General features: G+C 58.4%; 56 protein-coding genes (2 of these 56 running past the window's edge). 30 read left to right on the plus strand and 26 right to left on the minus strand.

Annotated elements, in window-relative coordinates; all coding sequences use genetic code 11:
• Positions 1–1,002, minus strand: partial view of an HlyD family secretion protein gene (locus ACI2KS_RS11710; protein ID WP_404620240.1) — the 5' portion only. It extends 30 nt beyond the left edge of the window; only the first 1,002 of its 1,032 coding nucleotides appear in the window; its start codon is at positions 1,000–1,002; the stop codon falls past the left edge of the window.
• The gene (locus ACI2KS_RS11715) at positions 999–2,696 is read right to left on the minus strand and encodes an MFS transporter (protein WP_404620242.1); all 1,698 of its coding nucleotides are present in this window, start codon (positions 2,694–2,696) and stop codon (positions 999–1,001) included. The genes ACI2KS_RS11710 and ACI2KS_RS11715 overlap by 4 nt, the downstream gene beginning before the upstream one ends.
• 4 nt (positions 2,697–2,700) lie before the next feature.
• Between ACI2KS_RS11715 and ACI2KS_RS11720 the strand changes: the two genes are divergently transcribed.
• On the plus strand, positions 2,701–3,366 hold the full coding sequence (locus tag ACI2KS_RS11720; RefSeq protein ID WP_404620244.1) for an IclR family transcriptional regulator: 666 nt from the start codon (positions 2,701–2,703) through the stop codon (positions 3,364–3,366).
• 362 nt (positions 3,367–3,728) lie between these two features.
• Complete coding sequence (locus tag ACI2KS_RS11725) at positions 3,729–4,139, plus strand: ester cyclase (protein ID WP_404620246.1); 411 nt, start codon at positions 3,729–3,731, stop codon at positions 4,137–4,139.
• A 2-nt stretch (positions 4,140–4,141) separates the two neighbouring features.
• On the opposite strand, the gene ACI2KS_RS11730 is transcribed toward ACI2KS_RS11725, so the two are convergent.
• From ACI2KS_RS11730 to ACI2KS_RS11740, 3 genes are all read right to left on the minus strand, one after another.
• On the minus strand, positions 4,142–4,612 hold the full coding sequence (locus ACI2KS_RS11730) for a MarR family winged helix-turn-helix transcriptional regulator (RefSeq protein WP_404620248.1): 471 nt from the start codon (positions 4,610–4,612) through the stop codon (positions 4,142–4,144).
• A gap of 691 nt (positions 4,613–5,303) precedes the next feature.
• A complete protein-coding gene (locus ACI2KS_RS11735; protein WP_404620250.1) occupies positions 5,304–7,115 on the minus strand; it encodes an ABC transporter ATP-binding protein in 1,812 nt (603 codons plus the stop codon).
• A gap of 361 nt (positions 7,116–7,476) precedes the next feature.
• Positions 7,477–8,382: a LysR family transcriptional regulator gene (locus ACI2KS_RS11740; RefSeq protein ID WP_404620252.1), complete on the minus strand. Its 906-nt coding sequence runs from the start codon at positions 8,380–8,382 to the stop codon at positions 7,477–7,479.
• A gap of 102 nt (positions 8,383–8,484) precedes the next feature.
• On the opposite strand from ACI2KS_RS11740, the gene ACI2KS_RS11745 reads away from it, so the two are divergent.
• The 6 genes from ACI2KS_RS11745 (at position 8,485) to ACI2KS_RS11770 (ending at position 14,146) form a co-directional block, all read left to right on the plus strand.
• Positions 8,485–9,132 carry a redoxin domain-containing protein gene (locus ACI2KS_RS11745; protein ID WP_404620254.1) on the plus strand — a complete coding sequence of 216 codons (648 nt, stop codon included), beginning with the start codon at positions 8,485–8,487 and terminating at the stop codon, positions 9,130–9,132.
• Positions 9,133–9,324: 192 nt separating this feature from the next.
• Positions 9,325–9,981 (plus strand): peroxiredoxin-like family protein, encoded by a 657-nt coding sequence (locus tag ACI2KS_RS11750; protein WP_404620256.1) that lies wholly within the window; start codon positions 9,325–9,327, stop codon positions 9,979–9,981.
• Positions 9,982–10,066: 85 nt separating this feature from the next.
• A complete protein-coding gene (locus ACI2KS_RS11755; protein WP_404620258.1) occupies positions 10,067–11,500 on the plus strand; it encodes an MFS transporter in 1,434 nt (477 codons plus the stop codon).
• Between the two features lie 20 nt (positions 11,501–11,520).
• Positions 11,521–12,447 carry an NmrA family NAD(P)-binding protein gene (locus tag ACI2KS_RS11760; protein WP_404620260.1) on the plus strand — a complete coding sequence of 309 codons (927 nt, stop codon included), beginning with the start codon at positions 11,521–11,523 and terminating at the stop codon, positions 12,445–12,447.
• A 137-nt stretch (positions 12,448–12,584) separates the two neighbouring features.
• Positions 12,585–13,139, plus strand: a complete 555-nt coding sequence (locus tag ACI2KS_RS11765) for a carboxymuconolactone decarboxylase family protein (RefSeq protein ID WP_404620262.1) — start codon at positions 12,585–12,587, stop codon at positions 13,137–13,139.
• A 284-nt stretch (positions 13,140–13,423) separates the two neighbouring features.
• Positions 13,424–14,146, plus strand: coding sequence for an SDR family oxidoreductase (locus ACI2KS_RS11770; RefSeq protein WP_404620263.1), 723 nt, complete (start codon positions 13,424–13,426; stop codon positions 14,144–14,146).
• A gap of 65 nt (positions 14,147–14,211) precedes the next feature.
• Here the strand turns inward: ACI2KS_RS11770 and ACI2KS_RS11775 are convergent, their stop codons facing one another.
• The 6 genes from ACI2KS_RS11775 to ACI2KS_RS11800 form a co-directional block, all read right to left on the minus strand.
• The gene (locus tag ACI2KS_RS11775; RefSeq protein WP_404620264.1) at positions 14,212–15,318 is read right to left on the minus strand and encodes an alkene reductase; all 1,107 of its coding nucleotides are present in this window, start codon (positions 15,316–15,318) and stop codon (positions 14,212–14,214) included.
• Positions 15,319–15,336: 18 nt separating this feature from the next.
• A complete protein-coding gene (locus tag ACI2KS_RS11780; protein ID WP_404620265.1) occupies positions 15,337–15,975 on the minus strand; it encodes a glutathione S-transferase family protein in 639 nt (212 codons plus the stop codon).
• Between the two features lie 266 nt (positions 15,976–16,241).
• A complete protein-coding gene (locus ACI2KS_RS11785) occupies positions 16,242–17,186 on the minus strand; it encodes a DMT family transporter (protein ID WP_404620266.1) in 945 nt (314 codons plus the stop codon).
• Positions 17,187–17,265: 79 nt separating this feature from the next.
• On the minus strand, positions 17,266–17,994 hold the full coding sequence (locus tag ACI2KS_RS11790; RefSeq protein WP_404620267.1) for an AraC family transcriptional regulator: 729 nt from the start codon (positions 17,992–17,994) through the stop codon (positions 17,266–17,268).
• 190 nt (positions 17,995–18,184) lie between these two features.
• Complete coding sequence (locus ACI2KS_RS11795) at positions 18,185–19,075, minus strand: EamA family transporter (protein ID WP_404620269.1); 891 nt, start codon at positions 19,073–19,075, stop codon at positions 18,185–18,187.
• Positions 19,076–19,130: 55 nt separating this feature from the next.
• Positions 19,131–20,402 carry an MFS transporter gene (locus ACI2KS_RS11800; protein ID WP_404620271.1) on the minus strand — a complete coding sequence of 424 codons (1,272 nt, stop codon included), beginning with the start codon at positions 20,400–20,402 and terminating at the stop codon, positions 19,131–19,133.
• A gap of 134 nt (positions 20,403–20,536) precedes the next feature.
• Here ACI2KS_RS11800 and ACI2KS_RS11805 point away from each other — a divergent pair, with 134 nt between their 5' ends.
• Positions 20,537–20,995 carry a winged helix-turn-helix transcriptional regulator gene (locus tag ACI2KS_RS11805; RefSeq protein WP_404620273.1) on the plus strand — a complete coding sequence of 153 codons (459 nt, stop codon included), beginning with the start codon at positions 20,537–20,539 and terminating at the stop codon, positions 20,993–20,995.
• 525 nt (positions 20,996–21,520) lie between these two features.
• Here the strand turns inward: ACI2KS_RS11805 and ACI2KS_RS11810 are convergent.
• From ACI2KS_RS11810 to ACI2KS_RS11830, 5 genes are read right to left on the minus strand one after another with little or no spacing between them, the layout of a single operon-like run.
• Positions 21,521–21,802, minus strand: a complete 282-nt coding sequence (locus ACI2KS_RS11810; protein ID WP_404620275.1) for a LysR family transcriptional regulator — start codon at positions 21,800–21,802, stop codon at positions 21,521–21,523.
• Positions 21,799–22,179, minus strand: coding sequence for an antibiotic biosynthesis monooxygenase family protein (locus ACI2KS_RS11815; protein ID WP_404620277.1), 381 nt, complete (start codon positions 22,177–22,179; stop codon positions 21,799–21,801). Before ACI2KS_RS11815 ends, ACI2KS_RS11810 begins: the two co-directional genes overlap by 4 nt.
• Positions 22,180–22,237: 58 nt before the next feature.
• On the minus strand, positions 22,238–23,668 hold the full coding sequence (locus tag ACI2KS_RS11820) for an efflux transporter outer membrane subunit (protein WP_404620279.1): 1,431 nt from the start codon (positions 23,666–23,668) through the stop codon (positions 22,238–22,240).
• On the minus strand, positions 23,665–26,799 hold the full coding sequence (locus ACI2KS_RS11825; RefSeq protein ID WP_404620281.1) for an efflux RND transporter permease subunit: 3,135 nt from the start codon (positions 26,797–26,799) through the stop codon (positions 23,665–23,667). Before ACI2KS_RS11825 ends, ACI2KS_RS11820 begins: the two co-directional genes overlap by 4 nt.
• A gap of 13 nt (positions 26,800–26,812) precedes the next feature.
• Entirely contained in the window at positions 26,813–27,943 is a 1,131-nt protein-coding gene (locus ACI2KS_RS11830) for an efflux RND transporter periplasmic adaptor subunit (RefSeq protein WP_404620283.1), read from the minus strand.
• Positions 27,944–28,210: 267 nt separating this feature from the next.
• Between ACI2KS_RS11830 and ACI2KS_RS11835 the strand changes: the two genes are divergently transcribed.
• Complete coding sequence (locus tag ACI2KS_RS11835) at positions 28,211–28,846, plus strand: TetR/AcrR family transcriptional regulator (RefSeq protein ID WP_404620285.1); 636 nt, start codon at positions 28,211–28,213, stop codon at positions 28,844–28,846.
• A 75-nt stretch (positions 28,847–28,921) separates the two neighbouring features.
• Here ACI2KS_RS11835 and ACI2KS_RS11840 read toward each other — a convergent pair whose 3' ends face one another.
• Positions 28,922–29,335 (minus strand): hypothetical protein, encoded by a 414-nt coding sequence (locus ACI2KS_RS11840; protein ID WP_404620287.1) that lies wholly within the window; start codon positions 29,333–29,335, stop codon positions 28,922–28,924.
• Positions 29,336–29,443: 108 nt separating this feature from the next.
• Positions 29,444–30,091 (minus strand): TetR/AcrR family transcriptional regulator, encoded by a 648-nt coding sequence (locus tag ACI2KS_RS11845; RefSeq protein WP_404620289.1) that lies wholly within the window; start codon positions 30,089–30,091, stop codon positions 29,444–29,446.
• An 88-nt stretch (positions 30,092–30,179) separates the two neighbouring features.
• Between ACI2KS_RS11845 and ACI2KS_RS11850 the strand changes: the two genes are divergently transcribed.
• The 10 genes from ACI2KS_RS11850 (at position 30,180) to guaB (ending at position 40,698) form a co-directional block, all read left to right on the plus strand.
• Entirely contained in the window at positions 30,180–30,602 is a 423-nt protein-coding gene (locus ACI2KS_RS11850; RefSeq protein ID WP_404620291.1) for a carboxymuconolactone decarboxylase family protein, read from the plus strand.
• A gap of 59 nt (positions 30,603–30,661) precedes the next feature.
• Complete coding sequence (locus tag ACI2KS_RS11855) at positions 30,662–31,822, plus strand: MFS transporter (RefSeq protein WP_404620293.1); 1,161 nt, start codon at positions 30,662–30,664, stop codon at positions 31,820–31,822.
• 35 nt (positions 31,823–31,857) lie between these two features.
• The gene (locus ACI2KS_RS11860; protein WP_404620295.1) at positions 31,858–32,589 is read left to right on the plus strand and encodes a 3-oxoacyl-ACP reductase family protein; all 732 of its coding nucleotides are present in this window, start codon (positions 31,858–31,860) and stop codon (positions 32,587–32,589) included.
• A gap of 10 nt (positions 32,590–32,599) precedes the next feature.
• The gene (locus ACI2KS_RS11865) at positions 32,600–33,640 is read left to right on the plus strand and encodes an aldo/keto reductase (RefSeq protein WP_404620297.1); all 1,041 of its coding nucleotides are present in this window, start codon (positions 32,600–32,602) and stop codon (positions 33,638–33,640) included.
• A gap of 210 nt (positions 33,641–33,850) precedes the next feature.
• Positions 33,851–34,522: a FadR/GntR family transcriptional regulator gene (locus ACI2KS_RS11870; protein ID WP_404620714.1), complete on the plus strand. Its 672-nt coding sequence runs from the start codon at positions 33,851–33,853 to the stop codon at positions 34,520–34,522.
• 2 nt (positions 34,523–34,524) lie between these two features.
• Complete coding sequence (locus ACI2KS_RS11875) at positions 34,525–35,694, plus strand: siderophore-interacting protein (RefSeq protein WP_404620299.1); 1,170 nt, start codon at positions 34,525–34,527, stop codon at positions 35,692–35,694.
• A 34-nt stretch (positions 35,695–35,728) separates the two neighbouring features.
• Positions 35,729–37,933, plus strand: a complete 2,205-nt coding sequence (locus ACI2KS_RS11880) for a TonB-dependent siderophore receptor (RefSeq protein ID WP_404620301.1) — start codon at positions 35,729–35,731, stop codon at positions 37,931–37,933.
• Positions 37,934–37,940: 7 nt separating this feature from the next.
• The gene (locus ACI2KS_RS11885; protein WP_404620303.1) at positions 37,941–38,633 is read left to right on the plus strand and encodes a hypothetical protein; all 693 of its coding nucleotides are present in this window, start codon (positions 37,941–37,943) and stop codon (positions 38,631–38,633) included.
• Positions 38,634–38,720: 87 nt separating this feature from the next.
• Complete coding sequence (locus tag ACI2KS_RS11890) at positions 38,721–39,185, plus strand: hypothetical protein (RefSeq protein ID WP_404620305.1); 465 nt, start codon at positions 38,721–38,723, stop codon at positions 39,183–39,185.
• Positions 39,186–39,240: 55 nt separating this feature from the next.
• The gene (gene guaB / locus ACI2KS_RS11895; RefSeq protein ID WP_404620307.1) at positions 39,241–40,698 is read left to right on the plus strand and encodes an IMP dehydrogenase; all 1,458 of its coding nucleotides are present in this window, start codon (positions 39,241–39,243) and stop codon (positions 40,696–40,698) included.
• Positions 40,699–40,723: 25 nt separating this feature from the next.
• Here guaB and ACI2KS_RS11900 read toward each other — a convergent pair whose 3' ends face one another.
• Positions 40,724–41,431 carry a FadR/GntR family transcriptional regulator gene (locus tag ACI2KS_RS11900; protein WP_404620308.1) on the minus strand — a complete coding sequence of 236 codons (708 nt, stop codon included), beginning with the start codon at positions 41,429–41,431 and terminating at the stop codon, positions 40,724–40,726.
• A gap of 157 nt (positions 41,432–41,588) precedes the next feature.
• On the opposite strand from ACI2KS_RS11900, the gene ACI2KS_RS11905 reads away from it, so the two are divergent.
• The 4 genes from ACI2KS_RS11905 to ACI2KS_RS11920 all read left to right on the plus strand — a co-directional run bounded on the left by ACI2KS_RS11905 (position 41,589) and on the right by ACI2KS_RS11920 (position 45,619).
• The gene (locus ACI2KS_RS11905) at positions 41,589–42,470 is read left to right on the plus strand and encodes a fumarylacetoacetate hydrolase family protein (RefSeq protein ID WP_404620310.1); all 882 of its coding nucleotides are present in this window, start codon (positions 41,589–41,591) and stop codon (positions 42,468–42,470) included.
• The gene (locus tag ACI2KS_RS11910) at positions 42,467–43,252 is read left to right on the plus strand and encodes an alpha/beta fold hydrolase (RefSeq protein WP_404620312.1); all 786 of its coding nucleotides are present in this window, start codon (positions 42,467–42,469) and stop codon (positions 43,250–43,252) included. The genes ACI2KS_RS11905 and ACI2KS_RS11910 overlap by 4 nt, the downstream gene beginning before the upstream one ends.
• Positions 43,253–43,367: 115 nt before the next feature.
• Positions 43,368–44,693, plus strand: a complete 1,326-nt coding sequence (locus tag ACI2KS_RS11915; protein ID WP_404620314.1) for an amidohydrolase family protein — start codon at positions 43,368–43,370, stop codon at positions 44,691–44,693.
• 155 nt (positions 44,694–44,848) lie between these two features.
• Positions 44,849–45,619, plus strand: a complete 771-nt coding sequence (locus ACI2KS_RS11920; protein ID WP_404620316.1) for a hypothetical protein — start codon at positions 44,849–44,851, stop codon at positions 45,617–45,619.
• A 3-nt stretch (positions 45,620–45,622) separates the two neighbouring features.
• On the opposite strand, the gene ACI2KS_RS11925 is transcribed toward ACI2KS_RS11920, so the two are convergent.
• Both ACI2KS_RS11925 and ACI2KS_RS11930 read right to left on the minus strand, forming a co-directional pair.
• The gene (locus ACI2KS_RS11925; protein WP_404620318.1) at positions 45,623–46,372 is read right to left on the minus strand and encodes a FadR/GntR family transcriptional regulator; all 750 of its coding nucleotides are present in this window, start codon (positions 46,370–46,372) and stop codon (positions 45,623–45,625) included.
• An 86-nt stretch (positions 46,373–46,458) separates the two neighbouring features.
• A complete protein-coding gene (locus ACI2KS_RS11930; protein ID WP_404620320.1) occupies positions 46,459–47,340 on the minus strand; it encodes a LysR family transcriptional regulator in 882 nt (293 codons plus the stop codon).
• A 132-nt stretch (positions 47,341–47,472) separates the two neighbouring features.
• Here ACI2KS_RS11930 and ACI2KS_RS11935 point away from each other — a divergent pair, with 132 nt between their 5' ends.
• Positions 47,473–48,189 carry an SDR family oxidoreductase gene (locus ACI2KS_RS11935; RefSeq protein WP_404620322.1) on the plus strand — a complete coding sequence of 239 codons (717 nt, stop codon included), beginning with the start codon at positions 47,473–47,475 and terminating at the stop codon, positions 48,187–48,189.
• A 35-nt stretch (positions 48,190–48,224) separates the two neighbouring features.
• Positions 48,225–49,277: an SDR family oxidoreductase gene (locus ACI2KS_RS11940; protein WP_404620324.1), complete on the plus strand. Its 1,053-nt coding sequence runs from the start codon at positions 48,225–48,227 to the stop codon at positions 49,275–49,277.
• A 186-nt stretch (positions 49,278–49,463) separates the two neighbouring features.
• On the opposite strand, the gene ACI2KS_RS11945 is transcribed toward ACI2KS_RS11940, so the two are convergent.
• The 3 genes from ACI2KS_RS11945 to ACI2KS_RS11955 all read right to left on the minus strand — a co-directional run bounded on the left by ACI2KS_RS11945 (position 49,464) and on the right by ACI2KS_RS11955 (position 52,069).
• The gene (locus tag ACI2KS_RS11945) at positions 49,464–50,351 is read right to left on the minus strand and encodes a serine hydrolase domain-containing protein (RefSeq protein ID WP_404620326.1); all 888 of its coding nucleotides are present in this window, start codon (positions 50,349–50,351) and stop codon (positions 49,464–49,466) included.
• A 192-nt stretch (positions 50,352–50,543) separates the two neighbouring features.
• Positions 50,544–51,035: a hypothetical protein gene (locus ACI2KS_RS11950; RefSeq protein ID WP_404620328.1), complete on the minus strand. Its 492-nt coding sequence runs from the start codon at positions 51,033–51,035 to the stop codon at positions 50,544–50,546.
• Between the two features lie 140 nt (positions 51,036–51,175).
• Positions 51,176–52,069, minus strand: coding sequence for an AraC family transcriptional regulator N-terminal domain-containing protein (locus ACI2KS_RS11955; RefSeq protein ID WP_404620330.1), 894 nt, complete (start codon positions 52,067–52,069; stop codon positions 51,176–51,178).
• Positions 52,070–52,207: 138 nt separating this feature from the next.
• On the opposite strand from ACI2KS_RS11955, the gene ACI2KS_RS11960 reads away from it, so the two are divergent.
• Genes ACI2KS_RS11960 through ACI2KS_RS11970 form a run of 3 tightly spaced genes read left to right on the plus strand, consistent with a single transcriptional unit; the run spans position 52,208 to position 54,345 of the window.
• On the plus strand, positions 52,208–52,951 hold the full coding sequence (locus tag ACI2KS_RS11960; protein ID WP_404620332.1) for an SDR family NAD(P)-dependent oxidoreductase: 744 nt from the start codon (positions 52,208–52,210) through the stop codon (positions 52,949–52,951).
• Positions 52,952–52,969: 18 nt separating this feature from the next.
• Positions 52,970–53,371, plus strand: a complete 402-nt coding sequence (locus ACI2KS_RS11965) for a VOC family protein (RefSeq protein WP_404620334.1) — start codon at positions 52,970–52,972, stop codon at positions 53,369–53,371.
• Complete coding sequence (locus tag ACI2KS_RS11970; RefSeq protein ID WP_404620336.1) at positions 53,368–54,345, plus strand: saccharopine dehydrogenase family protein; 978 nt, start codon at positions 53,368–53,370, stop codon at positions 54,343–54,345. Before ACI2KS_RS11965 ends, ACI2KS_RS11970 begins: the two co-directional genes overlap by 4 nt.
• Positions 54,346–54,361: 16 nt before the next feature.
• Here the strand turns inward: ACI2KS_RS11970 and ACI2KS_RS11975 are convergent, their stop codons facing one another.
• Entirely contained in the window at positions 54,362–55,255 is an 894-nt protein-coding gene (locus ACI2KS_RS11975; protein ID WP_404620338.1) for an AraC family transcriptional regulator N-terminal domain-containing protein, read from the minus strand.
• Between the two features lie 188 nt (positions 55,256–55,443).
• Between ACI2KS_RS11975 and ACI2KS_RS11980 the strand changes: the two genes are divergently transcribed.
• On the plus strand, positions 55,444–56,193 hold the full coding sequence (locus tag ACI2KS_RS11980) for a glucose 1-dehydrogenase (protein WP_404620716.1): 750 nt from the start codon (positions 55,444–55,446) through the stop codon (positions 56,191–56,193).
• A gap of 83 nt (positions 56,194–56,276) precedes the next feature.
• On the opposite strand, the gene ACI2KS_RS11985 is transcribed toward ACI2KS_RS11980, so the two are convergent.
• Positions 56,277–56,311, minus strand: the final stretch of a protein-coding gene (locus ACI2KS_RS11985; RefSeq protein ID WP_404620340.1) for an SDR family oxidoreductase. Its footprint extends 721 nt past the window's final position; the window shows 35 of its 756 coding nt (coding positions 722–756); the start codon falls outside the window, past its right edge — the gene reads right to left on this strand; it ends in the stop codon at positions 56,277–56,279.

Raw genomic sequence — 56,311 nt, forward strand, 5'->3', positions numbered from 1 at the left:
AACCACCGACATGCCAATGCGCAGCAGGTCAAAATCGGCCTGATCCTGCTCGAAGATGATTTTCACCGGTATGCGCTGCACGACCTTGGTGAAGTTGCCGGTGGCGTTATCCGGGGCAATCTCGGAAAAGGACACGCCCGTTGCCGGGGCAACGCTTTCGATGTGTCCTTTGAAGCTGTGATCCGGAATGCTGTCGACATGCAGCTCTACTTCCTGGCGCGGCACCATGTGCGCCAGTTGGGTTTCTCGGAAGTTGGCGACGACGAAGGCTTGATGCAGCGGCACCACGGCCAGCAGCGGCTGCCCTTGTGAGACATAGGCACCAACCCGCACTGAACGCTGACCGACCATGCCATCTTGCGGCGCTGTGATTTTGGTGTAGGAAACGTTCAGGTCAGCCTGGTTCAACGCCGCCTGGTCCTTGGATAATTCGGCTTTTGCCACCTCCAGTTGGGCCTTCAGCACATCCAGGGTTTTGGTCGCGGCAACACGGGACGCTTCATCGCGGTCACGGGATGCTTGCCAGCCCTGCAAATCAGCTTCGGCCTTTTGGTGTTCCTGCTGGGTGCCCGCGCCGGCATTCGACAGGTTCAGGTAGCGCTGTTCGTTGGACTGGGCGAATTTCAACGACGCTGCCGTGGCCCGGGTGGTTGCGGCCGCTTGGTCGATCACTGCAGCCTGGCGTTCGATGCTCGCTTGCAGGTTCAGCAACTGAGCCCTGGCGGCCGATACGGTGGCGGCGGCGGATGCCTGGGCGACTACAAAATCCCGATCATCAAGTTCTGCCAGCGCTTGTCCGGCCTTGACCGATTGGTTGTCCTCCACCAGCACTTTGGTGATCTGCCCCGGCAGGCGTGCGGAAATCAGCACTGAGTCAGCCCTGATGTATGCGTCATCAGTGCTTTGAATAGCGCTGGTCGAGAGGATGCGATAGCCGGTGTACACGGCGCAGACAATGACAGCCGTGCAAGCCAGGCTGATGGCGGTTCTATGTTGTTTCATGGCGATACCGGAGGTTGCGGTGGATAGGCGCGTTTGGGCACTGTCAGCAGAACAATAAGCAGGACGACGATGACGCCGAGCAACGCCAGGTAGGCATCGCTATAGCTCAGCACGAAGGCTTGTCGCTGAACGCGCTCCGAAACGGAGGCGAGGGTTTGATTCTGGAACAACGGGCTGAGGGCCTGATGGCTGGCGCCCAGGCTGTCGAGCAAAGTGTTGGAGTGCAGGTGCTCGCGGTGGGTGATCAGGTTTTCCAGCGCCGAAGCGCCGACGACTGAAAACAGCCCGCGCATGGTGTTGACCATCGAGGAGGCAAACGGGCCCTCCATCGGCGCGATCACACCAGTGGCGTTCATCAGCAACGGCACTACGATCATCGGTTGGGCAAACGCATGAAGGATCTGCAGCGCGTAGAAGTCTTCGCGAACCCACTCACTGGTCAGCATCGATCCGCCGACGCAGGCGATCGTCATCAGTGCCAATCCAGCGCCGATCACGTAGCGCGAATCCACCCAGTTGCGATTGATCACAAAGGCGACCAAGGGCGCCAGCATCAATTGGGGGAGGGCGATCATCAAGGCCGTCGGCATAGTCTGCAGATAGCGGTAACCCTGAATCTGCGTCAGGTAAGCGGACGGGATCGCGCCGCCGGCCAGTGACAGCACCAGGAACAGACAGAGGGTCACGATGCCGTAGGCGAAATTACGCCTCTCCAGCAACTGCAATTTGAACAGGGGCAGGGGATGAAACCACTCGTTGAGCAAAAACGGCGGCAACGTAGTGACGGCGCCCAGCAGCATGAAGGCGATCAGTGGAGAGTTGAGCCAGTCCAGGCGCTCGCCTTGGGTCAGGGCAACCACCAGCATGGAAATACCGCTGACGCCGAGCAACGCGCCGCGCCAATCAGCCTGTTTGAACCGCTCCAGGCGCAACGGATCTTGCGGCAGGCCGTAGGCAATAAACCCGGCCCCAATCAAACAAGTGGGCACGATCTGCCAGAACACCATTCGCCAGTCGCCACCTTCGGTCCACAAAGCGGCCAGAGGCGTGGCCAGGTTCGGCCCGAATGTCGCTGTGAGCGCATAGGCCGACAGTCCATAGAGTTTGGCGTGCCAAGGCAGGAAACGCAGGGCAGCGGTCATCAACAACGGAGGTAGCGCGCCCCCCGCCAGTCCTTGCAGGACGCGCAAAGTAACCAGACTTTCGAAGTTGGGAGCGAAAGGGATAAGAATGCCGAACGCGGTAAAGGCGCAGGTCGCGACGATGGCGTAGCGGCGAATCGAGAAGGTCATCGCCAGCCACGGCGAAAGCAGCATTGCGCTCACTTCCGCCGCAGCATACGCAGTGCTGATCCACGAACCTTGGTCGTGACTCAGGCCGAAAATACCTAGAATATCCACCAGCACTGTTTCGGTGACCCGGTCGTTGATGCCTGAGGTAAGGGCGGCGAGCAAAACGCCGACCAAACCGATGGCCAACCGCAGGCCGAACGGTGCCGCAGCGGGGGGAGATATGGGTGCTGACAAAGGAAGGTTCCCGTTGCTTAAAAAAGATGCATGACCTGTTATGCGGTACACTGTACCAACTATCAATACTACGGACAAGACCATGACGAGTGCTGAATCTGATCGAAGCGGTGTCGGAGTCATTGCCCGGGCGGCGGCGATCCTGCGAACACTGGAAGATGAACCCACGGGCTTGAGCCTTGGGGCTATCGCGAAGAAAAGCGGTTTACCGCGTTCTACCGTTCAGCGGATGGTGGATGCCTTGGTTCATGAAGAGCTGTTGGAAGTACGCGGGCCTGGCGGCGTCTGCCTCGGCCCCGCGCTGATGCGTTTGGCGTCCCATAGCCATGTCGATATCACGCAAAAGTCCAGGCCTTATCTGGAAGAGCTATCACGGGTGACGGGTGAGACAGCGGTTTTGATCGGTGCGAGCGGATCCGAGGTGCTGATTCTGCATTCGGTTGTGTCGCCTCATGCACTGCGGGTAGCTCCGGTCGCCGGGAATTTTCTGAGCATTTACGCGACCGCGGGCGGCAAGATCCTGCTCGCGGCGATGCACGACGACGCCGTTCTGAAAATGCTCGGCGCCGAGCTCAAGCGGCTGACGCCCAAAACGCCCACTTTCAAGCAGTTACTGGTGCAGCTTGAGGAGATCAGGAACAGCGGATTCGCCCTGGATTTTGACGAGCACACGATTGGGGTCGGGGCGATAGCCGTTGGCTTGCAAACGCCACAGGGCCAATACGCCATTGATGTGGTCGGGCCGGTTTGGCGCATGGAACAGTCCATCGACACTATCAAGGCAGCGTTGACCAAATGTCAGAAAGATCTCTCCGATGCCATGCGCACCATCGCTTGAACGCTACGTTGTTTGTTTTCTTAGGTGACAATCGGCGCTTTTCACATCTGGCATGGATCGCTGCGAGACATTCTTGAATAGCGTGGGGCTCGAAGGGTTTGTGATAGGCGCGTCATTGGCGCATGGCATCAGCGATGCTGTATGACCGCTTCTGGCCGAAAGATGCCGGTTTGATTTCCACTGTTGCACGCGGATGATAGGCCCGGAGACGACTTGCCCTCCCTCAGAACAACGCGCTTAGGTCCGGCGTAGCTGGGATTCCTGGCCACACGAAAGACTCGCAGAGCCGCGCTGAACCGGTAGATATATACAGTCAAGCTGTATATATTTGGCTATCAGCATGCCTCGCACCGGGAGTCGATATGTCAGCAGAGAACAAAGCTATTGTTCGTCAGTTTAATCATCAGGTTATCGGGCTGTGTGACCGAGAGGCCTTTGAACAGCTTGTCGCTCAGGACTTCATCAACCACTCCGCTGCGCCGGGTCAGAACGCCGGACGGGAGGGCCTATGGCACACTTTTCAAGATATCTTGCATGCGGGTTTATCAGGCTTGAAGGTCGATGTGCTGGACCAAGTCGCGGAGGGGGACAGGGTCACCACTCGAAAGCGCATCACTGGTCTTCATTCCGGTCCGCTCCTCGGCATTCCGGCTACCGGGCGCGAAGTTACCATTGATGTGATTGACATCGTGCGAGTCGGTGGCGGTCAATACGTCGAACACTGGGGCATCAATTCCCTGCCAGTTTTACTGGCGGCTTTGCGATCAGCCTGATCCTACCTTTCATCTGCCGCCATCAGGTTTTCCAGAATCCTGATCGCCGCCTCCAAGGTTAGTCGTTCTTCGGGGGTGGCCTTTTCTTTGAGCCGACGACCCAGCCAGTCACTACGCTGATGGCGACTTACGTCGAGTGCCCTTCGGCCTTGCTCAGTCAGCTCTATGAGTTGTTTTCGGGCATCGGCCGGATCAGGCGCCCGGGTCACCAGGTGCTGCCGCTCTAGTTGGGTAACAACCAACCTCATACTCTGATGCTTGACGTTCCGGTGTGCAGCCATAGCGCTGATGCTGCAGGGGCCATCACGGTCGATTAATCCCAAGGTTTCGGACTGGGCCGTGGAAGGTGTCTGCGATCCAGCGCGAACCGTCCGGACCAGATTGCCGATAAGCCTTCTAAGATCCTCGGCTAATTGGTCTGTCCCCGGTTTGTCAGGGCTGAGCTTATCTTGAGGGGAGGTAACAGCGGGCAAGGCGGTCTCTCTTGTTAGATGCAGATGTGGCGATCATACCTTAGCTGAATGCCGGCTTCTGTCCGATCAAAAATCTAAGCCACAGGCAGCTTTCGACCCAAAGCGGACACACTAGACCACTACATCTGGGAGCGGTCGAAAAAATCAGGTCGAAAATTACGATAATCCGAGAAGGCTTGATGGTCATAAAGAAACTGCAGTGAAACCATGCCGCTAGTGGGATGAATTAGTAATAACGAGGCCAATAATTACTGGTTGCAGCCCAACGCGACCACGAACGTTGCTGCTCTCCCGCGAGCACGGTCGATGGCCCAGCTATGTACCAGGTTGCTGTCTTCGCGGGAAGCTTACCGTCCGCTTTGGGTCGCTAGCTGCCCTCCGCCCAGGGCGGCTATGTGTCGACTTCAGCCGGGGAGGGCGCGAACTGCGCTGGTCAGATCCGATGCAAACACCAGGTCAAGTCGAATGCAAATACGTGGTCAGGTACAGTGCAATTTCCCACTAGCGGGCCACGCGTACAGGACGATTAAATAGAGATCGATCTGGCGTGGTCCAGGCAAATCGGGGGTTGGCACGATCTGGTTTGCAATCCCGGCCACTGCTTGATCCGCCCGCAGGTCGCCGGTTCGTTCAACCATTACTACCTGGATGACTAAACGCATGTTGCCTCGTCAGTGGGTAGTCGGAGCGGTTACCGATACCCACGTGCCTGGATGTTGAAGAGGCTGGCATAGCGCCCGCCGCCAGCAATCAGTTGCACGTGGGTTCCTTGTTCCAGAATCCGGCCCTGATCCAGCACGATGATGTGATCAGCGTTGCGCACGCTGGAGAATCGGTGAGAGATCAGCAAAGTCATGCGCCCCTTGGCGTACTCGCGGAAGTGCTCGAATACGGCAGCCTCGGCCGCAGGGTCGAGGGCGGCCGTCGGTTCGTCCAAAATCAGCAGATCGGCCTCACGGCGCATGTAGGCACGCGACAGCGCCAACTTTTGCCATTGCCCACCGGACAGTTCCTGTCCACCGACGAACCAGCGCCCCAACTGCGTGTGATAGCCGTTGCTCAAGCGTTCGATGAATTGGTCGGCGATCCCTTGAGTGGCCGCATCGCGCCAACGGTCCTGGTCATCGAAAGCTTCGATGTCACCCACCCCAAGGTTTTCGCCGACCGTCATCTGGTAACGGATGTAGTCCTGAAAGATCACCCCGATGCGCTGGTGCAAGGCCTGTTCGTCCCAGTCCTGCAAATCGCTGCCGTCCAGCAGGATCCGGCCCTCGTCAGGCGTATAGAGTCGGGTAAGCAGTTTGATGAGTGTGGTTTTACCCGAGCCGTTTTCGCCCACCAGGGCCAAGCTCATGCCATGCGTCAGGTGCAGGCTGATGTCGCTGAGCGTGGGGTGCGCGGCACCCGGGTAGCGGAACCCCAAGCGCTCGCAGCGCAGGCCGTCGCCTGGGCGTGCACCGGCCTTCAGCGTGCCGCGTGTCGGTGCCACCGGCACCTCAAGGTATTCGTAGAGGTCAGACAGGTACAGGCCGTCCTCGTACAAACCGGCAATCGCGCTGAGGCTGGCAGTGATGGCGACCTGACCTTGCTTGAACAGCACGAGGTACATAGTCATCTGCCCCAGCGTGGTCTGGCCGCGCACGGTGTCCAACACTACCCAGGCGTAGGCCACGTAGAACGCGGCAGTGCCCAATAGCCCGAGGGCAAAGCCCCAAGCGTCGCGTCGCACGGTGAGCCGGCGGTCTTCGGCGTACAGGCGCATGAAATTGTCGCGATAGCGTTGCAGCAACAACGGCGCCATGCCGAAAAGCTTCACTTCCTTGGTGTGCGCCTCATGGGACAGCAATGCTTCCAGGTAATTTTGCTGGCGAGTTTCCGGGGCGCGACGCTGAAATAGGCGGAAGGCATTACCGGAAAAATGCGTCTCGGCGAAGAACACCGGCAGTGCGCCGAGCACCAGGATCAGCAGCGCCCAAGGGGAAAAATGCACCAGCAGCGCCGCAAAGCTGACAAGCGAGATAAGGTTTTGCGTAAGCCCCAGGCCTTTTGTGACGAGGCCCAGTGGCCGGGTCGATGCATCGCGGCGCACGCGCACCAACTTGTCGTAAAAGGCCGAGTCCTCGAACTGCTGCAGCGAAAAGGTCTGGGCCTTTTCCAGGATCATCAGGTTGACCTTCTGCCCCAACTGCACCCGCAGTAGCGCTTGTTGCATTGAAAGCGCCCGTTGGGCCGCGGCCAGCAACGCCAATACGCCCGCCTCGGCCACTACGTAACGCAGGACGGGCCATACCGGCGCCTGGCTGCCATTCCCATGGATCTGCATCGCCTGAACCACCGCATCGACGATCCTCTGGCCGATCCAGGCGGCGAGCGCGGGTAAAATGCCGGCGATCAGCGTCGCCACGATCAAGCCGCCGAACAAGGGGCGTGAAGTCGCCCAGACAAGGCCGACCGCCCGGCCGCTCTGGGTTGAAAATGCAGTCAAACGAATGAACAACGACATTAAAAGCGCAGGCTCCAGGTTGTCAGCGACAGGGAATTGTACCGCCTAGTTCGGCACGCTTCGCCGGTCTTGTTGATCAGCGACAGAGCGCTCTGCGGATAAGCCCGGTCCGCCCTGAAGGAATGAGTGATGCGGTTTTGGTAAATCGTTTAAGGCTATCAACATTTCAAGCAACCCATAGCGCTGACCATTCGGGCTCCCATCGGGGGTTTCTGCTATTGGTCGAGAGCCGTCTGATGCGTGCGTGTTGAGAAGTCGCACAAAATCTCATTGGACCTCTCCGCGAAAAGGATCACCGCAAATACAGCAGCACTGTGCGCAAGCTAGCCAAGGGTTCTGGGCCGATATCCGCGTCTACTTTCTATTGCGGTACAGGATCTACTTGTGGATTCAGAAGCTGTTCAACGAAGTTGATGAATGCTCTAGCCTTCGCGCTGGCCATCCTTCCGGTCGGGAATACCGCCCACAGATCCAGATTGGGGAGGTGCCAGCCGTCCAACACAGTACGTACCTCGCCGGAGGCCATCTCGGGGGCAAACATCCATTCGGATGACAGGGTCAGGCCAAGGCCAGCAAGCACGGCGGTCCTGATGCCTTCGGCAGCGGTCACCCGAATCCTGCCTGACACAGTGATGGATTGCTCAGTACTGCCTTGCCTGAATAACCAATTGGCTCCGCCACCGCCCTGCGAGTAGACAACGGCCTGATGCGACATCAAATCGATAGGTGACTGGGGCTCACCGAAACGCTGGAAATAGTCTGGAGTACCCAATACCAATCGCCGGCACTCGCCAATTTTGCGCGCCGTGAGACCTGAGTCGTTCATGGCGCCCATACGCAATGCGACATCGATACCTTCTTCCACCAGATTGACGTTACGGTCATCGAGCACCACATCAATGTTCAAATCCGGGTGCATCTCCAGAAATGCGCCCAAGTGTGGAAGCACATGAAGCCGAGTGAAGGTCACTGCGGCGCAGATACGTAGCGTGCCGGTAAGTCCCGTGCCAGCACCTCTGGCCGCGAGATCTGCCTCGTTGGCTTCTTCGATAGCGCGTTTGGCCCGTTCGAAATACGCCAGCCCGGCTTCGGTCGGGGTCAGGCCGCGTGTGGAGCGCAACAGTAGGCGTACCGACAGACGCTCTTCCAGTTGCGCGACGATCTTCGACACAGCGGGCTGGCCGATCCTGAGTCGGCGGGCTGCTGCCGAGAAGGAGCCGGTTTCTACCACATACACGTAGGTTTCCATTGCGGCCAACCGGTCCATCTTATTCCTCCTCGGAATGATTTATATCCATTTTCCCAGTCTGCCCGGTTGACGGCGCTTGGTGCAAAATTTTAAGTCGTGAGTGCTCCAGGATTATCAATCATGACAGCCAAAGTACGTTCTCCAATCGCGGATGCTCGAAGCAAAGCCGCGCTAATCATCGAAGCACCCAACGAGGAACAGCATCAGCGAGTGTTCGGAGGGTCGGCCTTGGGACAGTGGCCACTGAATGCATTGAAGGCAGGTGACCACGCTATTGAGTTCTGCCTGCCTGATCGTCAAGGCAGGAAGGTCTCGTTATCCAAATGCCTGCTGGCTGGACCGGTACTGCTGATGGTGTCTCAGGGCCTGGGTTATGAAAGACTGACAACCCAGCTCTTGGAGCTTGCTGCTTTGTATCCTCGGATACGTGCGCAGTCGGTCACTTTGATCGTGCTCGCGCCACAGTGGGATGCTTCAGGTCTGGACGACCTTCCGTTTCACACATTGGTCGATTCACATTGCAGCGTCGCGACTGCCTATGGACTGGCGCTTCAGGCTGACGCAAAGACGATGCCGCATTCTCAACCGGTTGCGTACGGCGAGGACTATGCCGATCTGCTCGATCCACTCGTCATACCTGCGACATACGTGATCAGCCGCAGTGGGCAAATTTTATTCGCCTCTATCGACGCCAACACTGCCCATTGTCTTGCGCCCAATGCGCTGCTTCGCATGCTTGAAGCGTTATCTGGACGGCAGGATTTTTGATTTGAGGCGTTGCGACGTTCTGTTTCCGAGGGCCAGATTGCATGTCGCCGGTTATTCAATAGCATTGAATGTTCACATTCCCAGACGGCATAAATGCTATGCCAGCGACCTCTCTACCGTGTCGTAGGGCTGTCGCAGAGTATGACCTGGTGATCGGCGCACCGATCAACTCCACTCAACCAGGTATCCCTCATGACTCTTCAAGCGAAACTCGATGCATTCAAAGCTGACTTCGTCGGCGGCAAACCTCCCTTCAACGCTCCGCCTGAAGTTCACGTTGTGATGAAGCGTGCGACGGCTGAATTGATTGCGACCGGGCAGGCCGAGCGCGCACTCAAAGTCGGTGACCGCGCGCCGGTGTTTACCCTCGACGATCCCGATGGCAACCCAGTCTCTTCCGCAGAGTTGCTGGCTAAAGGGCCATTGGTGCTGAGCTTCTACCGTGGCGTGTGGTGCCCTTACTGCAACATGGAATTGCAGGCACTTGAAGAGGCGCTTCCAGCTTTGCGCGACTTGGGCGCAAGCCTGGTAGCGATTTCGCCTCAGATCAAAGCCAACAGTCGCAAGTCTGTTCGCCAGAACAAGTTGAGCTTCCCGATTCTCAGCGATGTGAAGGGCGACGTCGGCGCGCAATTCGGCCTGCGCTTCAATCTCCCGGATTACCTGATCGATCTGTACAAAGGCTTTGGTAACAACCTGCCGGTCTTCAACGATGACCCGAGCTGGACTCTGCCGATGCCTGCCCGTTTCGTTATTGGCCAAGACGGAATCATCCTCTATGCCGAGGTCAATCCGGACTACACCCAGCGTCCTGACCCCTCCGAATTGCTCCCAGCTTTGATGGGCTGATTGCATCGGTCGTGGTTTGCCCACGAAACCACACCGACATCTTTCGACTTTTTTCTATCGGCCCGTTCAATTCGGAGCTGCATTGATGCCAAGCCTTCAAATCGTTCTCAAGCATCCAGTAGCGGGGCTCACCCTGCTGGCAATGGCGCAGTTCATCATTGCGGTGGACTACAACATCGTCTATGTGGCTTTGCCCTCCATCGGCGGCGCGCTTGGCTTTTCCGCTGTTCACTTGCAATGGGTGGTCAGCGCTTACGCCTTGGCCTTCGGCGGCTTCCTGCTGCTGGGGGGGCGTTTGGGAGACGTATTTGGGAGGCGAACCGCGTTCGTGGTGGCGCTGGTTCTCTATGCCGGGTCCTCCTGGGCCGGTGGTCTAGCGACCGGCCCAGGCTTGCTGATCGCCGCGAGAGCGGTGCAGGGCCTCGGAGGCGCATTGCTCTTCCCGACGACGCTGGCGTTGATCGCCACCTATTTTGCCGAGGGCACAGAGCGCAATCGAGCGCTGGCCGTCATGGGGGCTGCGGGTGCCAGTGGCGGTGCCAGCGGGGCGTTGCTGGGCGGGTTGCTGACGAGTGCCTTCGGTTGGCACTGGACGTTTTTCGTCAACGTACCGATTGCTGCACTAGTGGTGATCGGAGCGCTGTGGGTATTGCCCAGAGACGAGCCGCGCAACGCCAAGGTTCGTATCGATCTACCTGGCGCGTTAACCGCGACCGCAGGCCTGGTGTCCCTGGTGACTGCCTGTATCGAGGGCCCGGAGCTTGGCTGGACCAGCTCCATTGTCGTGGGTTTGCTGATGGGGGCCTTAATGCTTCTCGGCGGCTTTCTGCTGATTGAATCACGCACCGCCGCGCCACTGATGCCTTTGCGACTGCTGCGTCATTCGAGCCTGCCGACCGGCATGCTGATCTGTGCATTGTTTGCATCAGCATTCGGCGCCCAGTACTTCCTGTTGACCACTTACTTGCAGGAGGTCCGCCAACTGGCGCCGCAGATGGCCGGCTTGGCATTCCTGCCTTTTGCCTTGTCCATCGTGGCGGGCACCCGCATCGGTGGCCGGCTGGTCAACCGGGTGGGCTTGCGTAACGGGCTGCTGGTTGGCTTGGCTCTGGGCGTGGCTGGCCTGCTGCTGGTGGCGTTCAACTTGAGCGCTGAGGGTAGTTACACCACCCGTCTATTGCCGGGTTTCCTGCTCGATGGCCTGGGGCAGGGCATCACCTGGACGCTGATGTGGATATCCGCGACTTCTGGCATCGATGCACGTGACCGAGGCATTGCCTCGGGGATGGCCAGTACTGCGCAGCAGGTCGGTGCCGCGCTGGGGCTCGCGCTGTTGGTGGGGATTGCCACCCCCGGCCTTGAAGTCAGTGATGCTCGGGCTTCTATCCCAGCAATCACCGCCGGATTGCGCCATGCCCTTTTTGCCGCCTCCCTACTGGCTACGCTCGCGGCCCTGGTCGCTCTCGCTCGAATCCCTGCCCGTCCGAAACCGATATCCGATTTGCCCACCGCTGCTTAATCACTCCTGGAGAACTCATCATGACTCAGCCAACACCAGCATTACCTGTCGTCTTCATCGTCGGCGCTACCGGCCAGACCGGTCGATTGATCATCGAAGAATTTGACCGCCATCCCGGCGAAGTGCATCTGCGTCTCGGTGTGCGCAACAGAGATGAAGTGGCCCGGCTACGAGCATCGGGCCGGGACGCTGTGTATTTTGACCTGGATGAACCTCGTTCCTTTGGCGTAGCGCTGGCCGGCGTCGAGCGTCTTTACCTGCTGACCGGCTACACCATCGCCATGGTGCATCAGAGCAAGACATTGGTGGATGCTGCCTACAAGGCTGGCGTGAAACACATCGTCAACCAGGGTGTGTTTGCCGAGTGGGATTGTACCGATCCCCACTTTGTGTGGTTCTCCATGGTCGAGAAGTACATCGAGGCCAGTGGCATCGCATGGACCCACCTGCACCCCAATGTCTTCATGGAATATCTGCTCAACAGTGGACCACCTGTGGGCGGTAGTTTCTCGGTTTTCTGGGGCAATGCACGCGCTGGTTGGGTCGCTTCCAAAGACCTGGCAGAGGTCGCCGCCACAGTGTTGCGCCAAGGGCCTGCCAAGCATGCCAGTCGCGATTACTGGATGAGTACGGAAACTCACAGCGGGTCAGAGATGGCGACGATTCTAAGCGAAGAGTTGGGCCGCACGATCAACTGTGATCTCCGCAGCCCCGATGAATTTGAAGCCTTGTTCAAGGCCGGCGCGTTGGCCGTTGAAAACTGGTACGCCAAGGGCGCAGTGGACTTCTGCGTGCAATTGGCTGACGGGCGCATGGGCTACATCGGCAGCGTGCGCGATGACGTGCCTTACGTCCTGGGCCGCCCGGCTACGACCCTTCGTGAATGGATTCAACAGAACCGAGAAAAATTGCTTGGGTTTGTCGAGGCCCAATCGCCGAAGAACTGACTGTACGCGTCGGAAACCGGCCGCCTCATTCCCCTCAAGAATGAGTGCTATGCCCGGTGGCTGCGTTCCGCATCACGCTTCGGGCCTGCACTATCGGTCTCAACAAACACCCACCGCTTTCTCTCAAGGTAACTCACATGACGACTTTTACCGTGTACACCGCTGATAACGCACCGGCCGCTTCCAAGCCCGTTCTGCAAGCGGTGAAGGGTGCCTTTGGCTTTTTGCCTAACCTGCAAGCCAACATGGCCGAGTCGCCCGAGCTGCTGGCTGGCTATTCGCAGCTCTGGGACCTGTTTGGCAAAACCACGTTGACCGCTCATGAACAACAAGTGGTGTACCTGACCTCCAACTTCGAAAATAACTGCCATTACTGCATGGCCGGTCACACCACGTTGGCCAAGATGATCGAGATGGACCCAGCGGTCATCGCCGCTCTGCGCGCCGGCACTGTGCTGCCGGACGCAAAGCTTGAAGCGCTGCACATCTTTGCAATGCAGGTGGTTCGTGAGCGTGGCTTCGTTCCTGAACCCGCTATCGATGCCTTCCTCGCGTCAGGCTACACCCGCCAGAACGTCCTGGAAGTTGTGCTGGGTGTCGCCACCAAGTTAATGAGCAACTACACCAATCACCTGGTGCACACCCAGCTCGATCCTTTCATGAAGGGTAACGAGTGGACCAAACCCGCCTGACAGGTTCGGCGCCTGCCAAAAGACGCTGACCGCCCCTGTCGACAACGCCCGCCCTTCGCGGGCGTTGTCGTTGAAAGCTTTGCCAATGCCCTGGCTTGAGGATTGTTTACCAGCCTCGCTAGCCTTGGCTGGCGGCTATCGAGTTGGGCAATACCTGAAAGCCGCGCCGCAGTATTTGCGGCCGGCGCCTTTGGCCGAGTTTCACAACGCAATAGCCGGCCTGTCGTTTCAACCTGTCGCGCCATTTACATACGCTGGCGCGCTTTTAGTCTCTGGAGCTTTGAATGACGACTCGTACCTTCTTGATCACCGGGGCCAGCAAAGGCATTGGCCGCGCTTTATCCGACGCACTGGCCGCCGAGGGGCACGCGGTTGTGGGCATTGCCCGGCACGCCGACGATCCAGGGTTTCCAGGCGTCCTGGTACCGGTTGACTTGGGCGACCGTGCAGCCACCGCACAGGCGCTTGCCGAGCTGACCCGGCAGTACGCCTTTGACGGTTTGGTGAACAACGTCGGTCTGGTTCGCCAGCAGCTTCTTGGCGAAGTCGATCTCGATGATTTCGACGCGGTCATGCGGGTCAATCTGCACTCCGCACTGCAAGCCACTCAGGCGCTGTTGCCCGGCATGCGCGAGCGCGGCTGGGGTCGCATCGTCAACATCTCCAGCCTGACGGTGCTGGGTATTACCCACCGCACCTCCTATGCCGCAGCCAAGGCGGCCCTGATCAGCTTCACCCGGACCTGGGCTCTCGAACTGGCGCGTACCGGAATCACGGTCAATGCCGTTGCGCCTGGTCCTACGGAAACGCTGCTGTTCAGGGCGAACAATGCTCCCGGTAGCGAAGGTGAAGCACGTTACCTGTCAGGTGTACCCATGGGCCGGTTCGGCCAGCCGCAGGAGATTGCATCGGCCATACAGTTTCTTCTGTCACAGAACAGCAGCTTCATGACCGGTCAGACGCTGTTCGTGGACGGCGGTGCTTCTATCGGCAAGTCGTCGATCTGATCGACAATCGCAACGCATAAAAAAGGCGCTGTCATTTGACAGCGCCTTTTCTTTTCAAGCCATTTTTAGGTATTGGCGGCATCTACAAAGGGATAGTCGGTATAGCCGCCCGCATCGCCACCATAGAAGGTGTCGCGGTCATAGGCGTTCAGTGCCAAACCTTCGCGCAAGCGGCGGGGTAGATCCGGATTGGCGATGAAGGAGCGACCAAACGCGACCATGTCCGCGTCACCTTGAGAAATAATGGCCTCGGCACTCTCGCGATTAAAGCCGCCGGCGGCAATGATAGGGCCCTTGAACACGCTTCGCAGGTATTGGACTGCCACGGGAGCTGCATCCTGGTCGATGGTTTCATTGCCTTTGACGCGCGGTTCCACGACGTGCAGGTAGGCCAGCCCCAACTTATCCAACTCTTGGGCAACATATCCAAAGGTCGCCTTTGGATTGCTGTCATGCATCGAGCCATAGCTGCTGGACGGACTCAGCCGCACGCCAACATGCCCTTTGCCCCAGACCGAAACGGCCGCTGCCGTGATTTCGAGCATGAACCGTGCGCGATTTTCAATGGAACCACCGTACGCATCCGTTCGTTTATTGGTGCCGTCCTGAAGGAACTGGTCGGGTAGATAGCCATTGGCGCCATGAATCTCGACACCGTCAAAGCCCGCCGCCTTGGCCAGTTCTGCACCGTGGCGAAACTCTTCGACAATGCCAGCTATCTCCTCCAGTCGCAGTGCCCTGGGCATGCCGAAGGGCACCGGCCCGCTGTCGGCATAGGCATCTCCTTGCGCCTGGATCGCTGAGGGTGCGACCGGATCGACACCGCCGGGCTGGAGCAGTGAGTGAGATTGGCGGCCCACGTGCCAAAGCTGCAGGAAGATGATCCCGCCTTTTTCGTGGACGGCCTTGATGACCTTGCGCCAGCCTTCGACCTGGTCCTGGGTATAGATACCCGGCGCGTGGGCGTAACCATAACCGTGAGGTGAAACAGGCGTGGCTTCGGAAACGATCAGCCCGCCCTGGGTCGTGCGTTGCGCGTAGTACTGAGCCATCAAATCGTTCGGCACATCGCCGGGGCTGGAACGCATGCGGGTCAATGGGGCCATGACGACGCGGTGCTGAAGCGTAAACGGGCCGACCGGAGTCGGCGTAAAAAGGTCTTGATGGCTCATTGAAGTGCTCCGGTGGTATCAGGATTGAGGGATCAGGGCGTTGCTTCGTGCGATGGCACGAATCACGGCAGGGCGGTTGCTTACGGCGGTGTACCAACGCTCCACATTTGGGCTGACGGAGAAATCGACGCCGGCAAATTCACGGCGCCACATCCAACCGAAATGCGCGATATCGGCAATTGAAAATTGCTCGCCCGCCACAAACTCGTTGTGTGCCAGTAGCCCTTCAAGCACTGCAAGCGTGCGCTTGGCTTCACCTTGAAAGCGGGCGATGGCGACGGGGTTTGGTTCGCTGGCCAGCTTCAGGAAAAACCCGGACTGGCCAAAAGAAGGGCTGATGGCGGAGGCATGGAAGAACAGCTGCTCGAACACCCTGGCGCGCTGCAATCCTTCCTCGGGCAGGAGCTGTTTATAGCGCTCCGCCAGGTAGACAAGGATGGCAGCGGACTCGGTGAGAACCATGGGCTGGCCACCGTAGCCTGCGGTATCGACGAGCACCGGAACCTTGGCATTTGCGTTAAGGCTGACGAACGCTTCGACCTTTTGCTCGCCCTGGCGAATATTCACTGGTTCGAGCTGATATTCGAGCCCCAGCTCCTCAAGCGCTATGAGCACCTTGACACTGTTGGGAGTGGCGAACGCGTGAACTATTAACATGACTCGAACCCTTTTCAGAAAAGCCGTCTCGGCTGGCGACGTTCCTTTTAGGAGCATTGTGTCGGCAGCAATGTAGGAGGCGAGTCTGGACCGGAAGACGGATATGCAGCAGTCCGGTAGTGGTGATATGAGTCATTCCGGCCGGGAATATCCGTAGACGGGATTTATAGTCGCAAGGGCGGTATTGCGCGTGCCACGGGATCAGTGAAGGGCAGCTTCTGGCCGAAAGTTGCCGGTGGAGCCCGCGGCCATAGCCAGTGTATGAGCTAGGCAGCTTGAGCGCGCAGTGGACTACGATGGCAATTCAGACACCAGACAACCCCCGTTACCAAGAGTGCGATGGCCGCCGCTTCATAGGTGTCAGGTAGCCGCTGCTCCCACAGAAAACCAAAAACCAGAGCTGCCAGCGTCTCGATTACCAGCACTTGCCCGCTGAGCGCCAGCGGCAGAAGTCGGCTCGCTTGATTCCAACACGCGCCACCCACGACCGAGGAAAGAAGGGCAACTCCACCTGCCACCAGGAAGAAGTGCAGCCATTCGCCGCTGCCATGGTTATCTGCCTGAAAAGCCAGGACAGGCACTGCCAAAAGCAGCGACTGAGCGCCCGTCATGACGCCAGTCAGCAGAGCCCAGTCATGGGAAGAAATGCTGGCGACCTGAACCAGCCGCCGGGCGTTGCTTACGGCGAACCAACTCCACGTCACCAAAGCACCTGTGGCGCATAGAATCCCGCCGATGTTTGTCGATGTGTCAGGCGTGTGGTCATCGATCAGTGCGTGCCAACTGATAAGTACGACTCCAGCCACTGCGCAGCACATCGAGGGAAGCAGCTTGGGCAAGGAGACCGCATTTGCGTCATGCCGACCTGCCACAGCGATCAACACCGGGATGAGCCCGACGATCAGAGACGTCGTCGCAATGCCCACTAGCTGCACGCCGGTGCCCACCAGCGCGTAGTACACGAGATTACCGATCAGGCTGAGCCAGAAGAGTGACTTCCCGTCGGCCCAGCTAAGACGTGCGCAAACCCGCCGCCAGCGGGGCATAAGCAGAGCCGCCGAAATCGCGCCGTAGCATAGAAATCTGAGCACCGCGAATTGCAGGCCGCTCAAGCCCTGGGTGAGCTGCGGTCCAAGAAAAATCACTCCCCAGCACAGCCCCGCGCAAACCCCGTAAACAATGCCCTTCAACAGTGACCGATCAGCAAACATTTCATCCGCGCTCCGAAGCCTGAAGCGTGAAGTCTGACGCGCGGTACTTTGGGAGTATTGTCGGTAACTGTGGCATTTTTTACCCAGACTGTTTTTGCGTCCTACGATAGGCAGCCGGGGTGGTGGCGCTTACACGTTGCATGGTTCGGGTCAGCGATGCCTGATCGGAAAAGCCTGCCCGCAAGGCGATCTCGGCAATCGGCAGGGAAGTACCACGCAACCATCTTTGAGCTTCCTGGATGCGTAATTCCGTCAACCAGGCTTGAGGACTCATCGCGAACACCTGCCTGAATCGCTGATGTAACTGGCTCATGCTCATGTTCCCGGCCTGGGCCATGATTTCGTTGCTCCAGTTCGCCCCAGGATTCGCCCGCAGGCGGGCGATCAATTGCTCCATAGGGGATGGAGAACTGAAAGTGTCAGAGCCCAGTGAAGAAAGAAGCAGAGAGCCTAACTGTTGAGCACCGAAGGCCAGTTGCTCATTCCCGATTAGCTCGGCGAACTCAATCAGCCGCCGCGTTGCAGGGGAAATAGGCACGAACGTTTTCTGAGCCAGGCGCCCCATCTGGAGCGTCGCCAGCAATGTCGGCGCGCAGTCCAGCACCAAAAAACGGCTGTCTGCCTGGCTGAGCTGGGAGTGCACCGAACCCGGCGTCACAAGCGCTGCCAATGACTGATCGATGCACCCGCCGCGACCGTCCACGTCAATTTCCATTAGGCCACGAACCGGCAGGACCAATTGGGCATGGTCATGGCAGTGATGAGGGTTTTCACGCTCATAGCTGCGGATTTCAAGGTTCAGAAGCATGGGTGGACCATTCGGTGGCAGTGTGGCGATGGGGGGATGGGTTCCACACAAGGCCAAGGGTAAGGGGTGGATTCTATCATCTGGGGGTAGGCTGTTGACTGCGCGAAGAGGTTCCCTCGACCGCTATCGACCCAATGCAGTCACCTGACCTTACAAGACTGGACAAGCACCGTGCGCCATGCCATCAGCATTACGGCTGCACAGCCCGCGGGAAGATTGCATTCAGAATACGTTGCCCATACAACCCCACCCCCAGTCCCGACACGATGAGAGCGACCGCGACGATTTTGTTGAGTGATACGTCCTCATTGAAAATCAGGGCTGAGCCGAGCAATCCGAAAACGGGCACCAATAACGACAAGGGTGCGACTGTCGATACCGGGTACCGTTTCATTAGCGAGTTCCACACCCAGTAGCCGAACAGGGTGTTGGGGTATACCTGAAACAGGATCGACAGCACGGCCCTGTAGTCCAACTGATTCCACAATGCGTGGTACCCGGTTGAGCCGTTCAACGCAAAATCGAGCGTGAAAAGCGGGATGGGCGAGAACGCACTGGACCACACCAGGAAGGCAAACACCTGGGTGGTCCTGGCTTTCTTGTTGATGACGTTGGCCGCACTCCAGGCCAACGCGCCCAGCAACACCAGCATCAATCCGATCGTTGTGACTGTCCCGTCGACAATGGAGATGATGCTGAACAATCCACACAAAGCGATTCCCATTCCGGCGATCTGATAGCGGGAAAGCGCTTCCTTGAATATCCAGGACCCCAGCAGGATGGTGAAAAACGCGCTGAACTGAAGCACCAGCGAGGCGATGCCTGGCGACAGACCGGACGCGATGCCCAGATTGACCACACCCCACAGTCCAATGCCGAAGACCAGCCCATAACCGACGATGTAGCGCCACTGCACATCAGGTTTGGGAATGAACAAAATCGCGGGAAGGGCGCAGAGTGTGAAGCGAATACCCGCCAGAATGAAGGGATCGACCGTTGCGAGTCCCAGTTTGATGACCGAGAAATTCAGGCCCCATAGGGCGGTGATCGAGATGGCGAGCAACAAGTGACGAATTTTCAACGCGATCTTCCTTATAGGGCGGTGATCGAGATGGCGAGCAACAAGTGACGAATTTTCAACGCGATCTTCCTTGATGGTTGTGAGAGACGCGAACTGTAAAAAACCAGAGAACCAAGGCCGTAGCGCTGATCGAAGCACCCAGCAGACTGACGGCCAACCATCCCCAGCGCGCATAGGCCTGAGTCGCTGCCACAGCGCCCAGCGCGCTACCTATTGAGTAGAAGCACATATAAACGCCGACCATGCGACTTTGGGCTTCAGGGCGAGCGGCGAAAATCATGCTCTGGCTGGTGACATGGACGGCTTGCACGGCGAAGTCGAGCAGGATCACGCCACAGACAAGCGTGACCAGGGACGTCTGCGCAAAACTGATCGGCAACCATGAAAGTGTCAGCACGCTCAACGTCAGGCCGGTGACTCGCTGCCCCAGCCCTTGATCGGCCCAGCGGCCGGCGCTCTTGGCAGCCAGGGCGCCGGCGAATCCTGCCAGCCCGAACATGCCGATGGCGGTGTGGGAAAGCGACAGTGGCGGCGCACTCAACGGCAGAACCATCGCCGTCCACAAGACCGAAAACGCGGCAAAAATCAGCAAGGCCAGCATGCCACGGACCTGCAACACAGGTTCGCTGATCAGCAGCTTGAATAGCGACCGGATGAGAACGAAATACGAGTCCCGGGACGGTGACGGCGCAGTGGGAGGAACGATTTTCCACAGCACGGCGGCGAGGACCAGCATCAGCCCTGAGGACAGAAAATAAACGGCACGCCAGCCTGCCAGATCGGCGATCAGCCCGGACGTGAAGCGTGCCAGAAGAATCCCCAGCACAATGCCGCTGGTGACCGTGCCGATGGTCTGTCCGCGTTGTGAGGGCGTTGCATGCGAAGCGGCAAAGGCCACCACCACCTGGACGACTACTGCCGTCAAACCGACAACGATCATGGCGCCAAGCAGAACCAGCCACGCCTGAGCAGCGCCGACTGCCGCGAGTGCAATGGCGGATAGCAGTAGCTGACTCAGGATCATCCGTTTGCGGTTGACGATATCGCCGAGCGGGACAATGAGTAGCAAACCCAGTGCGTAACCTGCCTGAGTGGCCGTGACCACGACGCCAATCATTCCCGACGCCACGCCCAAGCTCTCAGCCATTGAGTCAAGCAAGGGCTGGGCGAAGTACACGTTGGCTACCGCCAGTGCACAGGTGACAGAGAGCAGCAGGGTGAGCGAAGACGAAAGGCCCCCGTCGCCCGCTTGACTGATGCCAGGAGGTGTCTGCGTTGCACCAGATCTGTACAAGCGGCCAGTCGGTGATTCGGTCTCAACTGTCATAACGACTTCCATGTGAGTAAACTAGTTTCAATTAGCAACCGAAATCAATCCTCGCACGGAGTAGTTTCAAATTGCAACCAGATTCGCTCGGTTATCGATCCGATCTGGCTGACCGACACTCAGAAGGTACAAAAATGGCCGAGAACGATTCGCCACAAAACAACGAATGCCCTGTTGCAAGAACGCTGGAAGCCATTGGTGACCGCTGGTCGCTGCTAATCATCCGCGAAGCATTTGACGATATTCGCCGCTTCAGCGAATTTCAGAAGAGCTTGGGGGTTGCCAAGAATATGTTGGCGTCGCGGCTGAAAACGCTGGTCGAGGTCGGCGTGCTCGACATCGTTCCGGCGTCGGATGGCAGCGCTTACAAGGAATATGTGCTCACGGAAAAGGGCCGAGAGATCTTTCCGATTGTGGTCAGCATGAGGCAGTGGGGAGAGCGCCATCTGTTCGAGCCGCACGAGACGCGCTCAGTGCTGCTGGACAATGCAACCGGCCAACCTTTGATGCCCATCGCCGTTCTTTCCTCAAGCGGTCAACCACTTGGGCCGTCTGAGTGTCATCGAGTGAGGATATTGGCGCAGAAGTCTTGAATGGGGAGGGCGCCTGCCCGCAGTGGGTGAATCTGTGATGCGAGCCTTTGCGGCCGTCGGAAAAAACGAAAGTCCGCTTCTGGCCGATTGCTGCCTCACAATCTCGATTTGTGCGCATGTGCAAATCAAAACTTTCCGGGCAAGCGGAGGCTTCGCCTGAAACCGCTTAACCTGCGAATTGCATCAAGTATTCGATCAAGAGTCGAGTCCGAACCGCAGCGATCTTGAAAGTTTTGAGAGAATCGAAATTTGGCCTCAGACTTCGGAAAATTCCCAGCAGGCCGAAAACGCTCGATTTAAAACCTTAGTCGGTAAAAGATCCTCTGCCTGAAACATCACGGTATTGGCTACCAGACTACAACCGCCAAACCACTTGGGATCGTCTGAATTCCCGACTCCGCTCGTAGCTGCCATACAATTCTTGCTCTCTCTACGTTTAAGATCCTTCGTAGTGTCGCAGCAAAGAACGGCCCCGACGACATGGCCGGGATAGCAACGCGCCCATACCTGAAGCCGCTCCTGCCATCAGCCCTTTGAGCAGAGAATTGCTTCGATGGTGCTCAGGGCCGGCATTAACTGCGCGACGATTTGCTCCGCCCTTTCAGTGGGGCTGACTCCTCTGCCGCAGCGAGTGAATAAAGGGTCTTCGAATTGCTGGCGTAGTCGCACCAGTGATCCGCTCACCGCCGGTTGCCCCACGCGCAAAAGCTTTGCGGCACGTGAAACGCTGCGTTCGCGGTAGAGCAGCATGAAGACCACGGTCAGATTCATATCGAAGTTGGCAAAGTGCCGTTCGTTGATGTTCATGAAGCCTCCTGCCGGCTGAAGGACAGTAGTTTGCTGGCGTGTTTGTTGAAAAAACTGTTGAACTCGATCCGCCGCACACCCCGGCTTGCGAGCAGGTCAATGAAGGGCTTCAGGGCAGGGTCCGTGAAATGTCGCTCCATGGCCGTCAGCGTCGTCCAGTGGCTGGAAACGACCCAGAGATCCGGGGCAATAGTGCAGCGTGCTACCAGATAGCCGAGGCAGTCGGGCAGCGTGCCGATTTCAGTGACGATGCTTTCCAGCCGAAGACCCAAGTCACAGGCGTGCTCGGGTGCAGCTTGAATGTGTATTGTGCTAATCGCTTCTATGAACATCGGACGAGTCCCATTATTCAGCGTGTCTGGATGGATCCCTTGCATGATGCTGATGCCTCGACCTGTGGGCGGTCATCCATGACCGGCCGGGCAGGCTCTGGTTTCAGCGTGCGGAAACGGTCTGAGTCTTGTCCTGCCAGCCACCGCCAAGCGCTTTGTAAAGCTGCACCTGACTGTCGAGTTGCTGCAGGCGGTCGGTGAGCAGTTGCTGGCGTGAGGAGAACAAATGCCGCTGGGCATCGAGCAGCGTCAGATAGTTGTCGACGCCCTCGTCGTAACGCTGCTTGGCCATGTCGTAGTACTCCTGGCTGGATCGCACCAGATCGCGCTGGGCCTGGAGCTGGCCGTCATAGGTCCCCAGCGCAGCGAGTCCGTCAGCAACCTCACGGAACGCGGTCTGGATACTCTTTTCATATTTGACGACGCCGATATCTTTCTGGATCTCGGAATAATCCAGGTTCGCCCGCAGACGTCCGCCATTGAAGATCGGGATGTTGATCTGTGGCGAAAAACTCCAGTTTCCAGATCCGCCTTTGAACAGGCCATCGAGTTGTGCGCTCGTGGTTCCTGCGCTCGTCGTCAGGCTGATACTCGGGAAGAACGCGGCCCTGGCTGCACCGATGTTGGCATTGGCCGCCAACAACTCATGCTCGGCTGCACGAATGTCGGGACGTTGCTGGAGCAGGTCAGCCGGCAGCCCGGAAGGGATGTCCGCAAGGATGTCGGTTCCCAGTGTCGATTCGGCACTGATCACCGACGGGATTTGCGTACCGAGCAGAAGTTGCAAGGCGTTCGAGTCCTGATCCACCTGGCGGGAGTACAAGAACATCTGCGTCCGAGCGCCATCGACGAGGGTGCGTGCCTGACGGACATCAAGTGCTGACGCCGTGCCTGCCTGATGGGTCGCCTCAATCAGCGAAAGACTGTTGCTGTAACTGTCCAGTGTTGCCTGCGTCACATTGAGCAGCGCCTGATCCGTACGCCAGGTCATGTAGGCGCTGGCGACGTCGGCGATCAAGCTGATCTGGACGCTGCGCTGTGCATCCTCTGTTGCCAGATAGTTTTCCAGCGCGCCGCGTTCCAGGCTGCGGACGCGTCCGAAGACGTCCAGTTCGTAGGAGGTGATCCCGACGTTCAGGCCATACTGGCTTTCGATGCCCGATTTACCAGTGGTGGCAAGATCAGAAGGCACCCGTTGCCGACTGCTGCCCGCGCTGACGTCGATGGAGGGAAAGAGCTCCGAACGCTGGATTCGATACTGCGCACGGTAGGCCTGCACATTCAGAGCCGCCTGACGTAAATCACGGTTGTTCGCCAGCGCCGTTTCGATCAATTGGCCCATGGCCGGATCGCGAAAGAACTGACGCCAGGCCGGGACTGCCACCGTCGGATTGGCCGAAGCGCTTTTGTAGGCCGGCCCTAGTGGCCATTGATTCTGAATGGGCGAAGCGGGCCGCGCGTAGTCAGGGATCAGACTGCAACCCTGGAGGCCAAAGCCTACGACCAGCGCCAGCGTAACTTGATTGAGTTTCATGCCTGTTCTCCTGTGGCTGCTTCGTCTTTGCTCTTTTTGGTGAACAGCTTCATCACGAAGACGTAGAAGAGCGGCACGAAGAAGATCGCCAGGAAGGTAGCTGCCAGGGTGCCGCCGACCACGCCGGTGCCGATCGAGTGCTGGCTCCCGCTGCCGGGGCCGGTGGCGCGGGCCAGAGGCAATACGCCCATGACGAACGCGATCGACGTCATGATGATGGGCCGCAGACGCAACCGTGCGGCTTCGGTCGCAGCCTGGATCAAGGTGCGCCCCTGATGCTCGTAGAGGTCTTTGGCGAACTCGATGATCAGAATCGCGTTCTTCGCCGCGAGCCCCATGGTGGTCAGCATCCCCACCTGGAAGAACACGTCGTTGGAAAGCCCGCGCATCAGCGTCGCCGCTACAGCGCCCAGCACACCCAACGGGACAACGAGCATCACCGACACCGGAACCGTCCAGCTTTCATACAAGGCGGCAAGGCACAAGAACACGATGATCAGTGAGAGCGCGTACAACGCTGGCGCTTGCGAGCCTGCTTGTCGCTCTTCATAAGACAGTCCGGTGTACGCCATGCCGATGCCCGGCGGGAGTTGCGCGGCTATGCGCTCAACCGCTTGCATCGCATCGCCGGTGCTGTGGCCCGGAGCCGGCTGGCCGAGGATCTCCACCGAAGGAATGCCGTTGTAGCGTTCGAGCTTGGGCGAGCCGTAGATCCATTTTCCTGTGGCGAATGCGGAGAACGGCACCATGCTGCCTTTGGCGTTGCGCACGTACCATTTGCCGAAGTCTTCAGGGGACAGGCGTGAGTCCTGGTTACCCTGAACGTAGACCTTTTTCACCCGGTCCCGGTCGATGAAGTCGTTCACGTACGCCGAGCCCCATGCCACGGACATGGTCTGATTGATATCGGCGATAGACACCTGAAGTGCACGGGCCTTTTCGTTGTCGATAATGACCTGGTACTGGGCTTCATCATTCAGCCCGTTGGGCCGTGTCATGGCAAGAACAGGGTCTTGTGCGGCAAGTTCGAGAAACTGGTTGCGCGCTGCCATGAGCGCGGTATGTCCAACCCCCGCGTTGTCCTGCAGGAACATGTCAAAACCGGTGGCGTTACCCATTTCCAGAATGGCCGGGGGGACGACCGCGATGACGTTACCTTCCTTGATGCTGGCAAAGCGTGCCTGGGCGCGTTTTGCCACAGCGAACACGGAACGCTCAGGGTCTTTACGCTCTTCGTAAGGCCGCATGTTGACGAACACCAGACCAGAGCTTTGGCCACGACCGGCAAAGTTGAAACCGTTGATGGTGAACGAAGACGCAACGCTGTCATGTTCATCCTTGGCCAGGTAATCGCGGACCTGGGTCAGCACTTCCTCGTTGCGCTCGGAGCTTGCGTTTTCAGGCATTTGGACCTGCACGATAAATACGCCCTGATCCTCATCGGGCAGGAACGAACTCGGCACGCGAGTGAACAGGAAAACCACAGCGCCGATCATCAGCAGATACGCCAGCATGAACAGGCCACGCCGACCCAGCATCGCGGTAACCCCGGTTTGATAGCGCTGGGTGTTGCGCTCGAAGGTGCGGTTGAACCAACCGAAGAAACCTTTCTTTTCGCCAGCGCCTTCCTTATGGGGTTTGAGCAAGGTAGCGCAGAGGGCAGGGGTGAAGACCAGCGCGATCAGGACCGAGAAGCCCATGGCCGAAATAATCGTGACTGCGAACTGCCGATAGATGATGCCCGCAGATCCACCGAAGAACGCCATCGGCAAGAACACCGCCGAGATCACCAGACCGATGCCTACCAGCGCACCGGATATCTGGTCCATCGATTTGCGCGTCGCCTCCTTGGGTGACAAATGCTCCTCGGCCATCAGGCGTTCGACGTTCTCCACCACCACGATGGCATCGTCCACCAGCAAGCCGATGGCAAGCACCATGGCAAACATGGTCATGACGTTGATGGTGAACCCACAGGCAAACAGCACGCCAAAAGTGGCGAGCAACACCACCGGCACCGCGAGGGCGGGAATGAGCGTGGCACGGATGTTTTGCAGAAACAGGTACATCACCAGGAAGACCAGGACAATGGCCTCGATCAGCGTGTGCACCACCGACTCAATGGATGCTGCCACCACAGGCGAGGTGTCGTACGGGTAGATGACCTCGACGCCTTTGGGCAGGTATGGCTTCAGGCGTTCAACCGTTGCCCGAACGCGGTCCACGGTGTCCAGCAGGTTTTCACCCGTCGCCAGACGCAATGCGATACCGGCAGATGGAGCACCGTTGTACTTGTTGAAAATGGAGTAATTCTCACTGCCCAGGCCGACCTCGGCGACATCCTGGAGCCGGACCTGCGAGCCGTCTGGATTGACCTTGACCAGAATCTGTTTGAATTCCTCAGCGGTACGCATCCGCACTTTGCCGATCACTGTCGCGCTGAGCTGCACGCCTTTTTTCGCAGGCAGACCGCCAATGAGGCCAGATGAAACCTGCACGTTCTCTGAGCTGACCGCGTCGATAATGTCCTGGGGCACCAACTGGTAGCTGTTCAACTTGGCCGGATCCAGCCAGATACGCATCGAGTTCTGCGCACCCAACAGCAGGAAGTCGCCAACACCTTTTGTACGCGAGATGGGGTCCTGCAGATTCGAGACGATCAGGTTGCCCAGATCAAAGCCGTTCAAGTGTCCGTCGGTGGAGACAAGGCCCACGATCAACATGAAGTTGACCTGGTACTTCACGACACGGATGCCTTGGCGTTGGACTTCTTCGGGCAGCGACGGCGTGGCCAGTTGCAGTTTGTTCTGCACCTGCACCTGGGCGATATCAGGATTGGTGCCCTGATCGAAGGTCACGATGATCTGCATGCTGCCGTCGGTATTGCCGTTGGAGGTGATATAGCGAAGCCCCTCCATCCCGTTGAGCTGCTGCTCGATCACTTGCACCACGGTGTCCTGCACGGTTTGCGCGGACGCGCCGGGATAGGTGACGCTGATTTGTACGGCTGGAGGTGCGATGTTCGGGTATTGGTTGATGGGCAGCGAGCGGATGGCCAACGCGCCGCCGAGCATGATCCCCAGGGCTATCACCCAGGCGAAGATCGGTCGATCAATGAAGAAGCGGGACATTTCTGAAAAATCCTTAGTTGGCGGCGGCGCTGAAGGTTTGAACGAGAGGCGTGTTGGCCTCGACCGGTTTTACCTTGCTGCCACTGCGCAGCCGTTGAATGCCTCGGGTGACCACTTTTTCTCCAGCCTCGATGCCGTCGCTGACCAGCCATGTATTACCGACCGTGCGCTCCGTTTTCAGCTCACGCAGCTCAACGCTGTCATCCGCTTTGACGACCCATGCGTTGGCGATGCCGCGGCTGTCGAAAATCACCGCCGCCTGCGGCACCAGTTTGGCGGCCTGCTGGACGCCTTCTTTCAGTTGGGCGTGGACAAACATGCCCGGCAGCAACTTGCGATCCGGATTCGGGAATTCAGCACGCAACGTCACTGAGCCCGTGCCCTGGTCGACGCTCACTTCGGAGAACTTCAGGGTGCCTGGCATCGCGTAAGCGCTGCCGTCATCCAGCGTGAGGGTGACTTGAGCCTGATCCTTTCCGGCCATCTGCAGGCTTCCGGATTCAAGTGCGCGGCGCAGTGCGAGGATTCGGGTGATGGGCTGCGTCACGTCCACGTAAATCGGGTCGAGCTGATTGACGGTCGCCAACTCCTGAGCCTGGCCGTCTGTGACCAATGCACCTTCGGTGACTGCCGAGCGACCGATACGGCCGGTAATGGGGGACAGCACTTTGGTGTACTGCACATCGATGCTCGCAACCTGGGCCACCGCTTGCGCCTGCTTCCAGGCAGCCAGCGCGTCATCGTATTGCTGACGACTCACAGCGTTGGTTTTAAGCAGGCGGTCGTAGCGCTCTGCCAGATTTTGCGCACTGGTCAGGTTCGCTTCAGCGCGACCGAGCTCAGCTTTGTACGTCGCGGGATCGATCTGATAGAGCTGCTGACCCTTTTTTACTTCGGTGCCTTCGCTGAACATCCGCTGTTGCACGATGCCGCTGACTTGTGGGCGAACCTCCGCGACCCGGTAGGCCGAGGTGCGGCCGGGCAGGTCGGTGGTGAGGGTCAACTGCTCGGATTTGATGGTGTAGACGCCGACGTCGGTAACCGGATTCTGCGCAACGGGTTGATCGTTCTTATGGCAGGCGGCAAGCAGCAAGGCGGTCAGCGGAAGGAAGTGCAGCGCACGTGTAGGCCAATGGCAATCCACTTGTATAGCTCCTGAAAAGGACATTCAAAACAGTGACTTGGAATCCGTTCGTGAACCGTGCGAATTCAGGTCGGCAGGTCAACGCCTTAGGCATTGGCCAATCGGAGGTGGTGCGGAAAAGTGGATTGATCCTAACATCCCATGTTTAACTCGTCGATGAGAAAAGTTCTTAATTGGGCTGTAGAAGGGTGTGGCCTGATGCCGCAGCCGCTTGATCTCAGCGCCGCCAGACGTGCTATCCAGCGCAAATCCAACGACAGTAATTAATTGAAATGGCTGGGAAAACCGCAGCAGAAAGCACAAGTCACCCGCGAAAATCTGGTGGCTGCGGGGCTACAGATATTTGCGGAGTACGGCTATTCGGGCGCGACGCTGGAACAGGTTCCCCAGCGGGCAGGGGTGAGCCGTGGAGCGATCTCTTGGCATTTCAAAAGTAAGAATGACCTGTTAGAGGAAGTGCTAAATGGCTGTGTACTTGCGCTGGAAAACTTTCTTCAGGGCGGTGCAGGTTTTGAGGAGGGGATGGAGCAATTACGTTCAGCGATGGGCGCAACATTTGGCAATCAGAGCTGCCGGCAACTGTGTGAAATCATGGTGCAGAAGAGTGAGCGAATTGACGAGAACTGCCTGATATCCCTCCGCTTGCACCGGGTGCAGAAGCATTTTTACGAACAGCTCAATACGCTGTTGGGTTACGCCGTAATCGAGGGGGATCTTGGGTCGGAATTTGACGTACCCGCCGCAAGTCAGTTGCTTCAGGTCTGTTTTACCGGGCTGATATTCGAGTGCTTGCGCCAGCCGTCGCAGGTTTCTCGCCACTTGGCGTCGACACTGAACGTTCTGTGCATGATGGTCCGAAATCCGCCCTATGGATGGGCTCGTCCCGCGCCCTCGAAATGTTGAATCGCGCTGTAAAGACAGTAATTGCCCATCAAAGGCGAGTCGAGAGCGCGGCATCAACCGCGACTCGCAGCGAGGTTATTTGGTCGATTGGCGCAGTTGAATCCTGGCATCCCCAATAAGCCTGTCCGTTGCCTGGGCAGCAGCTTCAAACGACTCCATTGCGGTATACAGGACCTCGAAACCCCGCGAGCGCTTGGCCATGTCTTCTGCATTCGCAGCGCGTTCAGGCGCAGATGCGACTATCGCGATCATTGCAGCGCAGCGACCCGGCAAAAGCTGACGGTGGTTCTTGAACCAGATGCCGCGAGTGCGAAAGTCTTGCGCCGTTTCATTCAACGCATCAGGTTCAAATGCCACAACGAACATGCGGTTGCTTTCCAGCAGGGCGTCCATCTCCAGGCCCCACTGTTCGGCATAGCCTGGGGGACAATGATCGGAGCGCAGGGCAACAAAAGGAAAGGAAGAAACATCGTGCAGATAGAAATCCATGTTATCTCCCGGAGGCAATGCCCCCCCGTAAGTCGGCAGTGAGTCGATCCTAACATCCCATCTTTGTGGCTGTCGATGAGATATATTCTCACTTGACGAATGGATGGCTCAGCGTAGATAAAAACGCAGAAAGATCGCCACTGCCTGATCCACTACTTTGTCGGTGTGCTCTACGCTCAGTTCGCGTGGATCGCCCATGATCCGTACCCACAGCACGGTTTCATCGATCATCCCGAGAAACTGCTGTGAAGCCAGTTCCGGATCGTCGATGGACAATTTTCCCCTGCGACCCAGTTCGGCGATGTAATTGCGAACGGCGCTCACCGCCGGGGTTTTACCCACTTCGAAAAAGCGTCGGGTCAGCTCCGGGAAACGAGGACCTTCCGCAATCACCATTCGCAGAAATGCCACTGCCAGCGGCGGTGCCCAAAATGCAGCAACGCCCCGGCCGATAAGGCGTAGCCCGGCTTCGGGGTCTGCCAGTGCTTCTTCGTCGCTGGCGATATCCATCACCGGAAACGCCCGCCACATTCGCTCGGCCACGGCGCCAAACAGTGCTTCCTTACCATCGGGAAAACGGTTGTACAACGTTTGCCTGGCAACGCCCGCCGCCTTCGCGATGAGGTCCATGCTGGTGCCTTCAAAACCATGCTGAATGAACACTCGCCCTGCGGCGGCCAGGGTGGCGTCTTGTTTGGATGTGCTGTGCTCGGAGGAAAGGATCTCGTCGAACAGCGAAGGAGAAACGGTGGACATAGGCGGCAGAAATCTCTGGAAGAACGCTCTTGACTGGATTGGACTGTACAGTCTAGTTTTTTAAAACAATCAATCAGAGGTTTTACTCATGTCCACTTCCAATGGCAACCCATCGACTTTGCAAGCGCTGTACGAGCAAGGCGCCGAGACGTTCGATTCATCCCTGAGCATGACCGCAGAGCAATTCGTGGCGAACGTTGAAAACCTGGCCCCAGGCTTTGGACGCCTGATCGTCGAGATGGAATTCGGCGCGATTTATAACCGCCCCGGCTTGGACATCATGACGCGGGAACTGGTGATCATCGCTTCCTGCGCCGCACTCGGCGCCACTGGCCTGGGCGCGGTCAAAATGCACATTCCTGCGGCATTACGCCATGGCGCCACCCGCGGACAAATCGTCGAATCGCTGGTGCAAGTCTCCATGGCGGCTGGCATGCCGACTGCGTTGGGCGCGCTTCATGCGGCCAGCGAAGTATTCGCCGAACTCGATGCCAAAGCGTCCGCCAACTGAGTCTTGCCTCCATGCCAGCATCCATCGCGCTGAAAGACAGTCGCCCCGGCACCTTGGCCATGCTGGCATTTGCCTGCGGGGTGATGGTTGCCAATATTTATCTGTGCCAGCCGCTGCTGGCAGAAATCGCGCGTGCTTTTGGTGTCTGCGCAGAACGGGCAGCGCTGGTGGCTGTAGCGACGCAAGTGGGTTACACGCTTGGCATTCTGCTGGTGGTGCCGCTTGCCGATTGTAGCGATCCGGTGAAACTGATTCGCCGGATGATGCTGTTGACTATAGTCGGGCTGATTGCGGCTGCAGCAGCGCCTGGTCTGGCAGTGCTGCTGGTCGCCAGCGTATCGATTGCAGCCACCTGCGTCGTGGCGCAGATTCTGATACCGATGGCCACCACGCTTGCTGCGCCTGAGTATCGCGGGCGCATCGTCAGCAAGCTCAGCACGGGCCTTATTCTCGGCATTCTGCTGTCGCGCACGTTCTCAGGTCTGGCGGCAGAATACCTCGGCTCATGGCGTGCGCCTTTCTTGCTGGAAGCGGTGCTGGTGAGCGTACTGTTCTTCGTCCTCCCCAAATTCCTGCCCAAACGTCCGGCGTCTGCAGGCGTGGGTTACTGGAAGCTGCTCAAGTCCCTTGGTCCGTTGCTCAAGCATCGAGAGCTTCGCCTCTCAATGGCGCTGAGCTTCTGCTGCTTTGCCGGGTTCTCCGCGCTGTGGGCGACGCTGGCGTTCCATCTTGCCAGTTCGGCGTTCGAACTCGGTCCTGCCGCAGCTGGGCTATTTGGCTTGTGGGGCGCACCCGGCGCATTACTCGCGCCGATGGCGGGACGTCTGGCCGATCGTTGGGGGCCGGCGCGGGTCAACGCTTTCGCGCTGGTTTCGATGGCTGGCTGTTTTGTACTAGCTGCTACCTACGGACAAGCCTCGATTGCAGCCCTGGTGATAGCGGTCAATCTTCTTGATTTCGGCATGCAAAGCGGGCAGGTCGCCAACCAGGCGCGCATCTTCGGATTGGGCGCCGAAATACGCGGTCGTTTGAACACGCTGTACATGGTGGTGACGTTTGCGGGTGGCGCGATCGGCGCCATGACAGGCGGTTGGGTGTGGTCTATCGCTGGCTGGATTGGCGTTTGTTTCCTTGGCGTCGGGCTGGTCCTCGTTGCTGCGCTCACGTTGGTCTGCACCACCGTGTTCAGCTCGGTCGCGTCAGAAACGCCAGCGCTCTGATTGCTGGCTGGATATTAAATTGATGGAGTTCACAGATGGACAGCCTCGGAAACAAAGTCGCGCTCGTCACCGGCGCCTCACGCGGAATTGGTCGTGAAACTGCACTGAGCCTGGCGCGCGCGGGATGTGATGTCGCGGTCAATTGCGTCAAATCCATTGATGAGGCCAATCAGGTGGTCGCCGAGATCGCAGCCCTCGGACGCCGGGCGTGCGTGGTGCAGGCCGATGTCACCCAAGGCGATCAAGTCACGTACATGGTCGCCCAGGTGCAGGAAAAACTGGGCGCGATCAATATCCTCGTGAACAACGCCGGGATGACGCGTATTCAACCCCTGGATCAGATTTCCGAGGCCGATTGGAATCAGGTGATGACCGCCAACCTGACCTCGACGTTTCTGGTCAGCCAGGCCGTATTGCCGGCCATGCGCCATGCCAAGTGGGGAAGGCTGATCATGCTGTCTTCGGTGGCGGCACAGCTGGGGGGCGTTATCGGCCCTCATTACGCGGCAAGCAAGGCCGGGATGATCGGTCTGGTGCACAGCTACGCGCACATGCTGGCAAAAGAAGGCATCACGGCCAATGCAATTGCACCTGCGTTGATCGAGACCGACATGATCCGTGGCAACCCCAACATTCGTCCTGACCTGCTGCCGGTCGGGCGTTTCGGTCAAGCCGACGAGGTGGCAGAAACCGTCGTGTTGCTGGCCCGTAACGCTTACATCACAGGGCAAACCCTGAACGTCAATGGCGGCTGGTACATGAGCTGAGGAGTAATACATGAAGCACAGAGCATTGGGTAATAGCGACTTCAAGGTGCCGGTCCTGGCACTCGGTACGGCAACCTTCGGTGGGGGCAACGAGTTCTTCAAAAATTGGGGGCAGACCGACGCCAAAGAAGCCACTGAACTGGTCTGCGTCGCACTGGACGCGGGCTGCACCTTATTCGATACCGCCGATGCCTATTCCAGCGGTCTGTCCGAGGAAATTCTCGGGCGAGCCATCGCCGGGCGCCGTGACCAGTTGCTGCTGGCCACCAAGACCGGTCTGCGGATGGGGCCGGGAAGCGGCGACATCGGCACTTCGGGCGAGCGGATCATTCGTGCCTGCGAAGCCAGCTTGCGCCGGCTGGGTACCGATCATATCGATCTGTATCAACTGCACGCCTTCGATGCGCAGACGCCGGTCGAGGAGATGCTTTGGGCTCTGGAGCAGCTCGTCTCGGACGGCAAGATCGGCCATTACGGCGTGTCGAACTTTTCCGGCTGGCACCTGATGAAAATGCTGGGTCTGGCCGACCTTCATGGACTCCCAAGGCCCGTGTCTCACCAGGTGTATTACTCGCTGGTTGATCGCGAAATGGAGTGGGAGTTGATGCCGCTAGCGCTGGATCAGCAGATCAGCAGCTTGATCTGGAGCCCGCTGGCCGGGGCGAAGCTGACCGGTAAACTGGGACGCCACAAACCTGCGCCACAAGGTAGCCGTGCCGCCACGGATGCGAGCATGACCACTGACAGTGAGCGACTGTTTGCGATAACCGACGAGCTGGAAATTCTTTCGAAAGAGACCGGGCACTCCATCGCCCAGCTTTCATTGGCTTGGTTATTGGTGCGTCCTACCGTGGGCAGCATCGTAGTCGGTGCGCGTAACGCCGAGCAATTGCGCGACAACCTGGCTGCCAGTGCCATTCGTCTTGAGGAGAATCAAATTGCCCGGCTGGATGCGGTGAGTGCGCGCCGCCCGATCTATCCGTATTGGCATCAGTGGGCAGTGTACAGCGAACGAAATCCAGCACCCGTTACGGTTTCGCTGGGTTACTGAGACTGAATGTCGCTGTTACCTGCGTGCCAGACTACGTAAAAAATCCGATCACTGTTTACGAATAAATCTCATTGTTGAATAAAACATAGGATGTTAGGATCATCCGCATCAACACTCCGATGCTCGGTAATGAACATGCAAGCGACATTTCCTGTTCCGGTGATAAGCCGCCACTGGATCGCATCGACAATTGATGCGATCCGCGGCCTGATGGTCGACAAAACCTTACGCGCCGGCGATCGCCTGCCAGCCGAGGCCGAACTGGTCGAGCAGATCGGTGGCAGCCACCACACCGTGCGTCAAGCGGTGAAAACCCTCCTGAATTGGCAGTTTCTGGAATTTCGCCCCGGTGAAGGGTTGTATGTCACCGAAGGTCGTCAATCGATCGATGCACTGCGTCAGCACAATCGGCCAGGCATCCGCGATCATCTGGAAATGCATTACGTGCTTGAAGTCGAAGCGGCACGTCTCGCTGCGCGCCGGCGCACGCTCGATGATGTTCGCCGTCTGCGCGAGCGCCTGGCGCTAAGGGGTGAATACAGCGCAGCGGATGATCTGGATGATTTCATCGCCCGTGATCGCGAACTGCACATGGCGATTGCCATTGCTTCTCACAACCTTGCGCTGCAATCGATGTATCGGTCGTTCAGCGTGTCGATCCGCAGCCATGTGCTCGCGATCTTTGCCGACGGACAACTGCGCGATCCCGATCTCGACGCGCACGTTGCGGTCGTCGAATCGATCATTTACGGCGATGAAAATGCGGCTGTCGCAGCAGTCAAGGCGATGTTGCTACCAACCATTGAACAGCTCAATCAGCTGTTGGGCAGCGAAAGCTGCAACGTTTCCGTGGCTGATCGCCTCGGCCTATTGTGGGTGTAGTCATGAGCAGAATGATCTTTTCCATCAACCAGTGCTCGCCAGTCGAACTGCGCTTGCTCAAAGCGCTCAGGGCGCTCAACTGGGAAGGCAGCTGGCCGGCCCAGGCCGGATTTTTTCTCGAAGAAATGGGCTTGAGTTCCTCCCAGGCATTTGTCTTCGCCGATCTGGTAACCGCGATCATCGAAGCTGACCCTGGCTTCTATCTGCTGGGTCCGACTTCGCCGTTCGTGTCCCGCGATGAGCTCAATTTGCTCGCAGCACTGGGCAACGCCTCGCGCAAGTCCAGTAACCGCCTTGGGCAGGTAACACGCAGCAGGGTGCCGGTGGTCAAGAGCTTGATCGACTCCTGCGGCACGGCGTTGCGCGCAGGGCAAATCAGTATGAAAACTCGAGCGTCCCTTCACAACGGACGAACGTTGCCCAGCGTTGCCTCTCAGGTGTTGCCGTTTCAGGACGACAGGACCCTGCGCAACGTAACGGTGGTTTCGGTGCATAAACCAACACCCCGGGTTCGACGCATCGTCCTTGGCGGGCATTCACTGAAAACTTTCGTGACAGATCTTGCGGCGCAATGGGTGAAGATTTTCCTGCCCGGTGGCACTACGCAGCCAGTGGGCCGTGCATTCACCATTTATTCATTCGACGCGATCAATAGTCAGCTGACCTTCGACATCGCCCTGCACGACGGTGGCCCGATGTCGGACTGGGCGCTGACTGCCAAGCCTGGAGACGGCTTGCAACTGGCAGGACCGCGAGGTGGTTTCAAAGGGGTCACGCCTCGTTCCTGGTTGTTGATGGCGGCTGATGAAACAGGTCTACCCGCTGTAGCTGCGATTGTTCGTCTATTACCCGCCGATCTCGAAGTGCATGTGTTCGCTGAAGTGGCAGATGAGTCTGAGCGCCAGTTCCTGGATACCCAGCCCAATGTGCGGGTGCGCTGGATCTACCGCAACGGTACATCCTCCCAAGAGCCCGAAACCCTCAGCGAAGTCTTGCGCTACAGCCCCTTGCCTGCGACTGGCGGTGACGCCTGGATCGCTGCGGAGGCATCAGCGATTCGCAGTATCCGGACCCAGCTTTTGCGTGATCGTGGCTTCGAGCTGGGACGCGTGCAGGCGGCGGGCTATTGGAAACACGGCGAGCAAGATCACCGTGACCTCGCTGCCGGCTGACCAAACACTTCTTACACTCAACGGATAAAACGACATGGAAAACCGGTGGACCTTCATCGGCGGGGTTTCGTTCGCGCTGGTTTTAAGTCTCGGCGTCCGTTCCGTACTGGCGCAGGAGGCGGGCTCGACACAGGAAAAGCCCCCCGCGCCCGGCGCACTGGTGCTTGATGACCTGCAAATCGATGCAGCGCCGGTCAGCCCGACCAATGAGGTGGAAGGCGTCGTTGCGCGGCAATCTTCGGCGGGCACCAAGACCAACGCCAATATCGCCGAGGTCCCGCAATCGATCTCGGTAGTCGGTCGCACACAGATGGATCAACAGAAAGCCCAGACCGTCGCAGAAGCGCTCAAATATACGCCCGGCGTGTTCGCAGACAGCCGGGCCGATGGCTTGTTCGACGGGCTATTCATTCGTGGATTCGGTGGCTTTGGCGGGCTGGCCAACTTCTCCAAGCTGCTGGACGGTCTGGCGCTGCAATCGGGGCAATACCTGGCGACGCCAGCGGTCGATGCCTATTTGCTCGAGCGCATCGACGTGCTCAAGGGGCCGGCTTCGGTGCTGTACGGTCAGACCAGTCCTGGGGGCGTGGTCAACATGGTCAGCAAGCGCCCGACGGATACGCCGTTGCACGAGATTGAATTACAAGCTGGCAGCCGAGGGCGTGAGCAGGTCGCGACGGACCATTCCGGCCCCATAGACGACGAAGGCATCTGGAGTTATCGACTTACCGGCCTGACGAAGAGGGCGGACACACAGATCGACCACACGGAAGAACAGCGGGTGGCGATTGCGCCCAGCCTGACGTTCCGTCCCAATGACGATAGCTCGCTCACGGTGCTCGCGAGCTATCAGAAAGATCCTTCCAGTTACTACACCGGCTGGGTGCCTGCCCAGGGCTCGGTGCTAGGCAGCAGCACTGGAAAGATCTCTCGGCATTTCAATCCGGGCGAACCCTCGGTCGATGCCTACGACCGGGAGCAGACGCTGTTCGGTTATGAGTTCAGCCACCGTTTCAATGACACCTGGACGTTTCTCCAGAACGCCCGCTACATGGAGCTGAATTCCGAATACAAGGGCTTCATGGTCAATTACGTGAATCCTTACTCGGCGACCACGCCGAGTGAGTTCAATCGGTTGGCTGATCACAGCATCGAGAAACAGCAAAGCTTCAGCGTCGACAACCAGCTTGAAGCGGCCTTCGACGCCGGCCCCCTGAATCACAAGGTGCTGTTGGGGCTGGAATATGACCGTGCCAAATCCAGCATGCGTTTCGGCCGTTCTTATGACGAAACCGGGATCAATTACCTGAGCCCGGTTTATGCGCAATCAGTCGCGCTGCCTGCCTTGACCAGCGACACCGGGCAGAAGCCCGAGCAGACCGGCCTGTACCTGCAGGATCAGATCAAGTGGGACAATTGGACGTTTCTCGCCGGCTTGCGTCAGGACTGGGCCAAGACCCGCACTGAGGACAAGACGGCAGGCAGCACCAGCCATCAATCCGATCAGGCACTGACCGGGCGCGTCGGCGTGGTCTACGCCTTCGATAACGGCGTCTCGCCGTACGCCAGTTTTTCCAATTCCTTTGAGCCGGTGACCGGCACCGATGCGCAGAGTCAGGCGTTCAAGCCCACCAAGGGCGAGCAATACGAAGTCGGCATCAAGTATCAGCCCATTGACTGGGACAGTTTCATCACTTTGTCGGCGTTCCAGATCAGGCAAAAGAACGTGCGCACGACGGACCCGGACAACGCTTTCTATTACGTGCAGACCGGTGAGGTTCGCGTTCGTGGGGCAGAGCTGGAAGGGCACGCCAACCTCACGGAGCAGATCAGCCTGTTGGCCGGTTACTCCATTCTCGATCCGGAGGTGACCAAAGACACCACCAAAGCCAACGAGGGCAACCGCCCGGTATCGGTGCCCTTGAGTCAGGCTTCCGCGTGGCTGGATTATGCGTTCCGAGGTCAGTTGGACGGACTCAGTTCGGGTATCGGCCTCAGGCATATCGGCAAATCCTATGGAGACACTAGCAATGACTTGTCTGTGGATGCTTACACCCTGATCGACGCCGCTGTGCGTTATGACTTGAAAAAGGCATCGCCTGCATTGAAGGGCTGGTCGGTCGCCGTGAACGTCAACAACCTCAACGACAAACACTATGTAGCCTCCTGCTTTTCAGCAGGCGGCTGCTTCTATGGCGCCGAACGCACCACGCTCGCCAGCCTGAAATACGCCTGGTGAGAACGCCATGACCCTGCTGAATCAAACTGAAACCGCTGATCCGCTGCGCGAGCCGCAACTGGCATTCAAGTCATTCTGGGTGCTGTTTTCGGTGGGGCTGTTGTACGTCTCGTTTGGCGTGTGTTTCGGCCTTCTGGAATACGGCGTTCCCCCGATCCTCATGTCCCGTGGCGTCGATCTTGCGTCCATGGGTTGGGTTATCGCGCTGTATATCCCGTTTGGGCTGACCTTTCTCTGGGCGCCTCTGATCGACGCAAAACCATTGCCGTGGTTGAGCTATCGCATCGGCTGGATTGCCTTGTCCCAGTGTGTGAGTTCGGCGTTGTTAGTGATGATTGCGCTGGGTGACGGATATTCGGCACAGGTGCTGTTCGGCCTGGGGCTGGCCGTGTGCTTTGCCGTAGCGACCATGGACCTGGCGCTGGATGCATTGGCGGTAGACATCATCGGGCCGCAATACCGGGCAATGGCGGCCGGGCTGAAAGTCGCGGCGCTCGCGTTTGGCGGGCTGCTGGGTGGCGGCGTGCTGGTGGGCTCGTTCGATCGTCTGGGCTGGTCCGGGACATTCCTGCTGACCGCAGGGCTGCCGCTACTGACATTGCTGCCCGTGCTTGCGCTGACCCGAGCCGATCAACCTCGATCATTGACCCGAGTACGTCCAGGCATCCTCGTGACTTTCAGGCGTGCGGGCGCGTTGTGACAGATCATTCTGCTTTCGCTGACAACCACCGCGACCATTTCGCTGATCTATTTCCAGCGCCCGATTCTGGTGCAGATGGGCGTGCCATTGAATGAGATCGGCTGGGGGCTCGGCACTCTGGCTCCGATTGCCAACACCTTGGCGGCGTTGGCTATTGCCCCCGCGCTTTCGAGGGTCGCGCCCGTGAAGTCGCTGGTTTTGCTGGTGCTGCTTTCTGCCGTCGCGGCCGCAGGCACGGTGATCAGCATCGCGGACAAATCATCCATCGCGGTGATGCATTGGGCGTTGTTGCAGGGCATGGCGAGTAGCGCGCTGTCAGTGATCATTTATGCGCTGATCCTCAAGTGGTCCAGCAAAGCCCAGTCAGCCACCGATTATGCCGCGCTCTGCGGCAGCAGTCGTTTGCTCACCACCGTCACCCTGATGGCAGTTCCCGCTGCGCTCACTTATCTGAGCTGGACCGCGTTTTATGCGCTGTGCATGGCCGTGCTGATCACGCTGGCTTTTCTGATCCGCCACGACGTCGCATCTCTTGGCCAGATCAGGCCATGAGGCACCTTATTTCTCTCCAATTGCTGGCGTTCCTGACCGGCGCTGAGGTTTAACCATGAAGATCAAACAAGACGTACTGGCGTTCGACGATGTGCTGCTGGTGCCGGCTTATTCGGACATCCTGCCCAAGGACACCGACCTCACCAGTCGCCTGACCCGCAGGATCAATCTGAATGTTCCACTGACAGCCGCCGCCATGGACACCGTGACCGAGTCGCGGCTGGCCATCGCGCTGGCGCAGGAAGGCGGGATCGGTTTCATCCACAAGAACATGAGCATTACCCAGCAGGCCCTTGAGGTGGCGAAGGTCAAACGCTACGAGTCAGGTGTCGTCCGCGATCCACTGACTGTGATGGACAGCCAGGCAATTCGCAGCGTGATTGCGCTAGCGGCGGAATACTGGATTTCCGGTTTTCCGGTGGTCGATAGCGATCATCAACTGGTCGGTGTCGTCACCAACCGTGACCTGCGGTTTGCCACTGAAGTCGATAGCCCGGTGTCGTCCCTCATGACGCCCAGGGCCAGACTGGTGACGGTGACCGATGGCTCGAGCATCGCCACGGCGAAGGAGTTGATGCACCAGCATCGGCTGGAGCGGGTGCTGGTGGTGGACGACAGCTACCGGCTGACGGGTTTGATCACTGCCAAGGACATCCAGAAATCCACGGAGCATCCGATGGCCTGTCGCGATGCGTTGGGTCGTCTGCGGGTGGGGGCAGCAGTCGGCGTCGGGGCCGATACCGACGAGCGCATTGATGCATTGATCAAGGCGGGGGTCGACGTGGTAGTGGTCGATACTGCCCACGGTCACTCAAAAGGCGTGATTGACCGCGTTCGCTGGATCAAGGATCACTACCCCGACGCCCAGGTGATCGCTGGCAACATCGCAACGCCAGAAGCGGCTTTGGCGTTGGTGGAGGCGGGCGCCGATGCGGTGAAGGTCGGCATCGGTCCGGGATCGATCTGCACCACTCGTGTAGTCACCGGCGTGGGCGTGCTGCAAATCTCCGCCGTGGCGAACATCGCCGAAGCACTGCTCGAAACCGGCGTGCCGCTGATTGCCGACGGCGGCATTCGCTTCTCGGGCGATATCGCCAAAGCTCTGGCCGCTGGCGCGCATACCGTCATGCTTGGCGGGCTGTTTGCCGGGACGGAAGAGGCGCCGGGTGAGACAGAGCTGTTTCAGGGTCGCAGCTACAAAAGCTATCGCGGCATGGGATCGCTGGGCGCCATGCAACAAGGCTCCAGGGATCGCTATTTTCAGGACAGCACCAGCGCAGAAAAACTGGTGCCGGAGGGGATTGAAGGCCGCGTCCCGTACAAGGGTTCGCTGTCGGCCATCGTGCATCAGTTGCTGGGCGGATTGCGCTCGGCCATGGGTTACACCGGTTGCGCGACGATCCAGCAGCTGCATGAGAAAGCCGAATTCGTGCGCATCACCGGTGCAGGTTTGCAGGAGTCCCATGTGCACGATGTGCAGATCACCAAGCAGGCGCCGAATTACCTGGGTTGATCGATAAAGGTCTGGCTACAAAGGTCTAGTTGCGACCGAAAAGGTTGCGCTGGACCTGGATCAGATGCGCCTCGATCAAGTCGCGGGAGAGCTTTTCGTCGCGGTCACGCAGGGCGCTGACAATCGCGCGGTGTTGCTCTTCGTATTGGCTGCGGCGTTCGGGAGTCAGGGAGTTTTTCTTCAGCCGGCCCCATTCGCCTTCTTCACGAATTTGCGTGGTCAGCTCAAGAATCTTCAGGAAGAAGCTGTTATGCGTCGCCTCGGCAAAGGCCTGATGCAACGCGCCGTCCCAGTGTTCGAACCCTTCGATGGTCGTCGCGGCTTCCGAGCGGACGATGCACTCGTCCATTTTTTCGAAATCGGTGGCGGTGGCGTAACGCACGATCAGGTTAGGCATCTGCGTTTCAATCAGCAGACGCGCTTCCATCAATTCGGCAGGGCTGGTCTGAATCGTGGCTGCACGGGATTCAACCGGGGGAGCTACCAGGCGCACGTTATCGGCGACGAAGGTTCCGCTGCCAACCGTCTGCGTGATCAGGCCCATTTCCTTGAGGTTGGAGAGCACGCGCCTGACCGAACCGCGAGAGGCCTGGAATGACTCACTCAGTTCTCGTTCGGCAGGCAGCTTTTGCCCCGCCGCGAGTCGGCCACTTTCTATCTCTTCAACCAGATATTTGGCCAGGCTGCGGGCACCATCTGCACGGACGGACTTTTGAGCCACTGCTTCACTCACGCTGAAAACCTTCCTGCTTGTAGGGAGATGGGGTGTATGAGGGTGAACGATATACCAATTGGTCTAATGCTGCAAAAAAATGGTTGCAATGGTACTGTTGCGGTCCTATATTCGGCTCCAGTTGAACCAAAACCAGACCGTTAGAGGACCAATAACAATGAAACTCGCAACCATTGCAAATGCTGCCGGTGAACTGTCCGTCGTTGTCGTGAACAGCGAAACCGAACGTTTCTGGCCTGTTTCCGAGCTTATTTCCGGCTTTACGGGCGACATGAACCAATTGGTCCTTCATTGGGACAAGCTGAAGTCAGATCTGGTGCCAAGCGGCGAGGGTCAGTCGCTCGAAGGCGTGACCCTCAAGGCTCCGATCCTGCCACGCCGCAATATGTTCTGCGTCGGCAAGAACTACCACGAGCACGCTGCCGAGTTCAGTAAATCCGGCTTTGACCACAGTGCTAAAGAGGGCGAAGTCGCTCCTGAGTTTCCGGTGGTATTCACCAAGACTCCAGATACTGTGATCGGCACCAACGACAAGATCCCGCGTCACGCCGATGTCACCGACCAGCTCGATTACGAAGCCGAGTTCGCGGTCATCATCGGCAGAGGCGGGCGCGGTATTTCTCAGGCCGATGCCTATTCACACGTATTCGGTTACACCATTGTCAACGACATGACGGCCCGCGATCTGCAGAAAAATCACCGTCAATGGTTCCTCGGCAAATCCCTCGACGGTTTTGGTCCGATGGGTCCGTGGATCTCTACCCCTGATGAAGTCAACGTCGCCGACGCCACGATCCAGTGCTGGGTCAATGGAGAGCTGCGGCAGAACTCCAATATCGGAGATCTGATTTTCAATATTCCGAAGCTGATCGAAACCATTTCCGCAGGTATCGAGCTCAAGCCAGGTGATGTAATCGTCACGGGCACGCCAATGGGTGTCGGCATTGGCTTTACACCACCACGCTTCCTGCAGTCGGGCGATGTGGTGCGCATTGAAGTCGCCGGTATCGGCGCGCTGGAGAATGAGGTGGCAGAGTGAGTACTCAGATCCTGAACGGCATCGCCGTCGAGGTTTCAGGGGAAGGCAGTCCGCTGTTGTGCATCCACGGCCTGGGCGGATCTTCGAACACCTGGACACCGGTTTTGCCGGCATTCGCGAACTTCAAGGTTATCCGTTTCGATTTACCGGGCAGCGCACGTTCTGCTTTGGGCAATACGCCGCTGTCCATTGAGTTGTACGTGCAAACGGTCGAGCAAGTGCTTGAGTCACTGGGTGTCGACAAGGTGCATGTGGTTGCACACTCCATGGGCACCATCGTCGCGGCCCACTTTGCGGCAAAACATCCGCAGCGGGTCAACAGCCTGGCGTTTTTCGGGCCGTTGCTTGCGCCGCCCGATGCCGGTCGTCCGGGGATTCAGGCCCGGGCTGATCTGGCGCGAAGTGGCGGGGCAGAGGCCATGCAGGAAATCGCCGATGCCATCGTCAAGGGGGCCACTGCTCAGCAAACCAAAGACGGCCAGCCTGCGGTCGTTGCTTTGGTGCGCGAATGCATCATGCGTCAGTCCGCCGAGGGCTACAGTCAAAGCTGTGAAGCCTTGTCGAAGGCACAACCTGCCGCTGTTGAAAAAATCATGGCGCCGGTTTTGCTGGTCACCGGCGACCAGGACGGTGTTGCTCCGGTCGCTGCGGTAAAAGCTTTCAACGAGCGTCTCACCGACGGTCGCGTTGTGCTTTTCGAGGCATGCGGGCACTGGACGACCTTTGAAAAGCCTGCCGAGTGTGTGGCCGAGCTGGAGCGGTTTTATCAGTCAATAGCGTGACCTTTAGTGGTGGTCCGGTTATCTGCCGATGACCACCGCCACCGTTTTAACAGGAGCGCCTTCAGGTAACCCCTGCGCGCCTGAGTAACCCAGATAAAGATTTCGGAGAATACAAATGCATAACAATAAAATTGCATTCACGAACGTCACCATTTTCGACGCAAGCGGTGACAAGCCCTACAAGGGCAGTGTTCTGGTAGAAGATAACCGCATCAAGCGTATCGTTCGCGGCACCGCCAAGCTGCATGATCTGGACGCTAAAACCGTAGACGGCAAAGGCGCATTTCTGATGCCCGGCATGACCGAGGCGCACACTCACTTTTCGTGGAACGACCAGCCTTCGCTGGCCGCGATCCAGATGATGCCGCCGGAAGAGCACATCCTCTGGTGCGTCGGCGTCGCCAAGCGCTATCTCGATATGGGCTGGACATCGTGCATCGGAGCCGCTGCCGCGAAGGCACGGCTGGACGTGGTGCTGCGCAACGCCATCAACTCCGGGCAGTTCCCCGGGCCTCGTTATCTGGCAGGAAGCCAGGAGGTCACGACCATCGGCGCCCTCGGCGATAACACGCTGCCTCATTTGCCGTTTCCCGAGCTGAATTTTGGCGCGTTGTGCTGCGGGCCGGAAGAGATCCGCAAGACGGTCAGGACCTTCATCAAATACGGCGTCGATCACCTGAAGATCAATCTGTCGGGCGAGTACATCGCCGGTATCGCAGCAGAGACTTCGCCGTTCGCTGAAGAAGAAATCGCCATGCTGGTGTCGGAAGCCAAGCGCTTCGGTAAGCGTGTGGCAGCCCATGCGCGCTCGGCGGAATCAGTCAAACAGTGTGTACGTTACGGCATCGACATGATCTACCACGCAAGCTTCGCTGATGAAGAAGCGCTGGACATGCTCGAAGCCAACAAGGAAAAGCACTTCGTTGCGCCGGGTCTGGCCTGGTTGATCCGCACCACTTATCACGCGTCGGAGTTCGGCATCACGCCGGCAATCGCAGAAAAGATGGGCTACAAACGCGAGCTGGAAGCGGCCTGCGAAACCCTGCAGAAGATGCACAAACGCGGGATTCGTGTATTGCCCGGTGGTGATTACGGTTTTGCCTGGATGCCCCACGGCACCAACGCCATGGACCTGGAATACTTCACCACGTATCTGGGCATGAGCAACATGGAAGCCTTGATATCCGCCACTCGCTACGGCGGTCAGATCATGATGCAGGGCGGTGAACTGGGGCAGATCAAGGAAGGTTTTCTGGCTGACTTGATGCTGGTCACGGGCAATCCGCTGGCTGACATCAGAGTCTTGCAAAACCCCGAAAAAATCGCGCTGGTGATGAAAGACGGCGTGATCCACAAAAGCTCGTTCGAGGTCCAGCCTCCCCGAGCTGTCATCCACCGCATGCCCGGCCAGCAGGCCTCGAGGGCTGCAGTGCATTACTGATCAAGGGCGCCGCAAGGCGCCCTGATTCAATCCGCTCGCTGAACCGGCGCTGATCCTCGGACCAGAGTCATGAACCCCTGTTGCCCAAAGCTCGCCGATTCGTCCGCGTGCGGTGTAGCTGTGTGTCTCCATAAAAACAACAATCGAGATAGACCATGAAAAAAGTAATCCTCCCTGCCGCAGTGCTGTGTGCTTTTCCTGTGTCTTCGTATGCTGCCGAATATCCCGAATTCAACTTTAACGTCGTCAGCGTCATGGCAACCGGTAACTCCAAGGCCGATCCGATACTGGGCACGGGCACCTCGAACAAAAATCTGACGACTTACCAGTTCGAACATTTCAGCACGTTCAAATACGGTGATATCTACCTGGATGCCGAGCTGTACAAAGGCGATGACGTGGGGGGCGAGGGCGCGGCTTCCGGGGGTTCAGGCAAGGATAATCAGAACTTGCTGGTCGCCAACCCACGGTTGAGCCTGGGCAAAATGACCGGCAAGTCTTTCGCGTTTGGACCGGTCACTGATGTGTCGCTGATCGCACGTTGGGAGGATGCCAGCTATGGTGACTTCCGCTCGCGAAACTATGGCCTGTCCTTGAACTTCGACGTGCCGGGTTTTGCGTATTTCGAGTCGGGACTGCTGCGACGAACGACCAACTACAACGACCCGAACTGGCTGTGGCGTTCGTACCTGATTTCCAAGCCCTGGGAAATAGCAGGTCAGCAGTTCAACTTCACATTGCTATCGTTGATCAACGGCACGGATCACAACGGCACTGAATACTTCACCCGGCCCGAAGTGCTGTGGCACGTAGACAAAGCCGGATCATTTCAACTGGGCGTGCGGGTAGAAACTCACCATTACGACATCGGCGGCGGCCGCTACGAGCGGTTCTCTCCAAACGTCATTTTCAAGTGGTTTCTCTGACCGTTATTTCCAGAACGTCGCGCCGATGCGGTTCATCCACTTGGCGTTGCCTGGACCGGCTCCGAGCAAACTATCGAGTTTGGTGATCAGAGGCTGGAGCATGTTACGGGCTGCCGTAGCGGCGGCTTCTTCATCGCCGGCAACGATTGCATCGATGATTGCGGCGTGATCGGCCAGGCTCGGTTCGGGCAGTTCGACGTCGGAGAAGATGCTTTTGGTGTGGCTATGAATCGACGCGTTGAAATAGGCGTACAACGCCTGAAGCGCGTCATTGTGTGAGGCGGTGGCGATCGCGACATGGAAGTTGCGGTCGAGGTCAAGAAAGTCATCCAGCACGCTGTCGCAGGTGTATTCGCCACGCACGTCAAGCGCTGCCTTGAGGCGAGCTATGTCTTCAGGCGTTCGCCTGCGTGCGGCAAAGCGGGCAGCTTCGGATTCCAGCAGGCACTGCAGTTCGATGTGATCACGAAGCCCTGCGCGGTTCAGCTTGTTGACCGTCTGGGCTGGGTCAAGTGCCCGGCGCACATAGGTGCCGTCGCCTTGCCGGACTTCGAGCATGCCGGAGTGCGAAAGCACCCGAACCGCTTCGCGGACAGTGTTGCGGCCCACCGCGAATTGCTCGGCCAGCTCGGCCTCTTTCGGGATGCACTCACCAACTTGCCACACGCGCTGATCGATCAGCGAGCGGATGGTTTCGATGGTGGATTCAACCAGCGAGAGCCGCGGAACGGGGGTTTGACCAGGTTTTGCCATGATATGAGTCGTCTCGGTGGAGTACGCCGGAGCCTAACATCCCATCTTTGCCGTATCAATCGGCGCGCGCCTCAGCTGAAGGCCCTTCACCCGAGTCGATTTTGCAGGAAGTCGGCCAACGCCCGGACCCGTTGGGGGATGTAGCGTGTCGGCGGGAATACCAGGAAAAACACGAACTCGTCATCGCTATTCCACTCTTCGAAAATGGGCACGAGATCACCGCTCAGCACTTCAGGGCTGCCGTAATAGCTCGGTACTTGAATCACGCCCAGCCCCATGCGCGCGGCTGCGACCAGCGCCAGCCCGCTGTCACTGCCTATGCGGCCGGCCGGTTGCAGATGCTGAACCTGCCGACCTTTGCGATAACTCCAGCGACGACCCAGCAGAGAAAGGCATAACTCAGGGGGTAGTTCGCCAGGGTGTTTGCACTCGGCAATCGTTGGCAGCAGGGAAGGCGCAACCAGGGTGCGCAGGGGAAAGCTAATAAGCCGTCTGGCGATCAGGTTTGAATCGGCCAGTGGCCCAAGCCGCACGCTCAGATCGACGCCTTCGCTCACCAGATCGACATTGCGTGCCGTCACGTTGATGAGCAGATGGATGCCTGGGTTCTGTTCCGCGAATTCCGACAACAACGGCGGCAGCGTACTTTCGGCGAAGTGGCCGGCAAGACTGATTTTGATGCTGCCTTTGAGTTCGGAGCGGCCAAGTCGAACTTCGTCATGGGCCTCTTCAAGTCCGTCCATCAACACCCGGCACTGCTTGTAAAAGGTTTGCCCTGCTTCAGTGGGCACGCAGCCGCGAGCGGTACGTTGCAGCAGTTGCTGGTCAAGCCGGCGCTCCAGTGCGCCAACCTTTCGACTCAGGTTCGCGACCGACGAATCCATGAGCTTGGCCGCAGCACTGAAGCTGCCGGTTTCGACGGTGGCCACGAATTCGGGTATTGCATCGATGATGCCGGGCTTTCCCATAGTGCAAACCTGCTTCTCTTTTCTGGCTCTACCTAGTCTGTTTTTGCAAGCATACGCTGGCTGCAGATCAAAGCATTCGCTTTATTCGGGCAGCCCATCAGTGGCGCCCGACCATTCTCGGGAGATATGACCATGTCGTATGCAGGCAAAAAAGTAATAATCCTCGGTGGCGCTTCAGGCATGGGCCTGGCGCTGGCGAAGAAAGTCATCGCCGCAGGCGGCCAGGTTGTCATTGGCGGACGTAATGCCGAGAAGCTAGGCCGGATCGCTGCGACGCTGGGCAACGGCACGACTTACAAGGCGTTTGATCTGGGTGACGAAGCCACCGTCAAAGCGGCTTTTGATGAGATTGGCGCATTCGATCATCTGGTGACCACTGCTGCCGAGCTGACGTTTGCGCCCATGTCGGATCTGACCACGGCGCAGGTCCAGTCGATGCTGGTCTCGAAGTTCTGGGGCCCGTTCTACGCCGCCAAGTACGCAACTCCCCATCTGGCCAAGGATGGATCGGTCACATTCTTTTCCGGTCTGGCCGCTTACCGTCCAGCGCCTGGCGCCTCGATCGTCGCATCGCTGAATGCTGCACTTGAAGGCCTTGCCATGTCGCTGGCACTGGAAATCAAGCCAGTCCGAGTGAACGTTGTGTCGCCGGGCGTCGTCGATACTCCAACGTGGGACTTCCTGAGCGCCGAAGACCGCCAGGGCTTGTTCGACAGCGTTGCCGGTGGTCTTCCGGTCGGCCGTGTGGGCCACGCAGATGATCTTGCCGATGCAGCCTTGTCGCTGATGGGTAACGGCTTCATCAACGCAACAGTCCTTCACGTCGACGGTGGCGGTCGAATCGCCTGAGGGCGATCCACTCCAATTACTGCAAGGATTTTGTCATGAGCAACAAACACGTAGCACTGGTCGTAGGCTCCAGCGGAATCATCGGCAGCGCCTTGGTAGATACCCTGTTCAGTGCGCCGGAATGGACCGTGCGAGCGCTGCGCAAAACTTCCGTGGTGGGCGTTGAAGCCATCGACTGCGACCTGAGCGATGCCGAGGCCACCAAGGCTGCCTTGGCTGCGGCCAGCGATACCACTCACGTTTTCTATGCTGCGCTGAAGGCCGATCCGGACCTGGCCCATGAGTCAGACATTAACACCACCATGTTGCGCAACGTGCTGGATGGGTTGAAGGCGGTCGGCGCGCCATTGAAACGAGTGGTGCATTACCAGGGCGCCAAGGTGTATGGCGTGCATCTGGGCGCCGGTGTCGCGCCGTTTTACGAAGATGACCCCCGTCACGTGGCGCCGAATTTCTACTACGCGCAAGAGGATTTGCTGCGCGAGCGTCAGGTAAGCGAAGGGCTCGAATGGAGCATCCTGCGTCCGGACGTGGTGGTCGGAGACATGGCTGGTAACCCCATGAACATCGCCATGGTCATCGGCGTGTTCGCGGCGTTGAGCAAGCAGGCCGGCGTACCGTTGCGTTTCCCGGGCTCCATGAAAACCTACCGCGAAGTCGTCGCCCAGCTGACGGACGCGCACTGGCTTGCACGCGCAAGTCTGTGGGCGGCATTGGCACCGACTGCGCGCAACGAGGCGTTCAATCTGGTGGGTGAGCCGTTTCGGTGGGAGCGTATCTGGATCAAGATCGCCGAGGCGCTGCAAATGGAAGTCGCCACGCCGCAGCCGTTTTCTCTCGCCAAACACATGCCGGGCAAAGCAGGGGACTGGGAGCGTCTGGCGGCAGCTCACGAGCTGAACTCGCTGCCGTTCGACAAACTGGTGGGCTGGCCATTTGGCGATTTCATCTTCAATACCGAGTTCGACATGATCTCGGACATGAACAAGATCCGGCGGGCTGGCTTTACCGAAGTCGTGAACAACCAAGAGATCATGATCGATGCGTTGAAGTGGCTTGGGGAGAAGGGCTTCATTCCTGCGGCCTGATTGGGTTTTCGTAATCGATGAAGTGCGAGGAGCGATCAATGCGCTCCTCGCTCTGAGTGACATCTGAAGCTTTCAGCGTCGTATTCGGACTCTGCTAGGGGTGATACGTTGCTGAAATGGCTGCTTTGGACCCAAAGCGGTCATACGCCGAATCAGCAGGCCGACGCTAAAAGAACTTAGACGCCTTCAGACCCCCTGCCGCAAAATTTGCACCAGCTGCCCAACAACGATGGCTTCGACGGCGCCTTCACGGGCGCCCGTCTCAACAGCAGCGCAGCAAGCCGATGCGTCGCCGTCGCCAATACGGTAGACAGCAATGACACTGCCTGGCCCGCAGCCGGTGTGCCCGCACAGGGAATGTCCTCCTTCAATCACCCCCTGCATCACGCCAAGGCCATAGCCGGGCGTGATCCATGGGCGCCCGGGCATCGGGCCGCCCACTGTTCGTGCTGTCTGCATTTGCTGGAGCAAGCCCGTGGGGAGCAGGTCTGCGCTGAGAAGTCGATCCAGAAATAGCGCTGCTTGCGAAATCGGGCCGATTAACAGGCCGTGATACACCCATGCGGGGTCATAACTGGACGTGCTTCCAAGAAGGGTCGTTTGTAAGTCTGCTCGCGTTTTGGCAAAGCGCACGTTCGACAGGCCCAGAGGGGACACTGCCCGTTGGATCACCGCTTCATCAAGCGTCAGATCAGTTAGCCGTTCAATCAGTCTGCCAATGAGCAAGTAGCCCACATTCGAGTAACGCCAAGCTGTTCCTGGAGCGTATCGAAGTCGAGTACCGTCAAGACGTTGCATCATTTCAGTTGCCGACCAGGCGGGCTCGCCATTCGCAACGGCAGCGTGATACTGCGCAAGTTCGCCGTAATCAGCCAGACCTGCCTCATGCCGCAGTAGCTGGCTTAACGTGAAAGGCTGGTCAACCAGTGGGTCGTCCAGTCTGATCAGCCCGTCACGTACCAACGACAGGGCTGTCGCAGCCAGGACTGTTTTGGTAAAACTCCACCAAGGGGCGGTCAATTCTAATCGATCAGGCGTTTGGGGCTGACCATTCAATACGAGTGAACTGAGCATTGGCTTCCTCGGCATGTTGAGCGGGTCGACAGTTCGACAAGATATCTGATTCGCTCTTGTTCACCAGTGCGGCGGAGCCACCTTTTCGCTGACTTCGTTGTTAATCGGCGGGCTGGCAAAAGGAGTGCTAGCTTTCTCATCAGGTTCATCTGCCAAAGGGCCTTTCATGAGCGTCGTCCACGCCCATAGCGGTTAGCCCTTCGAAATATCACCGTTGCGCGGAGGGAGCGGGCCGACGAACATCACCTTTAGCCGATGACCTCCGATGACACGGGCCAACTCTGCGATCACGCAATACATGAATATCAGAGTGATGAGCAGAATCTGCACGGCGAAAAAGCGAGGCCAGTTCATTGAGGACCAAAGTTCTGCGTTCGCGTCGATGATACTGGGTGCCTCTTTCCAGTATTCGTATAGCCGCTCCAGATAATGTACGGCGAGCGCTACGACCGCATACATGAAGGTCTTCCAGGTAACATTCCAGATCAGCGGTTTTTCAGGAAAACGATTGATGAAGGGCAGCATATCCGCCACCAATACCGACTTGCCGAGTATGAGTGATGCGATTAACACCGATGTTGAAGTCGGCAGATCAATCCCCGTACCCATGATCATCAGCCCGCGAATGAGAGCGACGATGTGCAGAATGATGAAAAAAAACACGGTCGGCGGCAGCACTTTCATGAGTTCACGTTTGATCTTGAGTATCACCGTTCTCATCGTGGCGCCCTTGAAGTGGGGATTGGCGTAGATTCACCGAGACTGACCGACCCTGGATAGCCCCAGATGCCGCATTCGTGAGGATAGTAGCAGGCATGCCACCACTAGCGTCTGGCGTCTCTCGTGTCCGCAAGGATCCTTCCGGCATCCTGTGCGGGAGGAAGGCCGAACACCCGCGCATAGTCGCGACTGAATTGCGTTGCGCTTTCGTAACCCACCTCGAAGGCCGCAGCCATGACGCTCTTGGCATTAGCCACCATCAGTGTTCGCGCCTGGAGCAGGCGCACGCGTTTCTGGTACTGCAACGGGCTCAGATTCGTAACTGCCTTGAAGTGGCGATGAAACGCCGAGACGCTCATCGATGCGCGTTCCGCCAAACGTTCTACGCCGATGGGTTTTGCGAAGTCGCGGCGAATCCATTGGATAGCCATGTTCACCCGGGCCATGGCGGTATCGGGCGCTGCAATCTCCCTGAGCATCCAGCCATGCGGCCCCTGGAGGACACGGAAGATGATCTCGCGCTCATAAACCGGCGCTAGCGCTGCAATGGCATCTGGATCGCCCATCAGGCGCAGCATTCGCACCCAGGCATCCATCAGGTCGCGGGTGACCGAGGCGACCGAAAAGCCCGAATTGTTCTCCACACGGCAAGCAGGTTTGGGCAAGTCGGCGAATAATGTCGACAGGACTGCCGGATCTAGCGTCAGGCTGATCGCCAGATACGGCTCACCCGATGCGGCGGGATGTACCAAACCCACCGCTGGCAAATCGATGGACATGACGAAATAGGTCGCCGGGTCGTACCGCAGCGTCCTGTCCCCGACAGTCATGCTTTTGCTGCCCTGCAAAATGACATTGATCATCGGGTCATAGACCGCCGCCAGCAGGTGCTCAGGGATCCTGCCCTGGACCATGGCCACGCGCGGAATGCCGGTTTCGGTTCGGCGGTTTTCAGCGCCCGCCGCCAGTGATCTGAGTTCTTTGAGTTGATTTTCCATGCGTCGCATGCTGAAGGTAGAACAGCCCGACGCGCAAGCGAAAAGCAGAAACAGGCAGGTTTCGAGCAGGAACGGATATGACCGGTGGGGTACTGATTATTACTGTGGACGCACATTCCAACCACAGAGGAAACGGACATGGGCGTCATCGTGATCACAGGCGGCAGCCGCGGAATTGGTGCCAGTGCCGCCGAGCATATTGCGCAAAAAGGGTTGGGCGTGATCCTGACGTATAACGCCAACCCCCAGGCGGCGGCTTCGGTTGTGCAGCGCATCGAGCAAGCGGGTGGCAAGGCTGCAGCCCTCAAGCTTGATGTATCGGACGTTGGCAGTTTCCAGGCATTTCGAGACTCAGTGGCCCTGACCTTACGGGAGAAGTGGGACGCCACCACGCTGCACGGCTTGGTCAACAACGCAGGCTTCGGCTTGTTCAAGCCCTTGGCCACCGTCAGCGAGGCGCAGTTCGATGGCCTGTTCAACGTGCATCTCAAAGGCCCGTTTTTTCTCACCCAGGCATTGCTGCCGCTGCTGGCCGAAGGCGCCAGCATCGTCAACCTGACCAGTGCCACTACCCGCGTAGCCACCGCAGGCGTTGCGCCGTATGCGGCGTTCAAGGGCGGACTCGAAGTGCTCACTCGCTACATGGCCAAAGAGTTTGGTGAGCAGCGCATACGGGCCAATGCCGTGTCACCGGGTGCCATCCGTACTGAGCTGGGTGGTGGGTTGAACGATGAGTTCGAAGCGATGCTGGCGACGCAAACTGCGCTCGGCAGGGTGGGTGAGCCCGAAGACGTCGCGCGGGTCATCGCCATGCTGCTGTGCGAGGAGGGCGCCTGGATCAATGCCCAGACCATTGAAGTCGCCGGCGGCTACAACATCTGAACACGCGAGGGCTACACCATGCTTGATCATCTATTTTTGTCAGTGTCTGACATCGCACGCTCTGTGACTTTCTATGAGGCTGCACTAACACCGCTGGGCATCACCGCCCGCCTGGACTACGACGGCAAGGACGGCCCGCCTGGGCATCCAGACCTCAAAGGCTTTGGCGCCAATGGGCGGATGTTTTTCTGGTTGCGCGAAGGTGTCGTTGAAGGGCGAGCGGTACACGTAGGCTTCGTCGCGAACAACAAGGCAGAAGTTGACGCTGCCTATGCCGCTGCCGTAGCGCAGGGTGCCGTCGACAACGGCGCGCCAGGTGCCCGCTTGCATTACGACCCCGATTACTACGCGGCCAATGTGCTGGACCCGGATGGGTACAGCCTGGAATTCGTCTATAAAAAATGGCAGCACGTGCAATGAGCACACTTCTGATCTACGGCGCCACGGGCTATACCGGTCGTATGGCGGCAGAACGGGCAAAAGCGCTCGGTCTGGACTTCGAAATCGCCGGGCGTAGCCCGCAGCGGCTTGCCACCCTGGCTGCGCTGCTGGACGTGCCCTATCGAGTATTCGATACCGAAGCAGTTATCGAGACTTTTCTGTCGGGCATCTCGGTATTACTCAACTTCGCCGGGCCATTTGCGCAAACCGCAGAGTCGCTGATGCGCGCGTGCATCAACGCCGGGGTCGACTATCTGGACATCACCGCCGAGATCAACGTTTACCGGCTGGCTGAAGGCCTAGGCGTTCAGGCCGCTTCCAGTCAGGTCATGCTGTTGCCAGGCGTTGGTTGGGATGTCGTTCCCACGGATTCGTTGGCGGTGCAGGTTGCCAGGCGTGTGGAAAAGCCGCTTGCGCTGAGCATCGCGCTTCAGGTGCCCGGGTCGATGTCCCGCGGATCGGCCCTGAGCGTCAGCGAAATCATCGGTGCAGGCCTAATGGCAAGGGTCGATGGCGAGCTGATTGCGACCCCTGATGCGACGCCACGGCACTTTGACTTTGGTCAGGGGCCGGTCCTTTGCGTGCCGCTTTCTTTCGGTGATCTGGTCACCGGTTGGCATTCGACCGGCATCCCCAACATTGCGATGTTCGTGCATATCGCCGGCGATGGGTTTCCAGAGGCTGATCTGTCGCAGTTGCCTGACGGGCCTACGGCAGAGCAACGGGACGCGCATCGGGCACGCGCAGTGGTTGAAGTCATCGGTAGCGATGGAACAACCGCAAAGTCTGTGATCGAAACCGTGAACGGCTATTCCTATACGCCGTTGGCAGCGGTAGAAGCTGCGCGCCGAGTCTTGAGCGGTGAACGGCAGCTAGGCTTCGCCACACCGGCCAAGGTCTTCGGGGATGGATTTGCCCAAAGCATTGCCCGGACAGTCATCACCGACGTCTAGCGTGGGTCGGGGCCGCTCAAGAGGCCGCTGTCAGCTCCCTGGTGAGGGTAGGGGGCCTGAACCTCGCTGCATCCCGCGCAGGTGGCAGGCCAAACAGGCGCGCGTATTCTCGATTGAATTGCGAGGCGCTTTCATACCCTACCGTATAGGCAATGGACGTCGCGTCCAGCGTATCGAACAGCAACAGCCAGCGAGCCCTCAGCAAGCGCAGGCGCTTCTGATATTGAATCGGGGTCATGGCCGTCACCGATTTGAAGTGCCGGTAAAAGGCGGCGACGCTCATGCCTGACATGAGCGCCAATGGCTCGACGCGAAATGGCTCGGTGTAATGCTCGCGGATCCACTGGGTGACGCGGCGGATCTGCGTCATCCGCCCATCCGGTCGCGCGACATCGCGAAGAATGCCGCCCAGCGGCCCCTGCAACGCGCGGAACAGAATCTCGCGCTCTATCATTGGCGCCAGGACCACAGCCTCATCGGGACGATCCATGAGCCGCATCATGCGTAACCATGCATCGATCATTTCAGGGGGCGCGAGCACGCCTTCGAAACATGTGTTTTGCAGCGCCCTCGGCGCCTTCTCTTCATCCATCAGCAAGCTGGCGATCACACCGGCGTCCAGGGTCAGACTGACCGCCAGATAGGGCTGATCCTGAGCATCCGCGTGAATCTGCCCCGTCGCGGGCACGTCGACGGGCACCAGAAAATAGCTGCCAGCTGTGTACCGAGAAACCGCTTCGCCGATCGACAGCGTCTTGGTGCCCTGGAGCACCAGATGCAGCATCGGCTGATAGACCTGATCGGCACAGGCCTCGGCGCGGACCATGGCCACCCGCGCCAATCCTGTTTGTGTCCACTTATCTTGCGCGCGCATCACGATGCGGCGCAGTTCCGCGATTGGTTTTTCCATGCGTTCCACCGTGAGCTCTATTCGTGGGTATGGCAAGCCAGCTGAGAAGAATAGGCAAGGATGTGCGAATAACCGGCAAACGCCGCTGCCTTCGCTGCCTGAATACTGGTGACACGCGGCTCGTTGCACTGCGGTCGATCATGACCGGGCAACAAGCCTGTTATCACTCCATTGCAAAAGGTCATGTCATGAAACTCGAAGGAAAAATAGCCGTTGTAACAGGCGCATCAAAAGGCATCGGCGCCGGGATTGCCCGGGCGCTGGGTGCGCAGGGGGCTACGGTCATCGTCAACTACTGCGCCAGCAAGCCCCAGGCCGATGCCGTGGTTGCGCAGATCATCGAGCAAGGCGGTTCAGCGATGGCCGTACAGGCAGATATGAGCCAGGCAGCTGACGTCGTGCGTTTGTTTGAAGCGGTGCGCACGAACTACGGCACCCTGGATGTTCTGGTCAACAACGCCGGCATCGCGGTGTTCCAGATGATCGATGACCTGACTGAAGAAGCCTTCCACAAGCAATTCAACCTGAATGTGCTGGGCTACCTTCTCGCGGTACGCGAGGCCGTCAAACTGCTAGGCCCCAAAGGCAGCATCATCAATATCAGCTCGATCCTCAGCACCGATCCTTACTTGGCTTCGAGCGTGTATTCGGCAACCAAGGGCGCGGTGGATACTCTGACCTTTGCACTGGCGCGGGAGCTGGGCGCGCGTGGCATAAGGGTCAACTCCATCTTGCCAGGTCATACCAATACACCAGCCACCGATGGCAATTTCGCGGGTGCATTGGGTGAGAAAATACTCGCCGGAACGCCGTTGGGTCGTTTCGGAGAACCGGAAGACATCGCACCCTTGGCCGTATTCCTGGCATCCGAAGATTCGCACTGGGTGACAGGTGAATCCATCCGCGCCTCGGGGGGTGTTCGCGGTGTTGGTTACTAACGCTGCTAGCTGAACACTCGGGTGCATGCGCGCCTGTGCCCCGTTGCCAACGAGTAACGGGGGCAAGCTTGTAAATCAGCCGGTCAGACTTGCGCCATGCCGCCATCTGCAAAGATCT

The organism is Pseudomonas sp. NPDC087358, from assembly GCF_044900785.1.
Lineage (GTDB): Bacteria > Pseudomonadota > Gammaproteobacteria > Pseudomonadales > Pseudomonadaceae > Aquipseudomonas.

Excerpts from the sequence above, each read along its gene's own strand:
- ACI2KS_RS11955 (WP_404620330.1), bottom strand. The coding sequence starts at position 52,069 with ATGGAAAATCAACTCAAAGAACTCAGATCACTGGCGGCGGGCGCTGAA.
- ACI2KS_RS11845 (WP_404620289.1), bottom strand. The coding sequence starts at position 30,091 with ATGTCCACCGTTTCTCCTTCGCTGTTCGACGAGATCCTTTCCTCCGAG.
- ACI2KS_RS11970 (WP_404620336.1), top strand. The coding sequence starts at position 53,368 with ATGAGCACACTTCTGATCTACGGCGCCACGGGCTATACCGGTCGTATG.
- ACI2KS_RS11810 (WP_404620275.1), bottom strand. The coding sequence starts at position 21,802 with ATGAACATCAACGAACGGCACTTTGCCAACTTCGATATGAATCTGACC.
- ACI2KS_RS11880 (WP_404620301.1), top strand. The coding sequence starts at position 35,729 with ATGGAAAACCGGTGGACCTTCATCGGCGGGGTTTCGTTCGCGCTGGTT.
- ACI2KS_RS11750 (WP_404620256.1), top strand. The coding sequence starts at position 9,325 with ATGACTCTTCAAGCGAAACTCGATGCATTCAAAGCTGACTTCGTCGGC.
- ACI2KS_RS11920 (WP_404620316.1), top strand. The coding sequence starts at position 44,849 with ATGAAAAAAGTAATCCTCCCTGCCGCAGTGCTGTGTGCTTTTCCTGTG.
- ACI2KS_RS11735 (WP_404620250.1), bottom strand. The coding sequence starts at position 7,115 with ATGTCGTTGTTCATTCGTTTGACTGCATTTTCAACCCAGAGCGGCCGG.
- ACI2KS_RS11915 (WP_404620314.1), top strand. The coding sequence starts at position 43,368 with ATGCATAACAATAAAATTGCATTCACGAACGTCACCATTTTCGACGCA.
- ACI2KS_RS11865 (WP_404620297.1), top strand. The coding sequence starts at position 32,600 with ATGAAGCACAGAGCATTGGGTAATAGCGACTTCAAGGTGCCGGTCCTG.
- ACI2KS_RS11875 (WP_404620299.1), top strand. The coding sequence starts at position 34,525 with ATGAGCAGAATGATCTTTTCCATCAACCAGTGCTCGCCAGTCGAACTG.
- ACI2KS_RS11935 (WP_404620322.1), top strand. The coding sequence starts at position 47,473 with ATGTCGTATGCAGGCAAAAAAGTAATAATCCTCGGTGGCGCTTCAGGC.
- ACI2KS_RS11740 (WP_404620252.1), bottom strand. The coding sequence starts at position 8,382 with ATGGACCGGTTGGCCGCAATGGAAACCTACGTGTATGTGGTAGAAACC.
- ACI2KS_RS11780 (WP_404620265.1), bottom strand. The coding sequence starts at position 15,975 with ATGTTAATAGTTCACGCGTTCGCCACTCCCAACAGTGTCAAGGTGCTC.
- ACI2KS_RS11960 (WP_404620332.1), top strand. The coding sequence starts at position 52,208 with ATGGGCGTCATCGTGATCACAGGCGGCAGCCGCGGAATTGGTGCCAGT.
- ACI2KS_RS11850 (WP_404620291.1), top strand. The coding sequence starts at position 30,180 with ATGTCCACTTCCAATGGCAACCCATCGACTTTGCAAGCGCTGTACGAG.
- ACI2KS_RS11805 (WP_404620273.1), top strand. The coding sequence starts at position 20,537 with ATGGCCGAGAACGATTCGCCACAAAACAACGAATGCCCTGTTGCAAGA.
- ACI2KS_RS11765 (WP_404620262.1), top strand. The coding sequence starts at position 12,585 with ATGACGACTTTTACCGTGTACACCGCTGATAACGCACCGGCCGCTTCC.
- ACI2KS_RS11755 (WP_404620258.1), top strand. The coding sequence starts at position 10,067 with ATGCCAAGCCTTCAAATCGTTCTCAAGCATCCAGTAGCGGGGCTCACC.
- ACI2KS_RS11950 (WP_404620328.1), bottom strand. The coding sequence starts at position 51,035 with ATGAAAGTGCTGCCGCCGACCGTGTTTTTTTTCATCATTCTGCACATC.
- ACI2KS_RS11800 (WP_404620271.1), bottom strand. The coding sequence starts at position 20,402 with ATGACAGTTGAGACCGAATCACCGACTGGCCGCTTGTACAGATCTGGT.
- ACI2KS_RS11945 (WP_404620326.1), bottom strand. The coding sequence starts at position 50,351 with ATGCTCAGTTCACTCGTATTGAATGGTCAGCCCCAAACGCCTGATCGA.
- ACI2KS_RS11745 (WP_404620254.1), top strand. The coding sequence starts at position 8,485 with ATGACAGCCAAAGTACGTTCTCCAATCGCGGATGCTCGAAGCAAAGCC.
- ACI2KS_RS11855 (WP_404620293.1), top strand. The coding sequence starts at position 30,662 with ATGCTGGCATTTGCCTGCGGGGTGATGGTTGCCAATATTTATCTGTGC.
- guaB (WP_404620307.1), top strand. The coding sequence starts at position 39,241 with ATGAAGATCAAACAAGACGTACTGGCGTTCGACGATGTGCTGCTGGTG.
- ACI2KS_RS11980 (WP_404620716.1), top strand. The coding sequence starts at position 55,444 with ATGAAACTCGAAGGAAAAATAGCCGTTGTAACAGGCGCATCAAAAGGC.
- ACI2KS_RS11785 (WP_404620266.1), bottom strand. The coding sequence starts at position 17,186 with ATGTTTGCTGATCGGTCACTGTTGAAGGGCATTGTTTACGGGGTTTGC.
- ACI2KS_RS11725 (WP_404620246.1), top strand. The coding sequence starts at position 3,729 with ATGTCAGCAGAGAACAAAGCTATTGTTCGTCAGTTTAATCATCAGGTT.
- ACI2KS_RS11790 (WP_404620267.1), bottom strand. The coding sequence starts at position 17,994 with ATGCTTCTGAACCTTGAAATCCGCAGCTATGAGCGTGAAAACCCTCAT.
- ACI2KS_RS11925 (WP_404620318.1), bottom strand. The coding sequence starts at position 46,372 with ATGGCAAAACCTGGTCAAACCCCCGTTCCGCGGCTCTCGCTGGTTGAA.
- ACI2KS_RS11770 (WP_404620263.1), top strand. The coding sequence starts at position 13,424 with ATGACGACTCGTACCTTCTTGATCACCGGGGCCAGCAAAGGCATTGGC.
- ACI2KS_RS11840 (WP_404620287.1), bottom strand. The coding sequence starts at position 29,335 with ATGGATTTCTATCTGCACGATGTTTCTTCCTTTCCTTTTGTTGCCCTG.
- ACI2KS_RS11825 (WP_404620281.1), bottom strand. The coding sequence starts at position 26,799 with ATGTCCCGCTTCTTCATTGATCGACCGATCTTCGCCTGGGTGATAGCC.
- ACI2KS_RS11775 (WP_404620264.1), bottom strand. The coding sequence starts at position 15,318 with ATGAGCCATCAAGACCTTTTTACGCCGACTCCGGTCGGCCCGTTTACG.
- ACI2KS_RS11885 (WP_404620303.1), top strand. The coding sequence starts at position 37,941 with ATGACCCTGCTGAATCAAACTGAAACCGCTGATCCGCTGCGCGAGCCG.
- ACI2KS_RS11965 (WP_404620334.1), top strand. The coding sequence starts at position 52,970 with ATGCTTGATCATCTATTTTTGTCAGTGTCTGACATCGCACGCTCTGTG.
- ACI2KS_RS11815 (WP_404620277.1), bottom strand. The coding sequence starts at position 22,179 with ATGCAAGGGATCCATCCAGACACGCTGAATAATGGGACTCGTCCGATG.
- ACI2KS_RS11940 (WP_404620324.1), top strand. The coding sequence starts at position 48,225 with ATGAGCAACAAACACGTAGCACTGGTCGTAGGCTCCAGCGGAATCATC.
- ACI2KS_RS11905 (WP_404620310.1), top strand. The coding sequence starts at position 41,589 with ATGAAACTCGCAACCATTGCAAATGCTGCCGGTGAACTGTCCGTCGTT.
- ACI2KS_RS11820 (WP_404620279.1), bottom strand. The coding sequence starts at position 23,668 with ATGAAACTCAATCAAGTTACGCTGGCGCTGGTCGTAGGCTTTGGCCTC.
- ACI2KS_RS11930 (WP_404620320.1), bottom strand. The coding sequence starts at position 47,340 with ATGGGAAAGCCCGGCATCATCGATGCAATACCCGAATTCGTGGCCACC.
- ACI2KS_RS11760 (WP_404620260.1), top strand. The coding sequence starts at position 11,521 with ATGACTCAGCCAACACCAGCATTACCTGTCGTCTTCATCGTCGGCGCT.
- ACI2KS_RS11860 (WP_404620295.1), top strand. The coding sequence starts at position 31,858 with ATGGACAGCCTCGGAAACAAAGTCGCGCTCGTCACCGGCGCCTCACGC.
- ACI2KS_RS11870 (WP_404620714.1), top strand. The coding sequence starts at position 33,851 with ATGGTCGACAAAACCTTACGCGCCGGCGATCGCCTGCCAGCCGAGGCC.
- ACI2KS_RS11975 (WP_404620338.1), bottom strand. The coding sequence starts at position 55,255 with ATGGAAAAACCAATCGCGGAACTGCGCCGCATCGTGATGCGCGCGCAA.